Below are 57,671 nucleotides of genomic sequence, written 5' to 3'. Positions count from 1 at the left end.
CGACATCGCCGAACTGGACGATGAAGATCGCGCCGAGTTCATGGCAGACCTAGGCATCGAAGAGCCGGGCCTGAACCGCGTTATCCGCTCCGGCTACCAGCTGCTCAACCTGCAGACCTACTTCACCGCCGGTGTGAAAGAGGTACGCGCCTGGACTATTCCGGTCGGTGCCACTGCCCCGCAAGCGGCTGGCAAGATCCACACTGACTTTGAAAAAGGCTTTATTCGCGCCCAAACCATCGCCTTTGAAGACTTTATCAACTACAAGGGTGAGCAAGGCGCCAAGGAAGCGGGCAAGATGCGCGCTGAAGGGAAAGATTACATCGTCAAAGATGGCGATATCATGAACTTCCTGTTCAACGTCTAATCCCATGACAGGCCAGCATTTGCTGGCCTGTTTTTTATCTGCCATTGCCCGGGCAATCATGGCAATGTCTTAAAAAAAACCAGATTGTTGGGCTTTTGCGCAACAGAGACCAATAACTGGTCAAACGCACTCAAATTGCTTTTTTCTGGCAAAAAAAGGGTTGACGCCCCAGAGCCAGATACGCATAATTCGGCCCGCACGGTGACGAGGTAACGACTCACCGGAAGCAAGGTTGGCTATGTAGCTCAGTTGGTTAGAGCATCGCACTCATAATGCGGGGGTCACAGGTTCGAATCCCGTCATAGCCACCATCTCTAGTTGGGGTATCGCCAAGCGGTAAGGCAGCGGGTTTTGATCTCGCCATCCCTAGGTTCGAATCCTAGTACCCCAGCCATTTTTAAAAGTTCTTTGCCAGTCTCGCGACTGTTGAGGAACGCTGTTGGGGTATCGCCAAGCGGTAAGGCAGCGGGTTTTGATCTCGCCATCCCTAGGTTCGAATCCTAGTACCCCAGCCATTTTTGAAAGGTGTTTGATAGTTTCTGTCAGGCATCACTGTTGGGGTATCGCCAAGCGGTAAGGCAGCGGGTTTTGATCTCGCCATCCCTAGGTTCGAATCCTAGTACCCCAGCCATTTTTCTGTTCTCTTCCACATCAGTGGTTGATAACAAACGGCTATGTAGCTCAGTTGGTTAGAGCATCGCACTCATAATGCGGGGGTCACAGGTTCGAATCCCGTCATAGCCACCATTATTTCTGTTGGGGTATCGCCAAGCGGTAAGGCAGCGGGTTTTGATCTCGCCATCCCTAGGTTCGAATCCTAGTACCCCAGCCATTTTTCTGTTCTCTTCCACATCTGTGGTCGATAACAAACGGCTATGTAGCTCAGTTGGTTAGAGCATCGCACTCATAATGCGGGGGTCACAGGTTCGAATCCCGTCATAGCCACCATTAATATTGCGGAAGTGGCGAAATTGGTAGACGCACCAGATTTAGGTTCTGGCGCCCTAGGCGTGAGAGTTCGAGTCTCTCCTTCCGCACCATTAATAGCAGTACCAAACAGACCAGCTCACGCTGGTTTTTTTGTATCTGAAATTTGCCTCTCCCCAATTTTTCTCTCGCTCCTCTATTAACCCATCTCCACGTTAATTCACGTTCACGTCCCTCTTCACTGATTCCGAGCACGCCTTGCCACTCTTGTCTCCCAGACATAAAAAAGCGGCCCGCAGGCCGCTGGTGCACACATTCATCATCCCGGTTATCAGAACGGGAAGAACCAGGGGATCGCCACCACGCTCACCGCCATCACCAACAGGGTGAATGGCACTCCGATACGGATAAAATCGGCGAACTTGTAGTTGCCCGGCCCCAGCACCAGGGTATTGACCGGTGACGAGACCGGCGTCATAAAAGCGGCCGAGGCGGCGATGGCAATGGTCATGGCAAACGGATAGGGTGATACCCCCATCTGTTGCGCCGTGCCCAGCGCAATCGGCGCCATCAGCACTGCGGTGGCGGTGTTGGAGATAAAGAGCCCGATCACCGCGCAGAGGGCAAACAGGCTGGCCAGCATGACCCGCGGCCCCATCTCCCCCACCACATTGATCAGGCCACCGACGATCAGATCCACCCCGCCGGTTTTTTGCAGCGCCAGCGCGAAGGGGAGCATGCCGACGATGAGTATCAGGGTCGGCCAGTGGATCGACTTGTAGGCGCTCTCCATGTCGATGCAGCGAAACTTGCCCATCAGCAGACAGGCTATCAGCGCCGCAATCACGTTGGGCACCGGATCGGTCACCATCAGCAGGATCATCACCCCGAGGCAGACCAGCGCGTGGATCGCCTGACTGCGGGCGGGAGCCATCTCGTCCACCTCGGCAGGCAAGCCCATCAGCAGAAAGTCGCGGCTGTGGGTCTGCAGCAACCGGATATGGCTCCAGTTGCCCACCACCAGCAGGGTATCCCCCATCTGCAGCGGCTCGTCCACCAGCTTGCCCACCAGAGCCTCGCCGTCGCGACGCAGCCCCACCACGCTCAGGCCATAGCTGGAGCGGAAGGTTACCTCACGCACACTCTTGCCCAGCAGCTTGGACTCGGGGATCAGCGACACCTCAGCCATCCCCACCTCCCGCGCCTGATCGGAGAAGTACTCCCCGCGCAGGATCATGGGTTCGAGCAGCGCCTCGCTGCAAAACGTCCGCACATCCACCTCGGGGTCTGACATGTCGATCAGCAGAACATCCTTGGCCTGAAATTCACTGATCCCCGACACCGGCACCATCACCCGGCGGAACTTGCGCCAGCGCTCCACCCCGATAACGTGGGCACCATAACGGGCGCGTAGTTGCAGCTCGTCCAGGGTATGGCCAATCAGCGGGGAGTCAGGCCGCAGCGCCAGACGACGGGCCCGACCGGCCAATCGGTAGTCTCGGATGAGATCGCGCAGGGTGCGGCGTCCGGTCTGCTTGCCTTTGCCCTCTTCCCCTTCGCCCACCAAGGAGCCGCGCACCAGCAGCATGTAGAGGATGCCCAGCCCCAGGATCAGCACGCCCATCGGGGTGAAATCGAAGAACCCGAAACCATGTATGCCGTGGCGCATCAGTTCACTGTTGACCACCATATTGGGCGGTGTCGCCACCAGCGTCATCATGCCGCTGATCAGCCCGGCAAAGCCGAGGGGCATCATCAGGCGACCGGCGGGGATCCCCATCCGGTTCGCCACGCTCAGCACCACCGGGATAAAGATGGCCACCACCCCGGTGCTGCTCATCACAGCCCCCAGACTCGCCACCGCTACCATCAGCAACACCAGCAGCTTGGTCTCGCTGCTGCCCGCCACCTTCACCAGCGCATCCCCCACCTGATAAGCGATACCGGTGCGAACCAGCCCCTCACCCACCACAAACAGGGCGGCAATCAGAATGACGTTGGGATCGCTAAAGCCCGCCAGCGCCTCCGGCAGGGTGAGGGTGCCGCTCAGCACAAACAGGATGACCACACCCAGGGCCACCACATCCATGCGCACCTTGTTAGTCATGAAGAGATAGATGGCGCCAGCCAGCAGACAGAGCACCCAGACAAGCTCGGAATTCAATACAACCTCCTTTTATCACGTGATTCTCCTCCCGGAGAGTGGACTCTATCAGACCACAGCCACGGCGCTATCATCTTGCTACATATCAATAAAGTCCGGCCAGCGGGGGCACCATAACCCATCACTGCTGGAATAACCGGGCACCAGTGGTGATTTCTTTGATATGGGCCAAGCCCGGGGCGGACAAAAGTCCTGCCCCTCCTCCCCCTCACCCCTTAGAATGGCGCCCTCGCATACTAACCCTCATGCCCAAGGATCAGAAAATGAGCATATTCGAGCTGTTCAGCATCAATAACACGCTAGTGACCATACCGCTGGGTGGCGGCTATGCCATGTCATGGATTGAAGCCATCGGCACCCTGTTCGGGCTGGCCTGCATCTGGTTTGCCAGTCAGGAGAAAACCATCAACTACCTGTTTGGTCTGATCAACGTCAGCCTGTTTGCCATCATCTTCTTCCAGATCCAGCTCTACGGACTGTTGATGTTGCAGCTGTTCTTCTTCTGCGCCAACGTCTACGGCTGGTACGCCTGGACCCGCCCGGCCAACGATCAGGGGGATACCCTGCAGATCCGCTGGCTCAGCAAATCCAAACTGATGGTGACCGCCGCCGTGAGCGTGCTGGCCATCGCCCTGCTGACCCGCTATATCGACCCGGTCTTCGCCACCCTGGCGCGCAGCTCGGTCTCCCTGCTCAACCTGTTTGGTGCCAACCTTGCCACCCCAGAGCCCTCCCCTGATGCCTTCCCGTTCTGGGATGCCAGCATGACGGTGCTCTCGGTGGTCGCGCAGATCCTGATGACCCGCAAATACGTGGAGAACTGGATCCTCTGGGTCGTCATCAACATCATCAGCATCGGTGTCTATGCCGCGCAGGGCGTCTACGCCATGTCGCTCGAATACCTGATCCTGCTGTTTATCGCCGCCAACGGCACCCGCCTCTGGGTGATTGCCGCCAAGCGCCAGCCACAAGGTCTGTAAGCCATGAGTCTGTTACCCCATCTCCAGTGCCGCCCCGACCAGATTGCCGAGCGGGTGGTGCTATGCGGCGACCCGGCCCGGGTCGATCGCATCGCCAGCCAGCTCGAGCAGTGTGAGGTGCTGGGGCAAAACCGGGAGTTTCGCCTCATCAACGGCCGCTATCAGGGGCTGCCCATCACGGTCTGCAGCACCGGCATCGGCGGCGCCTCGGCCGTCATAGCGCTGGAGGAGCTAGTGCAAGCCGGTGCCCACTCGCTTATTCGGGTCGGCTCCGCCGGTGCCCTGCAGCACGACATCGGGCTCGGCGACCTTATCGTGGTGGAAGGGGCGGTACGCAATGAGGGGGCCTCGCAGGCCTATCTGCCCGCCGAGTACCCCGCCTGCGCCGACATCTGGCTGCAGGCCGCCCTGCTCAATCAGGTAGCAACCAGCGGCCAACCTCATTGGCACGGATTGGTACGCTCCCACGACAGCTTCTATCGGGATGATGAGCAGGAGGTGTGCCGCTACTGGCATGCCCGTGGTGTGCTGGGCGCCGATATGGAGACCGCCTCCCTGCTGACCGTGGGGCGCCTGCGCAAGGTGCGGGTTGCCGCCGTGCTCTGCAACGTGGTGCTGTTCGAGCAGGATGTGCAGGATGGGGTCAATGAGTACGTCAACGCCGAGCAGGCCATGATGAACGGCGAGCGAAACGCCATCGCCGCCGCCCTCCACGCCCTGGTGCAATAACCCGCAAACCGTTAATCACGGCACATTCAACAGGAGGCGGGCTGGTATCCGGCCCGCACTCTTGCTAGCCTCATGGCCCTCGTCATCCGGTACGACAGGTACGTCATGCAGCAACAGCCCTACCCCCTCGGCCGTTTTCACGCCGAACTCAAGCAGCTTGAACCCCGCTTTGCCGCGGCGCTCGACACCTGCACCCTGTTTCTGCGCCGTTACCTGCCGGGCGAATTGATCATGCGGCAGGGGGAGCAGAGCGAGCAGCTCTATCTGGTCGAACGTGGCCGGGTCTCCCTCAACAGCACGGTACACTCTGGCCGTCGCTTCCAGCTTGGCGAAATTGAGTGCCACAGCCAAATCTTCGGCGAGATGGAGTTCTTCAGCGCCACCCCGGTACAGTGGAACGTGGTGGCCGAGACCGAGCTGGATGCCCGAGTCATCTGCGCCAACAAGCTGGCCCAGCGGTTGCTGGCCGAGCCCGAGCTGACCCTCTTCTTCGCTGCGGCGCTTGCCAGCGACTATCTCGATACCCTGGAGATCACCACCAGCCGGCTACTCCACCCCATTGCCTACAACATCGCCTATGAGCTATGGCGAGAACGCCAGCGCACTCCAATGCTAGGGTCACGCAAGCGGGCCCACGAGGCTGCACGCTTCGGCACCACCGAGCGGGTCTACCGCCGCGCCCTCAAGGAGCTGGTCGAACAGGGCATAGTTGCCGACGGCAGCGACGGCCCTGTTATCGCCGATCTGGCCAGGCTGCGCGCCTATCTCGATCTTTGATTTCAATTCACCTCATTTCGATTCACCCTGTCAGGAGTCACCATGTCTGCCCATCCCTATCCCGAATTCACCTTCTTCAGCCGCTTCGTTGCCGATATTCAGGCGGGCCGCAAGACCATCACCATCCGCGACGAGAGCGAGGCCAACTGGCAGCCCGGCCAGCGGCTGGCCCTGTTCACCAACCCGGAGCACCAGCCCTTTGGCACCATTAAGGTGCTCTCGGTCAAGGCGGTCGCCTTCGATGAACTGAATGACGAGCATGCCCGTCAGGAGAACATGACCCTCCCCGAGCTCAAACAGGTGATCCGCGATATCTACCCCGCTCTGCCGCCGCTCTATGTGATTGAATTCCTGCTGCTTGAAGTCTGATTTTGTGAGCTGCCTCAGCTAACGCCGGTTGCGCTCTCTGGCTAAAGGCGCAAAATAACTGTTTTTATATACAGTTATTGGTGCGTTATGGATACACAACTTGAACCGGCCATTGCGGCCATGGTGGCGGATTTCGTTGCCGCAGGCCGCCCCAAGGCGAGCAGCCTGAGCTGGCAGGAGCGGCGTGAAGGCTATCTTGCTTCAGCCATATTGGGTGGTGAACAGGAGGAGGTTGGCGCTGCCGAAGAGTGGCAAAACGGCCATTATTCCGTTCGCCTCTATCAGCCAGCGTCCACCTCAAGTGCAAGCCGTCCGGCCCTGATCTACTTTCATGGCGGCTGTTTTGTCAGCGGTGAGTTCGACACTCACGACCGCCAGATGCGGATGCTGTGCAATCGCGCCGAGGCACTGGTGTTCGCGGTACATACCCGCCTTGCCCCTGAACACACCTATCCTGCAGCACATGACGATGCAATGGCTGCTACGCTCGCCATCATGGCTGATGTGGAGAAATGGCATGGGGATCCGGCAAGGATTGTCCTTGCGGGAGACAGTGCCGGCGGCCACCTCGCCCTGATCACCACCTTGCGACTCAAGGAGCGAGGCGCCTCCTTGCCTGCCGCCCAACTGCTCATCTATCCGATGCTCGATGCTGCGGGCGACAGTGACAGCTACCGGCAGCTAGGGGATGACTACCTCATCACCCGCGACATGCTGTTAAGCGGTTTTCACGCCTATCTGGGCGAGCTACCCGCCACTCATCCCGAAGCTAGCCCTCTCCACCATCATGCCCTGTCAGGATTACCGCCGACCCATATCGTAACGGCGGAATATGATCCGCTGCGCGATGAGGGGGAAGCCCTCTATCGCAAACTGCTGCAAGTCGGTGTCACGGCTACCTGTCAGCGGCAACTGGGTGTGATACACGGCTTCTTCCAACTGGCAGGAGTCAGCCCGGCGGCGCGTCAGCTCATTGAACAGCTCTCACTGCTTATCAGGAAACTCTGATTTGGCCTTTGCCGAGCGATGTGTTAATAGTGTCCTCTTTTGAATCAGGGAGGTGACCCGAGTGTTTGAGATAGCGAGCCTGAAAGAGGGGATGATGCACGGGGTCGAGCTGTTCCAGCTGCTGCTGGAGATCATCTCCATAGCCTGTGTGGTGATAGGGCTTGGCAAGACCCTCTGGCTGGCGGCAAGAGTGCGTGATCACCAGCCCGGCTTTCCGCGCATTCGCCTCTGTTTTGGCAGCTGGCTTATTCTGGCGCTGGAGTTCCAGCTGGCCGCCGACATCCTAGCCACCACGATCGCGCCGAGCAAGGAGGAGCTGATCCGCCTCGCCATCATTGCGGTGATCCGCACCTTCCTGAACTACTTCCTCGGCAAGGAGCTGGAAGCACAAGCGGAACGCCAGCAAGACAAGGCAGAGCGCCAGCAGGAACAGCGCAGCGAGCAGGCCAAGACTGCTCAATAGCCTGTATTCCTGCAGAGTATCAGCGCTAAGTGCCGTGCCATCCCGACCATAGCCGTGGCCCGGGATGGCACCTTTGTGACCCTTCCCGCACTTTTGGCAATCAGCCAATAATGGAACCCTTTTCAAGGCTTCCCCTGCCCTGTTGAGTGCCCGCTCATCTGCGTAAGATGGAAAGCCTCCTCCCCAACCGGCCCAGCTGATGAACCCGCACTTCCTCCACTCTCCCGATATCGACCTCGATAGCTGTGTCATCTATCAGATCTACCCCATGAGCTTTCAGGACAGCGATGGCGACGGCATGGGCGATATCAACGGCATCCGTCAGCGCCTCGGTTATCTGGCCACCCTAGGGGTCGATATGCTCTGGCTCACCCCCATCTATCGCTCCCCCAAGCGGGACAACGGCTATGACGTGGCGGACTACCGTGCCATCGACCCCGCCTTCGGCACTCTGGCCGAGATGGAGCTGCTGATAGCCGAAGCAGCCGCTCACGGCATCGGCATCATGATGGATATCGTCGCCAACCACACCTCCACCGAGCACGAGTGGTTTATGAAGGCACTGGCCGGGGATCCCTGCTATCAGGACTACTACGTATTCCGGGATCAAGCCTTTGTCGATGCTCACCCCATTACCTCGATTTTTGGCGGCAGCGGGTGGCAGTATGTGCCAGCGCTTGATCGCTACTACCTGCACAACTTCGATCCCAGTCAGGCCGATCTGGACTGGGACAACCCGGCGGTGCGGGCCGAAATGGCGGCGGTGATCAACTTCTGGCTGGGCAAAGGGATCAAGGGATTTCGCTTCGATGTGATCGACATGGTGAGCAAGGAGTGGGACCGGCTGGCCATGAGCAATGGCCCGCGCCTGCACGACTATATCCGTGAGCTCAATGCTGCGAGCTTCGGTGGCAAGGGGATCATTACGGTGGGGGAGACCTGGGGGGCCGATCTCGCCCATATGCAGAACTATTCGAACCATGATGGCAGCGAGTTCAGCATGGTGTTCAACTTCGAGCATCTGGGGCTGGGCAGTGACAAGTGGTCATCCCGCTTTGATCCCCTCGCCTTCAAGCGAGCCATGACCCGCCACCAGCAAGGGCTACACGGGCGTGGCTGGAACAGCCTGTTTCTCGGCAATCACGACCTGCCCCGCGCCGTCTCCCGCTTTGGCGATGACAGACCCGAGTGGCGTGAAACCAGCGCCAAGCTGTGGGCCATGGTGCTGCATATGATGCAGGGCACCCCCTTCATCTATCAGGGGGAGGAGCTCGCCATGACCAACCGCCACTGGCAGCCGGACGAGCTGCGCGATGTGGAGGCCATCAACTACTGCGCCAGCCACTCAGGGCTGGATCCTGCCGAGCTGAGTCGGCGGCTCGATGCCATCAGCCGCGACAATGCCCGTACCCCGATGCATTGGGATGCAGGTCCCCACGCCGGTTTCACCTCCACCACACCCTGGATTGCCCTCAACGCCAATCACGTCGAGATTAATGCCGCCGAGCAGCTGACTCGCCCCGACTCGCCGTTTCACTGCTATCGCCAGCTTATCGCCCTGCGCAAGGCTCACCCTGTCGTTCGCCACGGCAATTTCGAGCTGCTGGATGGGGATGATCCCGAGCGCATCAGCTATCGCCGCCACTGGCAGGATCCGGCCAGCGGAGAGCAGCACACCCTGCTGCTCGCCAATCTCACGGCGAACCCCTTGCCGATGCCCCACTTCGACAAGGTGACAGACAAGATGCGGTTGCTACTGGCCAATTACCCAAGCGAACCACTGCCACTCTTCGCCCCTTATCAGTGCGCCATCTGGCTGCAAGTGGATCAGGGTTAACCCCGTGCTGACGGGTCATACCAATGGCCCGTCAGCCACCTCCCGTTTGCTGTCAGCAGAAAATCATGCCCCCACGCTGCGGGATTAAATTAACCACTATTACTGACTTATTAATTGATTATTTATCCCGTTTGATACGCTCTCATTGCCCCTCTTACTATGCCAGCGACCTATCCATTGCCGATGCAACTATCGGCCTTCAAACTGGCATAGCAAAGTGGAAAACAGATGATCACCACAGACGGGAATAACGCGGTCGCCTCGGTGGCGTACCGCACCAGCGAAGTCATCGCCATCTACCCCATCACCCCCAGTTCGGCCATGGCTGAGCAGTCGTCGGCCTGGTCGAGCGAGCGGGGCAAGAACCTCTGGGGGGATGTGCCCCGAGTTGTCGAGATGCAGTCGGAAGGGGGCGCTATCGCCGCCGTCCACGGCGCCCTGCAGACCGGCGCGCTGGCGACCTCGTTTACCTCGTCGCAGGGTTTGCTGCTGATGATCCCCAACCTCTACAAGCTGGCGGGTCAGCTCATTCCCTTTGTGCTGCATGTGGCGGCACGCACCGTGGCGACCCATGCGCTATCGATCTTTGGCGATCACTCGGACGTGATGGCGGTGCGCCAGACCGGCTGCGCCATGCTCTGTGCCAGCAATGTGCAGGAGGCGCAGGACTTTGCCCTGATCTCCCAGATAGCGAGCCTCAACAGCCGCCTCCCCTTTATCCACTTCTTCGACGGCTTTCGTACCTCTCACGAGATCGCCAAGATAGCGCCGCTCGCTGACGACACCCTGCGTGCCCTGTTGCCCGCAGATGCCATCCGAGCCCATCGTGACCGGGCGCTCACCCCCGACAAACCGGTCATTCGCGGCACCGCCGCCAACCCGGACACCTACTTCCAGTGCCGGGAGGCGAGCAACCCCTGGTATGACGCCGCCTATGGCCATGTGAGCGAGGCGATGCAGGCTTTTGGCGAGCAGACCGGCCGCCACTACCGACCGTTTGAATATGTCGGCCACCCGCAGGCGGAGCGGATTGTGGTGCTGATGGGCTCGGCGATTGGCACCTGTGAAGAGGTGATCGAGCGCCTGCTGGCCCAAGGGGAGAAGGTGGGGGTGGTGAAGGTGCGCCTCTACCGCCCCTTCTCGGCCAAGCACCTGCTGGCCGCGATTCCGGAGAGTGCCCACACCATCGCCGTTCTGGATCGTACCAAGGAGCCGGGCGCACAGGCCGAGCCCCTCTATCTCGACGTGATGGCGGCGCTGGCCGAAGCGGTCAGCCGGGGCGAGCGGGCAAGCCTGCCGCGGGTTATCGGCGGCCGCTATGGCCTCTCCTCCAAAGAGTTCGGCCCCGCCTGCGCGCTGGCGGTGTTTGCCGAACTGGCGCAGGAGAACCCGCGTCCGCGCTTTACCGTCGGCATCTTCGATGACATCACAGGTCTCTCGCTACCGCTGCCCGCGCTGAATTCGCAAAGCCCCATCCACGGCCAGCAACACAAGCTGGAGGCGCTCTTCTACGGCCTTGGCAGCGATGGCACCGTCTCGGCGGCCAAGAACAGCATCAAGATCCTCGGCAACCACACCGACCTCTATCCGCAGGGCTATTTCGTCTACGACTCCAAGAAGGCGGGCGGCCTCACCGTCTCTCACCTGCGGGTAGGCGAGCGGCCGCTCCAATCGGCCTATCTGGTGGAAGAGGCGGACTTTATCGGCTGCCATCAGTGGCAGTTTGTCGACAAGTACCGGATGGCGGAGCGCTTGAAGGCGGGCGGCATCTTCCTGCTTAACACCCCCTACAGCGAAGCGGATATCTGGCAGCGCCTCCCCAGCGAGGTGCAGCATGCCCTGCGCGAGAAAGAGGCGCGCTTCTACATCATCAACGCCGCCAGGATTGCCCGCGATTGCCAGCTCGGCAACCGCATCAATACCGTGATGCAGATGGCATTCTTCCAGCTCAGCTCCATCATTCCCCCCGCAGAGGCGACCAGCCTGCTGAAGCAGGCCATCGCCAGCAGCTATGGCAGCAAGGGGCAGACACTGGTCGAGCGCAACTGGATGGCACTGGAGGCAACCTGCGCCGCTCTGACCCGAGTGCCACTGGGTGAGCTGGATCCCGCCAGCCGCCCGCGCCCGCCGGTGGTTTCGGCCAAGGCCCCCGATTTTGTCCAGACCGTCACCGCCGCCATGCTGGCGGGGCTGGGTGACAACCTGCCTGTCTCCGCCTTCCCGCCGGATGGTACCTGGCCGGTCGGCACCACTCGCTGGGAGAAGCGCAACATCGCCAAGGAGATCCCCATCTGGGAGGCGGAGCTCTGCACCCAGTGCAACTACTGTGTCGCCGCCTGTCCCCACTCGGCCATTCGCGCCAAGGTGGTAGAACCCGATGCGCTGGCCGCTGCTCCTACCACTCTCGATACGCTGGATGTGAAATCCCGTGACATGCGCGGCCAGCAGTACGTGCTGCAGGTGGCACCGGAGGATTGCACCGGCTGCAATCTCTGCGTCGAGGTGTGCCCGGCCAAGGATCGCAGCAACCCGGATCGCAAGGCGATCAATATGGCTTCACGCCTCGATCACCTCGACAAGCAGAAGGCCAACTACGACTTCTTCCTCGACCTGCCTGAGCGCAGCGCCGAGCAGTTGGAGCGCATCGACATCCGCACCTCCCAGCTCATCTCGCCGCTGTTTGAATACTCGGGCGCCTGCTCCGGCTGTGGCGAGACCCCCTATATCAAGCTGCTGACCCAGCTCTATGGCGATCGGCTGCTGATTGCCAACGCCACCGGCTGCTCGTCCATTTATGGCGGCAACCTGCCTACCACCCCCTACACCACCAACGCCGACGGGCGCGGGCCAGCATGGGCCAACTCGCTGTTTGAAGACAACGCCGAGTTCGGACTGGGCTTCCGTCTTACCGTCGATCAGCACAGGGAGCGGGTGCGCCGTCTGCTGGCGAGCCTGGGCGACACCATACCGGCAGCGCTGCGCGAGGCGCTCGGCGATGCCACCCTGCCGGTTTCCGAGCAGCGGGCCCATATCCAGCAGTTGCGAGCGCTGCTGCAGGAGAGCCAGATCCCGGCAGCCCAAGAACTGGCTCGCGATGCGGACTATCTGGTGGAAAAATCGGTCTGGCTCATCGGTGGCGATGGCTGGGCCTACGACATCGGCTTTGGCGGGCTCGATCATGTGCTGAGTCTGGGGGAGAACATCAATGTGCTGGTGCTCGATACCCAGTGCTACTCCAACACCGGCGGCCAGCAGTCGAAGGCGACGCCACTCGGTGCCATCACCAAGTTTGGCGAGCAGGGCAAACGCAAGGCACGCAAAGATCTCGGGGCCAGCGTGATGATGTATGGCCACGTCTATGTGGCGCAAATCTCCCTCGGCGCCCAGATGAACCAGACGGTGAAGGCGATTCAGGAGGCGGAAGCCTACCCGGGCCCCTCGCTCATCATCGCCTACAGCCCCTGCGAGGAGCATGGCTACGACATGGCCGAGAGCCATGAGCAGATGAAGCAGCTGACCGCCACCGGCTTCTGGCCGCTCTACCGCTTCGATCCGCGCCGCGCTGACGAGGGTAAATTGCCGCTGGCGCTCGACTCGCGGGCACCCAATGCCTCGCTGGCCGAGACCTTGCGCCATGAGCCCCGCTTCCAGCGGCTGGAACGCCAGCTGCCGGAGGTGGCCAGCCAGCTCTATGAAGAGGCGGAGCAGGAGGCCAATCGCCGCTTCGCCTGGCTGAGCCAGCTGGCAGGCAAGGAGAGTCCGGCGCAGGAGTAACTCGCGCATGGCTTGATGGCAGCAGCCACTCTATTCGCCAAATAACAATCAGGGCTCCCCGCGGGGAGCCCTGATGCTATCTATGGTGAGTCAATGTCGGCGCAGGCCTGATCAGGCGCTGATAGAGGCCAGCTCATGGCGCTTCAACGCCAGCAATGTGATGAGCAGCGCCAACGTGGCGATCAGTGCCATACCGATATAGGTCGCGCTGAAGCCCGGGGCCAGCAGATCGGGGGCAAGTCGGCTCAGATCGCCATCGCTGCCGGCTGGCAGGCGGAAGTGAAACAGCATGGAGCAGATGGCCACGCCGACGGCACCGCCAAGCTCCCGCCCGAAGTTGAACAGCGACATGCCGATGCCACGATCCTGCCGTGGCAGGGCATTCTGTACCACCACCGAGAGGGCGGGCAGCACCAGACCCAGACCGATACCGGCAAACCCGAGGGCCAGCTTGACCCAGGCATCGAAGTGGATCTGCCAGAGCGCCACTGCTGCGAGGCCAAAGCCCACCGCGACAAAGCTCTTGTAGTGACCGGTACGGCCAATCAGCTTACCGCCGACAAAAGCGCCGGCAGTGATGCAAATCATGAAGATGACCATGATGGCGCCGCTCTCGCTGGCGCTCATCCCCTTCTGCCACTGCATCTGCAACGGCAGATAGACCAGCACGGCAAACATCAGCAGCTGGGAGAGCATCACCAGCAGCACGCTCACCAGATAGCCGGGCAACCGGGCCAGATGGGCAGGCAATATGGGGTCGTGGGCGCGCCGCTCAATCAGAATGAGCAGCAGCAGTGCAACGCCCAGCGCCGCCGAAAGCCAGACGGCGGGCAGCGCCGCCTCCGGCGAGAGCAGCAACAGGGTGAGCGTGGTGACGGTAATCAGCAGACCCGCCCCCTTCCAGTCGAAGCGACTGTGGCGACGCACGTTGAGCTGCTTGAGGTTGCGGTTGATGAGAAAGACTGCCAGCGCCCCGAGCGGCAGATTGATCCAGAAGATCCAGCGCCAGCTGAGTTGCTCGGTGAAGTAGCCGCCAAGCAAGGGGCCAGCGATGCTGGAGACCGCATAGACCGCCGAGATGTAGCCCTGATACTTGCCCACCTCCCGCGGCGGAATGGTGTCGGCAATCACGGTAAACGCGAGGGCAATCAGACCGCCGCCCCCCAGCCCTTGCAGCACCCGCGCTGCCAGCAGGGTCTGCAGATCCTGGGAGAGGGCGCAGGCCACCGAGCCTGCCAGAAACAGGCCGATGCCGATATTGAGCATCCGCACCCGACCAAAGAGATCGCTCAGCTTGCCGTAGAGGGGCAGCACGGCGGTGGCCGCCAGCAGATAGGCGGTGACCACCCAGGTGAGGGCGGCACCGGCGTGCAGCTCGGCGCCAATCATGGGCAGCGGGGTGGTGACGATGCTCTTTTCCAGTGAACCGAGCGCGATCACCAGCGCCACACTGGAGAAGATGGTTTTAGGGGATATTTTCGAGGTCATAAGCGGACTCGCAGATCTGATATGCCAAAGTATCCGGCAATGAACGGATTATTGTCTCACAAATCAGCAAGAGATAGAAAAAACGGCGGCCACAATCTGCCCAACCATGAAGCCGATCCCACAAAACGCCGACCGTTTCTGCTAGCCTGCTCTATTTGATTCGAGGAGCCCCCATGAGCGAGCGTGAGCAGTACGGGTTTGATCACTACGATGCCCTGATTTTCGATATGGATGGCACTTTGGTAGATTCCATGCCCCTTCATCTGGATGCCTGGGAGCTCACCTGCGCCGAATTCGGCATCCCCTTCGAGCGGGAACAGCTCTATCAGTACGGCGGCATTCCCACCCGCAAGATCATCGCCATGCTGGCCGAGCAGCAGGGGCTGACGGTGGATGTCGAGGCCTTTACCCGTCGCAAGATTGCCCTCTATATGGAACATATCGACAAGGCCAGCGTCTTTCCCAAGATGTGGGAACTGGTCAGGCACTATCACGGCAAGGTCAAGATGGGGATTGGCACCGGCTCACCGCGCAATCAGGCGGACTCCATCCTCAAAAGTACCGGACTCGACGCCTATATTTCGGTGGTGGTGAGCGCCGATGATGTCACCAACCACAAACCGCACCCCGACACCTTTTTGCGGGTGGCCGAGCTGCTCGGCGCCAATCCCGCCAACTGTCTGGTGTTTGAAGATACCCGGATCGGGCTTGAGGCTGGCAAGGCGGCAGGGATGGATACCGTGCTGGTTATCGAAGGTGACCTGCACCCGCGCTAAACGGCTCAGGGGCAAGCAGGCAAACCGATAAAATGGTGCCATCACAGTGGCACCATTTTTTATTCATGTGAACATGGCGGTAGCGTCAGTGCCCGGACAGAGTTGCGATCGCTGCCGGAATAGCGGCAACCGTCAAACAAAGGGCGTTTGGCGTTGGCCTCATCCTGTAGTGCCTGATGAGTGCGAAGCAGCTCAAGGGCTTCGGCCGGGGTATCTGCAAAGGTGGGGGCGGCGATGGCGGCAAATCCCTGTTCGACCAGTTGACGACGCTCATCGCTATAGCTGGGTGCATTGGCATCTAGATAGGTAAGCGCCTGACCCTGCTTGAAAAAGTGATAGTTAGGCATCGATTGGCCCCGCAAAAATAAAGCGCCATTCTACTCCTTTTTGCTCCACCGCCAGCGTCAATCTGTGTCGTCTCAAGTGATCTAGTTCACATTTTTATCAACACACATTTACCGGTTGAGCGCCGCACAAATCCCCTCCCCACGCGGCGTCAGACAACACTCGCCACCGTCACTCTGCGCCAAACAAAACGCCTCCACAAAGGAGGCGTTGCGACTGAAACAGGGTGGCTCCCGTTACATGGCATTCGTCGATTCGAAGATCTTGTCCGCCGAGGCCTCGACAAAGCCCGGATAGAGCACGCCATCGGCCTGCGGATAGCGCAGGGCAAACTCGTAGAAGCAGCTCGGGATAGTACGCACCCCATCGCTGAACGGCACCTCGGCTTTGTCGGCCATGGTGGAGGATTGCTCCAGCATCACCTGCGGGTCCCCTTTCACCTCGCCACCCACGCTGTTGAGCACAAAACCCGCCGCCTTGAGCGCCGCATTGACCTGATGGATGGTGTCGAAATCCTTCAACTTGTTGATATTGACCGTGAAGTGGTTAGCACGATAGCCCCATGCTGCCATCCAGGCCGCGTACTCGCTCTCCGCCAGCAGAGTCTGATAATCGGCATAGGAGACCTGCCAGGGGGCGCCGGTGTAGAGAAATGCCGGGGTATCGGTCAAATGATCGGGCACCTGATCCGCCAGCTTGTGGATGATGGCCTGGGCAGCCGGAGAGAGCTCTTCCACTTTCAGCTCGCTGATAAACACCTTGGGAGCGTCCGGATCCTGATGCTCGAAGTGCTTGGCGTAGAGCTTCTTGGCCTTGAAAACGTACTCGCCCTTCTGCTCGTAACCGAGCGCCAGGAAGTGGGCGGCCAGCTTCTCCAGCCCCAGCTTGGGCAGGTTGTAGGTACGAAACGCCACGTGATCGTTGACGATGGGCTCGCCGCCACCCAGCAGGGTGTGCACCTTGAGGGCGCTCGGGGTCACCTTGATGTAGTTGTCCCACAGATGGCTGAACAGGGTGTCGATATCCTTTTGCATCTCTCTTTCCTTTGATTGCGGGTACAGATGGGGGCACCGCTGGATGCCCCGTGTCGTTATTAGAAGTGCAGGCCGGGCGACAGTTGATCCGGCATAGCGGCTTTGCTGTCTTCGACAGAGGCAACCGGGTACGCACAATAGTCTGCGGCGTAGTAGGCGCTCGCCCTGTGGTTGCCAGAGGCGCCAATGCCACCAAACGGCGCGGCACTGGAGGCACCGGTGATGGGCTTGTTCCAGTTGACGATGCCGGCGCGGATCCGCTTGAAGAAGTGGTGCCAGTCCGCCTCCTTGTCACCCAGCAGACCGGCCGAGAGACCGTAGCGGGTGGCGTTGCCCTGATCGATGGCAGCATCGAAATCGTCATAGCGAATGAGCTGCAGCAGCGGGCCGAAGTACTCTTCGTCAGGCAACGCGCTCACTGAGGTCACGTCGATAATGCCCGGGGAGACAAAGCCTGTGCCCGCTTCCAGGTGCTTGAGGGTAAGCAAGTTCTCGCCACCGAGGCGCTGCAGGTTGGCTTGCGCCTCGACCATGCCAATCGCAGCCTTCTCGCTTATCATCGAGCCCATGAACGGCTGCTCGGCTGCGTCATAGAGGCCGACCTTGATCTGGCTAACCACCTCGACCAGTCGATTGACCAGGGCATCGCCCCGCTCGCCGCGCTCGACAAACAGGCGGCGGGAGCAAGTACAGCGCTGACCGGAAGTGATGAACGCCGACTGGACGATGGCATGGACGGCGCCGTCGATGTCGCTCACGTCTTTCACGATCAGCGGATTGTTGCCGCCCATCTCGAGGGCCAGAATTTTGCCCGGCTGGCCGGCAAACTGTTGATGGAGGAAATGGCCGGTGCGGGAGGAGCCGGTGAAGAAGAGGCCGTCGATATCCGGGTTGCCAGCCAGCGACTTGCCGGTCTCGACCTCCCCTTGCACCAGATTGAGCACGCCCTTGGGCAGCCCCGCCTCCTGCCACACCTTGACCATGGCTTCGGCCACCATGGGTGTCAGCTCGGAGGGTTTGAACACCACGGCGTTACCCGCAATCAGCGCCGGGACTATATGGCCGTTGGGCAGATGCCCCGGGAAGTTGTAAGGGCCGAACACCGCAACCACACCGTGGGGCTTGTGACGGACAAACGCCTTGGCGCCCGGCATGGCATTTTCAACAGTGCCGGTGCGCTCGTCGTGCGCCCGGATGGAGATGGCAATCTTGCCCTGCATGGCGGCCACTTCGGTGCGGGTCTCCCACAGCGGTTTGCCGGTTTCGCGGGCGATAGTCAGGGCCAGTGCCTCTTTCTGCTCGCCGAGCAGGTCGGCATAACGACGCACTATGGCCAGACGATCCTCAAGGCTCATGTCCGCCCAGTGATAGAAGGCGGCACGGGCGGCCTTGACGGCCGCATCCACCTGCGCCGCACTGGCGGCAGCCCCCTGCCAGATCACCTCGTTCTTGGCCGGATCGGTTGACTCGAACGGCTTGCCTTCACCGGCAAGCCACTGACCGTCGATAAATTGCACTAACTGGCTCATCCATTCACTCCCTGTCGCTGGCAGGCAGCCTCGGCTGCCTGTCTGATAATCGGTTTGCTTGTCCTGTTTGTCTCAGTCGAGGTCAACCACCCGCACCATGTCGCCATCCTGCACCTTGAGTGCCGCCGCCATCTTGGGCGGGATAATGGCTTCGTGCTTGTCGAGATCGACCCGGATATTGCCGTAGCAGGCGCGGTAATGCTCGAAACGGCTGTTGCAGATAAGGTGGGTCTTGCCACCGATGGGCTCGCCCACCAGCACCCGCAGCTTCTTGCTGCGGCGCACGCTGCGGATATTCTTCACGTCACACTCGACGGTGGGGCCCGCATCGAAGATATCGACGTAGCCACGGTTCACGAAGCCCTCGTCCTGCAGCATCTTGATGGCTGGACGGGTCTTCTCGTGGGTCTGACCGATAACGGCCCGTGCCTCTTTGCTCAGCAAATTGACGTAGATGGGGTACTTGGGCATCAACTCGGCGATAAAGCGCTTCTTGCCGATGCCGGTCAGATAGTCGACGGTGGGAAAATCCATCGAGAAGAAATGGGTTTGCAGCCACTCGTAGAAGGGGCTGTGACCGTTGGCATCGGAAACGCCGCGCATCTCGGCGAAGACGGTCTCGTCAAACAGCTCGGGGTGCTCGGCCATAAACAGAAAGCGGTGCTTGGAGAGCAGACGGCCGTTGAGCCCCTCGCGGGCACATTCGCGCAAGAACAGGGTGCAGAGCTCGGAGTTGCCGGTGTAGTCGTTGGAGAGGGTCAGGGTTTCAACGACGTTGTAGATGCCGAGCTTGGGGGAAGAGTGCACCACCTTGCCGATATGGTAGTTGTAAAACGGCTGGGAGAGACCAACCGCGGCATCGATGGCACAGGTGCCGACCATCTCGCCGGTCTCCAGATCCTCGGCCACGAAGAAGTAGAGGCAGTCCCCCTTGCCGGCGGGCTTGTCGGAAAAAGTCTGGGTAGAGGCGTCAATCTTGCGCTGCAGCAGCTCATCGTTGACGGGCAACGAGGTCATGCCGGTGCCGGACTCGATGGCGCAGGTCTTGAGCCCGGCAAAATCTTTTTGCTCGATGGGACGGATAACCAACATAAATGACAACTCCCTTTCATTGACGACAGGTGGGGTCCCGGCTCCTGCCGGGAGAGCTCCCCACCTCAATTTGGAATCAGGCGTTAACCACCTGGGCAACCGCCTTCTCGAAGCGGGCCAACCCTTCCTTGATGTCCGCTTCCGGGATCACCAGTGAAGGGGCAAAACGAACCACGTTGGTACCGGCCACCAGTGCCATCAGCCCCTGATCGATGGAGGCCAGCAGGAAGTCGCGGGAACGCCCCTTGTAGGCATCGCTCAGGGCCGCGCCCAGCAGCAGACCCTTGCCGCGGATCTCGCTAAAGCAGTGGTATTTGGCGTTGATCGCCTCGAGCCCCTCGCGGAACAGCTGTTCGCGCTGCTTGATGCCCGCCAGCACCTCCGGGGTATTGATCACGTCGATCACCGCCTCGGCGACCGCACAGGCCAGCGGGTTGCCGCCGTAGGTAGAGCCGTGAGTGCCCACTTTCAGGTAAGAAGCGATTTCGTCGGTGGTCAGCATGGCGCCGATGGGGAAACCGCCCCCCAGCGCCTTGGCGCTGGTGAGGATGTCCGGCGTGACGCCCAGACCCATATAGGCATAGAGATCACCGGTCCGCCCTACCCCTGACTGCACTTCGTCATACACCAGCAGGGCATTGTGTTTGTCGCACAGCTCGCGCACCCCTTTGGCAAACTCGTCGGTAGGACGAATGATGCCCCCCTCCCCTTGCAGCGGCTCCATCACCACGGCGCAGGTGTTGTCGGAGATCACCTCGGCCAGCGCCGCCAGATCGTTGTAGGGTACGTGGGTAATGTCACCGGGCTTGGGACCGAAGCCATCTGAGTAGGCAGCCTGGCCACCGACGCTGACGGTAAAGAAGGTACGACCGTGGAAGCCCTGATTGAAGGCGATGATCTGGGTCTTCTGCTCGCCAAACTTCTCGATGGCGTAGCGGCGAGCCAGCTTGAGGGCAGCCTCGTTTGCTTCGGCGCCGGAGTTGCAGAAGTAGACCTTGTCGGCGAAGGTGGCGGCGACCAGCTTCCTGGCCAGACGCAGGGCAGGCTCGTTGGTCATGACGTTGGAGAGGTGCCACAGCTTCTCGCCCTGGGTTTTCAGGGCCTCAACCAGCTTGGGATGACAGTGACCCAAACCGTTGACGGCGATGCCACCGGCGAAGTCGACATACTCGCGCCCTTCCTGATCCCAGACACGTGACCCTTCACCACGCACCGGGATGATCTTAGCGGGCGCATAGTTGGGAACCATCACTTCATCAAACACTTCACGTGTCACTGCCAACAACTCTGACATATAGCTCTCCTTCGATTCGGCGACAGAATAATCCACCGCCCAAAAGTTAAATCCGTGTAAACGTGACGGGATTATCACAGAAATAAAGTAAAAAGTCTGTAACAAGACGGCCTATAAGGAACAATGTTCGATTGCTCTTGAGATTTTAGGCAACCGCATTGCATAACGACTCAGGGGGGCTTGGCAAGAGATAATTTGGGCAGGAGAGGGGGTGAATAAAGTGTCAGGGAAATTTTTTTTGCCTTCTCTCGAACTTGAGAAGGCGATCACAACTTTTTATGAACGCGCCAGAAAGTTGGCCAGCAACTGATGGCCCTGTTCACTCAAAATACTCTCCGGATGGAACTGAACACCCTCGACAGGGAGCGTCTTGTGGCGCAGCCCCATGATCTCGTCAAACGAGCCATCGGCATGCTCGCTCCAGGCGGTGATGTCGAAGCAGTCAGGCAGCGTGTCGCGCTCCACCACCAAGGAGTGGTAACGGGTCACCCTCAGCGGGTTGTTGAGCCCCTTGAACACCCCCTCATTGCAATGGCGGATGAGCGAGGTTTTGCCGTGCATTACCTGACGGGCACGTATTACGCGGGCGCCGAAGGCCTGCGCCAGCGACTGATGACCGAGACAGACGCCGAGAATGGGCAGCTTGCCAGCAAAGTGGCTGATGGCATCGAGAGAGATCCCCGCCTCATTGGGCGTACAGGGACCGGGAGAGATCACCAGAAAACGGGGGGAGAGTTGCGTGATGGCATCAAGCGTCAGTTCATCATTGCGCTTGACCACAACCTCTTGTCCCAGGGCACCGAAATATTGCACCAGGTTCCAGGTAAAAGAGTCGTAGTTATCGATCAACAACAGCATGAGATAACCAACAGCGGAGAATTAACGATCGAGATAACGACCCTGTTCCATTTCCCGTTCACGCTGACACTCGGCCAGATAGATGGCGGCAGCAACGGCAGGGGTTTTATGGTGCTTGTCGATGGCATTGGAGACCATCAACTGCAGGGTATTGAGGTTTTTCGCCTTGCGAAATTTACGTAGCCAGTGACCTTTGTCACTCAGCTCTTCAGCAGAAATAGTTGGTTGAACAGGCATGCTTTCTCTTGGGGATATTACCCAGGTTGAAATAAAGAAATTAAACAAAATAGCTAGGCAGAAAATAAAGAAAGCCAGGCAAATACCCAGCTCTCTTCTACTACACCTTCCCAGTATGTCAGGCTCGAGGAACGAAGCCGACTACATCATATACGCTGGTCAGGGTTTTTTCAGCTCTTTCGCGCGCCTTTTGTGCGCCTTCAGCCAGAATCGCGATCAGATGGGCCTCATCCTGACGCAACTCGTGGAAACGAGCCTGGATCGGTTCCAGCAGCGCCACCACGGCTTCGGCGGTTTCGGTCTTGAGGTGACCGTACATCTTGCCTTCGAAGTGCTGCTCCAGCTCGGGGATGGAGCGGCCGGTCACACCGGACATCAGGGTCAGCAGGTTGGAGACACCCGGTTTGTTTTCCGGGTCGAAACGCACCACAGCCGGCTCGTCGGAGTCGGTCACCGCACGCTTGATCTTCTTGACGATCTGCTTGGGATCTTCCAGCAGGCCGATGAAGTTGGCCTCGTTGTCATCCGACTTGGACATCTTCTTGGTCGGATCCTGCAGACTCATCACCCGCGCCCCTTCGGTCGGAATGAAAGGCTCCGGCATGGTGAACACTTCACCATAGAGGTTGTTGAAACGGGTACAGATGTCACGGGTCAGCTCCAGATGCTGCTTCTGGTCGTTGCCGACCGGCACCTGATTGGCCTGATAGAGCAGGATGTCGGCCGCCATCAGCACCGGATAGCCGAACAGGCCGACGTTGACGTTGTTCTCGAAACGGGCGGACTTGTCCTTGAACTGGGTCATGCGCGACAGCTCACCCATCTGGGTATAGCAGTTGAGGATCCAGCCCAGCTCGGCGTGCTGCGGCACGTGAGACTGGATAAAGACGGTGCTCTTCTTGGGATCGATACCGACCGCCAGATAGAGGGCAGCCGCATCCAGACAAGCCTTGCGCAGGGCAGCCGGGTCCTGGCGAGTGGTGATGGCGTGCAGATCGACGATGCAGTAGAGGCAGTCGAACTCATCCTGCATGTTGACCCACTGACGCAGGGCCCCCATGTAGTTGCCGATGGTCAGTTGACCGGAGGGTTGCGCTCCGCTCAATACGATTGGTTTAGTCATGAGAGTGTTAATCCTTGTTATTCAGCCAGCCCAGCTGCGCTATTAGACCAAAAGTGCATCGAGCTGGGCAAACTGCTCGAATACCCAGTCTGGATGGGAGTCGGCGATGGGACGGCCATAGTTGTAGCCGTATGTAAGACCCACCACCTTCATGCCAGCCGCCTTGGCCGCCAGCACGTCATTTTCTGAGTCGCCCACCATTAGAGTGCGAGCCGGGCTCACCCCCAACTCTTGGCAAGCGTGCAGCAAGGGCTCCGGGCTCGGCTTCTTGACCGGCACGCAGTTGCCGCCAAGCCAGAGTTCGAAACAATCGCTGATGCCAAGGGCATCGAGGATGGGTGCCACGAAATCGCTCGGCTTGTTGGTGACGATCGCCTGCTTGTAGCCCAGGCTTTGCAAGCGACGCAGACTCTGGGCCACCCCGTCATACATCGCCAGCCCTTGCAGCAGGCATGCGTTGTAGTGCTGGAAAAAAATCGGTCTGGCCTTGGCAAACAGCTCGGGATCGGCCTCGCGATAGGCGAGCGCCCGCTGGATCAGCTTGTCGGCACCATTGCCGACCCAGGTACGGATAACCGCTTCATCAGCTTGTTCCAGACCCAGATCAGCCAGAGTCAGATTGACCGCCAGCGCCAGCTGGGCGGCACTGTCAATCAGGGTGCCGTCCAGATCGAACAGCACCAAATCAAATGCGCGCTCAGCGTGTGACATGAGCCAGCTCCGCACGCATCTTGTCGATCACCGCCTTGTAGTCAGGCTGGCTGAAAATGGCAGAGCCGGCGACAAACATGTCGGCACCCGCTTCGGCGATCTCGCGAATGTTATCGACCTTCACCCCACCATCGATCTCGAGGCGAATGTCACGGCCGCTCTCGTCGATCAGGCGACGTACCTGACGCAGCTTGTCGAGGGTGCCGGGGATAAAGCTCTGGCCACCGAAGCCCGGGTTGACCGACATCAGCAGGATCACGTCCAGCTTGTCCATCACATACTCGAGGCAGGAGAGCGAGGTAGCCGGATTAAGCACCAGACCGGCCTGGCAGCCCATCTCCTTGATCAGGCCCAGAGAACGGTCGACATGGTCGGAGGCTTCCGGATGGAAGGTGATGAGGGAAGCACCCGCCTTGGCAAAATCAGGAATGATGCGATCTACCGGCTTGACCATCAGATGCACGTCGATGGGGGCCTCGATACCAAAGTCACGCAGCGCCTGACAGACCATGGGGCCAATGGTCAGGTTGGGGACATAGTGGTTGTCCATCACGTCGAAGTGAACCACGTCAGCACCGGCAGCCAGTACCTTGGCTACGTCGTCACCCAGACGGGCAAAATCGGCAGAGAGGATCGAGGGGGCAATCAGAAAGTCTTTCATCAGCATCATCCATTGGCAGCCAGGGAGAAAAAGCGGCGCAATTTTAACGTAAATGGCGGGCGAAAACGACTCGAAAGCGGGAGAAATGGGGCAATCGCCTCCCCTCCCCCAGCCACCCGGGTTTTGGGGCATCGGCACGGGCCCAGGCGCGCCCATAAAAAAACGGCGCCCCTGGGCGCCGCATGGTCTGTTACGTCAGTGGCAGCAGTTCACTGTCGCTGGGATAGTAGCCCTGCTCCGGCTCGATACCGGGGGGATAGAGCGCCAACAACTCGGCCACCTTGTTGCGGGTGCCGCCGTTGCGGCTGATAGTGCGCTTGACCAGGATCTCGTCGAGGCGGGCACCGCGATAAAGCTCACGAGTCAGCTCGATATCGTGGTTGCTGATCAGCACCGGCACCCCTTTGTGAGCGGCTGTGTGGCGGGCCAGTCGAGCCAGGATCGCCTGATCATCCAGGGTAAACCCACCGGAGGCATAGGTGGTGAAGCTCGCCGTAGTGGAGAGCGGCGCATAGGGTGGATCACAGTAAATAACCCAATCCTCTTCGGCACGCTTGATGGCATCGGCGTAGCTCTCGCAGATAAAGGTCGCCTTCTGCGCCTTTTCGGCAAAGGCCCACAGCTCTTTTTCCGGGAAATAGGGTTTCTTGTAGGAACCGAACGGCACGTTGAAGCCGCCCTTCTTGTTGTAGCGGCACAGTCCGTTGAAACCGTGACGGTTGAGAAACAGGAACAAGAGTGCCCGCTCGAAGGTGGTCTCGGTCTGATTGAACTGGGTACGCAGCCGGTAATAGGCCGCCTTGTGGTTGTGCTCTGCCACAAACAGCTTGCGCGCCTCGGCAATGAAACTGTCCGGCGTCAGCTTGAGGTGGTTGTACAGGCAGATCAGATCCGGATTGATGTCGTTGAGCACATACGCGTCGTAGTCGGTGTTGAGAAACACTGACCCGGCCCCGACGAAGGGCTCCAGCAACACACGCCCGGCCGGCAGGCGCTCGGCAATCTCTTCAACCAGGGAGTATTTTCCCCCGGCCCATTTTAAAAAAGCGCGTGTTTTTTTCATGGAAATCCGGTGTGTAAGAAGGCAAGACCCAAAAAGGGGGACGATTCTACCCCCTTATCCGGTATCAAGGCTATTGCTTCAGCTCTTTTTGTACCTGTGCAAACGACTTGGGCCAGGGCTGGCCTTTCAGCAAGGCTGGCGGAAGCTTGCGAATGGCACTTTTGGCCTGGGTCAGACCGGCATAATCCCCTTGCAGCACCACGTACCAAGGGCTGCCACGGAATTTGGTCTGATAGACCCATACCTTGCCCGCCAGACCATGCTCGGCGACAAACTGATCCACCGCCTTGGTGTTGCTCGCCCCCATCAGCTGAACGCTGTAGTGATTGCGCGGCTTCTTGTTCAAGGTGGCGACCGGTGTCAGGGCCACCTTGGGTGCTGGCGCGGCAACCGGCTCGTTGCTGGCGGTTTTGGTGGTGGCAGCAGGCGTTGCGGTTGTCACCGGGTTCTGTACCTTGCTAGTGCTGGCTGGTGCTGTGGTTGCGACTGCACCACTGGGGGCTGTGCCACTCGGGTTCTTGCCGGTCAGCTCGTCCACCACGTCAGTAGGCAGTGCGCCGCTCACCTTGGGTTCGGTCATCAGCTTTTGCACGACCTCGTCAGAGATCACCACCCGACGCCCTTCGTAATTGGTTGATTCGGTGGTCACAGTTTCGCTCTCCACCGATTTGGGCAGCACTTTCGCCTCCGGCTGCCAATCTTTCACCACCCCGTTGGGATTACTGGCTGCAGCGCTGTTTTGCGCGCCTTGTGCAGCGGAATCGGTATTCGAACCGCCAGCGGTGAGGGGATCGCCTCCCGCTACCGGGATCGGCAATGCCGTATTTTGCGCCGGATCCTGCAGTGCCGGTTTGCTTTCATTGTCAAACAGCGCAGGCAGCAGGTAGCTCAGCGCCAGCAGGCCGCCAGCGACCAGCGCGATAGCGGTGGCAATCTTCTTGACAGGCAACTCCGCCTGACGCTTCTTGGGCCTTCTGTCGGTCATGATATCCTCCAGTAACTGCATGATGGTGGACGGATGTCCGTTCGCCGTTTTCAGGATCTCCTCCACTTGCGGCTTGGGCAAGAGGGTCGCCGGGATCTTGAGCTCTTTGGCTTTCTCATACAAGAAGATGCGCTGCTCGGGCGGGCTCAGTGGCGGCACTTCCAGCTCAAGGGCTGGCATGGCACGCCCTTTGAGCTGCGGTCGTTGCGTACGACACCAGACGTCACTGCCCGAGACAATAATGGCCAGCTGATGGGGCGTCGCCAGGGTATCGTTATGACGGATGATCGCCCACAACTCTCCCAGCAGTTCGGCTGGCAACTGGTCGGCCCGCTCTATCAACAGCAGCAGGGTGGCAGGCTTGCTCCCCTCCAGCATGCGAAAGAAGCTCTCCGCCAGCGCATCCTGTGGATTGAACAGCGGGCGCGCCACTACCTGTGGCAATAACAGCTGACGCACATCCACCATCTTCATGGCAGGCGTGCCGATCAGGCTCACCACCCGCACTTTTTCCGGCAACACGCCGAGCAGGGATTCGCACAGCGTACCGCGACCACAACCGGGTTTACCGGAGAGAAAAATGAAAGGGTGATTGAATTCAATCAGATGCAGCAGCCGGTCAACCAGCTGCCGCTGGGAAGGAAGTTTTAGCAGTTTATTCGTCACGACCAGACTCGATCACCGCCAGCAACTCGGCATCGGACACATCCCCCACCACCTGCGCATGGCCGATACCAACCGGCAACACCAGACGCAGCTTGCCTTCCAGCACCTTCTTGTCACGGCGCATATGGCGAATAAAGGCGGCGAAATCCATCTCGGCAGGCGCATGAATGGGCAGATTGGCGGCCAGCAGCAGGGCGCGCACTCGCGCAACGTCCGCTTCGCTCATATCGCCACGGGCCTGCGCAGTCCAGGCTGCCAGCATGGTGCCGGCGGATACTGCTTCACCGTGCAGCCAGTTGCCATACCCCTGCTCGGCCTCGATGGCATGACCAAAGGTGTGACCCAGATTGAGCAGCGCACGGACGCCGTGCTCGGTCTCATCCTGACCGACCACATCGGCTTTGATCTCGCAGCAGCGTTTGATGGCGTAGGCCAGCGCGGCAGGTTCCAGCTGTTGCAGACGCACCATGTTCTGCTCCAGCCAGCTGAAGAAATCAGCATCCCAAATGATGCCGTACTTGATCACCTCGGCCATCCCTGCGGCAAATTCGCGGGCGGGCAAGGTACTCAGACATTCGGTATCGATAACAACTTGTTTGGGCTGATAAAAAGCCCCAATCATGTTCTTGCCGAGGGGGTGGTTGACAGCGGTTTTACCGCCAACAGAGGAGTCAACCTGGGAGAGCAGAGTGGTCGGGATCTGGATAAAAGGAATGCCACGTTGATAGCTTGCTGCCGCAAAGCCCACCACATCCCCGATCACGCCGCCCCCCAGAGCGATCAGTGTCGTATCGCGCCCATGGTTGGTTTCAAGCAGAGCAGACATGATCTGCTCAAAGGTCGCCAGGCTCTTGTACGCCTCGCCGTCAGGCAGGATCAGGTGTTCAACCTGAAAACCCGACAACAGAGCGGTTACCTGTTCAAGATAAAGCGGAGCAACGACCGTGTTGGTCACTATCATCACCCGCTTGCCCTTGATGGTCGATACCAGCGCCTCGGGGCGCTGCAACAACCCGGCAGCTATCTCGATGGGATAGCTGCGTTCACCCAGTTCGACCTTCAACCGTTCCATGGACGTCCTCTAGATTACATACCGATCAGCTTTACAATTTGATTGGCAACGATTTTTGCGCTCTGGTCATCGGTGTGCACAACAAAGTCGGCAACCTCTTCATACAGGGCATTGCGCTCTTGTGCCAGACGTTCCAGCACTTCGCGTGCCGGTTCTTCGGTCTGTAGCAGAGGGCGGCGTTTGTCTCGCTGTGTGCGCGCCAGCTGCTTTTCGATAGTGGTTTCGAGGTAGACCACGATGCCGCGAGCAGACAACTTGTTGCGGGTTTCGCGACTCTTGATGGCACCGCCACCCGTCGCCAGCACGATACCCTGCTGCTCTGACAATTCGCCGATCACCTTCTCTTCGCGAATCCGGAAACCTTCTTCGCCTTCAACATCGAACACCCAGCCGATATCAGCACCACTGCGGCGCTCAATCTCATGATCTGAGTCGAAAAACTCCATATGCAGTTGTTCTGCCAGATGTCTACCTATGGTGCTCTTGCCCGCACCCATGGGACCTATCAGGAAAATATTGCGTTTCTCAGCCATGTCTTTTCGTTAGTAATTACAAACTGTACGACCCCGATGAATACTGGATCGGGGTACCTATGAACCTTATCTTGCGATGGATCAGGAGGGGGATTATCTCAATAGATATCGGGACTGGCAACCGCAGCCCTTACGCCCCAGCCTCATTGGGGCGTAAGGTTATATGTGTTTTACCCTCACATGTAAAGCATTCAGAAGGCGTCGGTGACTATCTTGGGCGTCACGAAAATCAGCAACTCCCGCTTTTTGTTCTCGCTGGTGGTCTTGCGGAACAAGGCCCCCAATCCGGGAATGTCACCCAGCAGCGGCACCTTGGTCACATCGCTCTTTATGGTCTGCTGATAGATGCCGCCCAGCACCAGGGTCTCGCCATTGTTCACCAACACCTGAGTGGTGATGGACTGGGCGTTGATGGAAACCGCATCACCGGTACCGGTCGGTACCGTTTCACCCTTGGTATCCTGGGTCACGGTCAGGTCGAGAATCACCCGATTGTCAGGGGTGATCTGCGGAGTAACCTTCAGGCTCAATACCGCCTTCTTGAAGGTAACCGAGGTAGCGCCACTGGAAGAGGACTCCACATAGGGGATCTCGGTACCCTGCTCGATCAATGCCGGTTTCTGGTTCGCCGTGGTCACACGCGGACTGGCGATAATCTCGGCCTTGCTCTCTTTTTCCAACGCCGACAACTCGAGATCCAGCAAGGTGCCATCAGCCAGACGGGCAACCTGGAAGGCCAAAGTACCGGCCGCATTGGTCACCGGCAAGTTGACGTTGAGCCGATCGTCTGCTGATGGCCGAGGGTTGATCGCCGAGCCACCATTGTTGTTACCAGAGCTATCATTCCCCTCGATGGAACCGGACGTACTGTTGCCATGACCATCGTTTTTGGTCACTCCCCACCGCACCCCGAGCGCTTCATCAAAGCCGTCGTCAATGGTCACCATCCGCGCCTCGATCACCACCTGCTTGACCGGAATATCGAGGATATCGAGCATCCGTTTGATGCTGCTGATGACATCGGCGGTATCCTTGACCACCAGCACGTTGGTTCGCTCGTCCACGCTCACCGCACCACGGGGTGACAGCAACTTGGTACTTTCGGAAGAGAGCAGGGCAGCCACTTCCGAGGCCTTGGCATAGTTTATCTGCAGATACTCGGTATAGAGCGGAGCCAAATCGGCAACCTGATTTCGGCTCTCCAGCTGTTGCTTCTCGCGTGTTGCGATCTCTTCTGCAGGCGCTACCAGCAAGATGTTGTTATCCAGCCGCTTATCCAGACCCCGCACCTTCAAAATAATGTCGAGCGCCTGCTCCCACGGCACCCCATCCAGACGCAGGGTAATATTGCCTGATACCGAATCTGTGGTTACCAAGTTAAGGTTGTTGAAATCGGCAATAAGCTGCAATACGGTACGGACTGGAATATCCTGAAAGTTCAATGAGATGGGCTTTCCCTGATACTGCTTGGATGCCGTGGCCGTCGTCCGCTTTTTCACCTCGATAATGAAGAGCTTGTCTGCCTGATCGTAACGGTAATCAAACTGACCATTGATCGACAGTTCAAACAGGGTATCGCTGCCCTGCCGGGAGACTTCAACCTGAGAGACCGGCGTTGCAAAATCCTGCACGTTGATCAGATTAAGCAAGCCATCCGGTACCCGAGTGCCATGAAACTTGGCCAGTACGGTCTGGCCGCGGCTGCTCACATCAACAGCGGCCGAGCTGTTATCCAGCGTGACCAGAAACTCCCCCTGGCCATCTTTGCCACGACGAAAATCCACACCGGTAACCGAGTTGAAATAGGCGCCGCCCCCACTGCTCTGATAGTTGTTAAGCACCGGCTTGCTGGCAGGCTGTGTGGCTACCGACGTTGTCACGGGTGCAACAGGCATAGACCGGGCAACGACTTGAGGATTGAGCAGCGCCGAGGGAGAGGGTGTGGCCGCCATCGCAGAGGGCGCTGGCACAGGAGTAGCCGAGGTTGCGGGTGCAATCAGCGCGCTCTCACCATTGATGAGCCCGGAAGAGGCCCCCTCGCCCAATGACACCAGTAATTTGTTCCCCTGTTGCTGAACCTGATAGGGGGCCAGCTGATCGAGTGCGATTTTGATATCCAGACCTGCGCCCTTACCCTCAACCTTGATATTATCTACCCCAAGGCGCTGGATCGGCAGCGGGTTCACTTTCAGTGCCCCTACCGCACCGGGAACATGCAACAACAGCTGATTGGGTTGGTAAGAGAGACGATCGGTAAAGCCCGTGACCGGCTCACTAAAACTGAGCTCCACCAGCAATTGATCGGCAAGCAGCGGATTGACCTTGATCTCCTGCAGGGTTGCCACTGCCCACGCCTGACTGAGGGCGCTGGCGCAAAACAGCAAAGCCACTTTGGATACACTCTCGATTGTTGTTCTCATTGCTGTTCGTCCCTGATTATTGTTTTTCTTGCACATTGGCCATCGCCAACTGGGTTTCTCTTGTTACCCAGCACCCCTTCCCGTCCGGAATGGTTTCCAGCAAATCCACGGCAGTGTCAGTGATCTTGATGACCCGGCCCTGATCAAGCCCCATATACTGGTTGAGTCCGACGCGCATCGATTTGCCATCCGGGGTGCTGATCAAGGCCCACAACTGGCCTGCCTTACCCAAAGAACCATGCATCGACAGACTGGCCAGCGAATAATTTTCCAGCACCTCTTTCTCACGATCCATCAGGGTCTGAGCACAATCCGGCTGGGCCTTGGCAGTGCTTGTACTTCCGACCGTCGCCTCAGGCTGGGGAACCATGAAGGGGCTGCGCAACTCGCGTTGCTGGTAGTGCATAGGGGCAAAAGGCTTCAGCTCGGGCAAGGGCTCGATAGGTATGGGTGGCCTTGCTTTGGTCTGGGCGACATAGCTATCCATGTCCTCCTGACCGCCACAGGCCGCCAGCAAGAGGGCAGGTAACAACCAGCAGATGCGTCTCATTGTTTCGGCTCCACTGTTTTACCGTTGTACTTGTAGGTCTTGGCCAACATCGACATCGAAATCAGCTCCCCTTCATCCTTGCTCTGACCCAGAGTGAAGGAGTCAAGGATGACGATACGGGGCAAGGCGGCCATGTCAGCGGTGAACTTTCCAATTTCATGGTAAGTGCCCACTACCTCGATACGCATTGGTAGCTCGGTTGAAAACTCGTGCTTTACCTCTGGCTCCCAGTTGATCCGGTTCAATTTCAAGCCGTTGTCGGTAGCAATAAAGCTGATATCGTCTAGCAGACCGGCGACCTCATGGGTATTGGGCAACTGCTTGAGCTGGGTATCGACCAGTTGCTCAAGCTGGACCATTTGCGCCTTGTATGCCCCCAGGTTGGCAGCCAGCATCGCCTTGCTTTCAAACTGGGCTTTCAGTTCGGTCTCCTTCCCCGCTTCCTGAGTCAAACTGGTCAGTGAGTTGGCAATCACGTAGTAGTAGATGGCGCCGCCGGTCAACACGCAGCAGAAAAAGATGAAGACCCCTTTTGCCCATTTTGGCCAGCTTGCTATGTCATTGATATCCAACTCGTTGAGTTGCTGAAGGTTCATTGTTGCTCCTTGGCCACATTCCCTGCAGCCGCAGCATTGTTGGCGATCAGGAACATCATGGAAAACTGGCTCAATGACACTGGCGCAACATCAGCCGCAAAAATAGTGCTTATCTTTGCCTGACCCAGCCAGCCGGAACCATCAATCCGCCGCATCATGCTGGCCACCCGACCATAGGCTTCGGTCTTGCCATTTACATCAATAATATTGTTCTGCATCGAGAGGGTGTTGAGGTAAACCCCGTTGGGCACCAATGAAGGCAGCTGATTGAAGAGGCGGACGGGCACATTGCGGCGCATCTGCAACTGCTCGATGAGCTGCATCCGATCGATCAGTTCTTTGCGACGCTCTTTGAGCAGACGGATCTCCCCCAGCTGGGCATCCAGAATAGTCATCTCCTGAACCAGCCTCTGGTTGCGCTGCTGCTGGGCGACGATCTGGCGATCAACCAGCCAGTTGGCAAAAAATCCCAGCGCGACCGTGGCCAGCACAAAAATCCCCAGCAAGGCTCCGAACTGTTTCTTTTGGCGCTGGGCCCGGGCTTCACGCCAGGGTAGAAGGTTTATATTTGACATGGTGTGAAACTCCTCAGAGCCAACCCGAATGCCGTCATATATTTAGCACCATGTACCAGCTCGGCCTCCCCTTTCGGCTTGCCAAACAGGGCGAACAGATCCGGGTGCAACACCTCGCAATTGACCTCTTCTTTTACCTGTACCAACAAACCGGGTAGCAGACTGCCTCCCCCCGTCAGCACCAGTTTTGCGATGTCGCGATAACCGGATGAACTGCAAAACAGCTGGATATTGCGCCGCACTTGCTGCAGCAGCGAGTTGATGTGGGGCATCAACACATCCAGCTCATGGTCAACAGGCAAGGTACCTTTGGTTTTAGCCTGCTCAGCCTCATCCAGCGTCATGCCATAAAAGGAGGAGAGCGCCTGGCTGTACTGATCGCCGCCGAAGTTTTGCAAGCGGGAGTAGATCACCTCGCCCTTGACCAGCGCCGCAAAGGTCATGGCACTGGCACCGATATCTATCACCCCGATCGGCCGTTCACTCTCCTGCAATTCGGGCAGACAGGCCACCACGGCACGGCCCAGCGCATGGGCGCCCACATCCACCACCTTGACGGCAATACCGGCTTCGGCAAGGGCGCTGACCCGGCCGTTGACACTCTCGGTGCGGGCTGCGCTCAGCAGCACATCTTGACGATCTTCGCTATTGTTGGTGCTCAGCACCTCAAAATCGAGACTCACTTCATCGAGGGGGAAGGGAATGATCTGCTCGGCCTCCAGCTGCACCTGACTCTCCAGCTCCTTGTCGCTGAGGCGGGCATCAATCTGGATCACCTTGGTTATCACGTTGGAGCCGGTCACCGCAGTGGCGGCATAGTCGCTGTGAGCTGGGATCAGGCGCTTGAGAGTCTTGAGAGATTGGCTGACGCGCTCGATATCCTGCAATTGATAGTCAACCAGCGTCCCTTTCGGGGTGGCAATATCGGCGACAGATTCGAGATGAAGCTTGCCAGGTCGGCCACTGAGGGTAACGGCCTTGATGGTCTGGCTGCCAAAATCAATGCCCACCAGAGGGAGGAGGGATCCCTTGTTAAAAAGCCCAAACATATACACATCCATGCGTTATTTGGTTTTATTCCTGAACAGAGTGTAGGACACCCGATCAGAGGAGTGCTTCACTCATCCTAAATGCTCTAACTATCAATGTCATAAAGTTTATGCCGAAAAGTGACCCATCTCGCTTTCTTCATGGCAAGTGGCCCTCCTTGGTTATTGCTCCCTGTAGTGCTAACCTCTCGCATCCTTTTGAGGTGGGTGGCTCGCCACAGGAAAACCTCGAATTCCCGATGGCAAAAGGGCTATACTCTGCGCCCGTTGGCTAATTTTAAGACGATTGGTAGTTCTTCCATGCTGAAATGGCTCGTTCGCCTGTTTATTGTCATGATGCTGGGTGCTGTGCTGGGTGTTGCCAGCCTCATCGGTATCTACTTCTATATCAAACCCCAACTGCCCGATGTCACCGCACTGCGTGACGTCAAGCTGGCAACCCCGATGCGGGTTTACAGCCGGGATGGGGAGTTGATCGCCCAATATGGCGAAATTCGTCGCATTCCGCTGCGTCTGGACGAAATTCCGCAACCCATGATCGATGCCGTACTGGCGACCGAAGATGCACGTTTCTATGAGCACCCGGGCATTGACCCGATTGGTATCATTCGAGCAGCATCCGTCTGGGCTGTTTCCGGCCATGCCCGTCAGGGGGCCAGTACCATCACCCAGCAGGTTGCCCGCAACTTCTTCCTGAGCAATGAGAAGACCATCATCCGCAAGATCAAGGAGGTCTTCCTGGCTTGGCGGATCGAACAGAATCTCTCAAAAGACGAGATCCTCGAACTGTACCTCAACAAGATCCCTCTCGGTTATCGCTCCTTCGGGATCGGTGCGGCGGCACAGGTTTACTTTGGTAAAGAGGTCAAGGATCTGGGACTGGACGAGATCGCCATCATTGCCGGTCTGCCGAAAGCTCCCTCCATGCTCAACCCCATCCGCTCCCCCGAGCGCGCCTTTGCTCGCCGCAACGTTGTGCTGGGCCGGATGCTGGAAACCGGCAAGATCACCCAGGCCCAGTTTGACGAAGCATCCAAGATGCCGATCAAGGCACGTTTTCACGGCGCCGAAGTGACCCTGCACGCCCCCTATCTGGGGGAAATGGTGCGCCAGAAGATGGTCGAGCAGTTCGGTGAAGATGCCTACACCATGGGCCTGCACGTCTACACTACCGTCTCTGCCGAGCGTCAGCGGGCGGCAAGACAGGCACTGCTGGATGGCGTTTTTGCCTATGATATGCGCCACGGCTATCGCGGCCCGACGGCTCAGTTATGGAAGGCTGGCGAGACAGCCTGGGATTACGAGCAGATCGTCGCTCACCTTGGCAAGCAGCCCACTTATGATCCGCTGATGGCGGCGGTCGTGACCAAGCTCGGTGATCGCAGCGCCACGCTGGTACTGAAGAATGGCAAGGAGGCAGAGCTCGGCTGGAATGGCATCAAATGGGCTCGCTCCTTTATTACCGACGACCGTCAGAGCTATGCCCCAAAATCGGCGCGCGATGTGCTGAAAGTCGGCGCCCAAATCTGGGTACGGGAAGAGGGCGAAGAGTTGCTGCTGGCTCAAATTCCGGATGTGAACGCCGCGCTGGTCGCCATGAACCCGAAAAATGGCGCGCTGGAAGCAGTGGTTGGCGGCTTCAGCTTCGAACTCTCCAAATTCAACCGGGTCGATCAGGCGCGTCGCCAGATCGGTTCCAATATCAAGCCTTTCCTCTATGCGACCGCGCTGGAGCACGGCTATACCCTGGCGTCGCTCATCAACGATGCGCCGATCAACCAATGGGATCCGTCAAAAGGGCCCATGTGGCAGCCCAAGAACTCCCCGGCCGTTTATGATGGCCCCACCCCGCTACGCCTGGGACTGGCCAAGTCCAAGAACGTGATGTCGGTTCGACTGATGCGCGCCATCGGTCTGGATACCTATATCGACGGTCTGACACGCTTTGGCTTCCCCCGCGACTTCATCTCTCCCCATGAGTCGCTGGCGCTGGGTGCTGCCGAATTCACCCCCCTCGAGGTAGTGCGTGGTTACTCGGTTCTGGCCAACGGTGGCTTCCTGGTGACCCCATACTTCATCGACAAAGTGACCGACAGTCTTGAGAACACCCTCTATCAGGCCAACCCTGCTATTGCGTGCACCACCTGCGAACAGCAGGCTGCACCCGAGCAGAGCACACTGCCGGAGCCAACTGTTGATGGAGCCGCACAAGATGGCACTCAGACCCCTCTCGCGCCAACCATCGCCCCGCATACCATCAGTGCCCAGAGTGCGTTCCTGATCACCGACACCCTGAGCACAGCCATCTGGGGTGGCAACGGCTGGCGTGGTACCGGCTGGCGTGCAGCCCGCGACCTGAAACGTCACGACATCTCCGGTAAAACCGGTACCACCAACGAATCGCGGGATGCCTGGTTCTCCGGCTACACCCCGGAGATCGTTGCTACCTCATGGATCGGTTTTGACAACCACCAGCGTGGCCTTGGCCGTGCCGAGTTTGGTGGCGGCGCCGCGCAGCCTATCTGGATCGACTTCATGAACGTCGCCCTCAAAAAGCTGCCTGAGCACAAGATGCCGGTTCCCGAAGGGATCATGACGGTGAAGATTGATAGCGAAACCGGACTGCTGGCGACCAGTGGCGGCACCGACGAATACTTCAAGGAAGGGACCGAACCGACCCGCTACGCAGCACCGAGCTCGGATGGCAATCAGGTCTACGGTGGTGACAACCCCGATGTGGAAGGGCCTGTCTCAACCGACGATATCTTCTAAGCTGCTCTTGCGGCAGAAGCAAAACCGGCAGCCTTGGCTGCCGGTTTTTTTATTGGGCCAACTGCTTGCTCATCAGTGTGGCGATCGAGGCGGCTAACTCATTGAAGCAGGGGCGACGCACCGAGTAGTGACGATAGAGCAGCGAGATGGTTCGCCCCGGCACAGGGTCAACCACGGGCCGATAGCTCACCCCACCCTCATCATGATCGGCAGGTACGGCCAACTTTGGCACCAGGGTCATGCCGCTACCGGCGGCCACCATGTTGCGCAGGGTCTCGAGACTGGTCCCCTTGAAGCGTTGATCCTCACCTATCCCGCCGGCGAAACAGAATCCCATCGCCTGATCCCGCAAACAGTGGCCATCAGCCAGCATCAGCAATTTCTTGCCCTTGAGATTGCCAAGCGGTACCTGTCTGGCCTGTGCTTCGGGGTGATGGCAAGGCACCGCCAACCACATCGGCTCGTGGTAGAGCTGGATTGAACCAAACCCCTCCATCCCCGGCATCTCGGCCAGAATGACACAATCCAGCTCCCCCTCTTCCAGCCGTTTGAGCAGGGTTTGGGTCTGCTCCTCGTAAAGGTAGAACTCCAGCTGGGGAAAACGCTCACGCAGGGTCTGGATAATGCGGGGCAACAGGTAGGGGCCCACGGTCGGAATAAAACCGATATGGATCTCCCCGGACATCGGCTCGGAGAAGTGCTGACCGATGCTCTTGAGCTCGCGCACCTCCTTGAGCACGCGACGCGCCTGATGGGCCATGGCATCACCAGCCGGAGTAAACAGCACCTTGCGCGAGGTACGTTCGATCAGAATGACCCCGAGTTCATCCTCCAGCTTGCGCAGCTGGCCGCTCAGGGTGGGTTGACTGACAAAGCAGCGTTCAGCGGCTTTGCGAAAATGTTTTTCCTCATCCAGCGCCACCAGATATTCGAGATCGCGAAGATTCATACAGCAAGAGTCCTGCCTGGAAAATGGGCCATCAGCATGCACAATATCGTCCGGCGGGACAAGTCATCCACTTGCAGTGAGCCTCTCTGGCTACCCCTCCAAAACAGAAAAGCCCGATCACCTTGCGGTAATCGGGCTGTTTGGCTCGCCGAGGGATTACACCCTGAAACGGCGCACCATATCCTGCAACTGGGTAGCCAAATGGTTCAGCTCGTTGCACGCCTGAGCCATCTGGGTGGCACCAGCGGCCACCTCTTCGGAAGCATGGCTGATATTGACCACGTTGCGGTTGAGCTCCTCGCTCACCGCTCCCTGCTCTTCGGTGGCCGTTGCAATCTGGATGTTCATGTGGGAGATGCTGCTGACCGAACCACTGATCTGGGAGATGGACTCGCCCGCTTCCCGCGCGGTAGCAACCGTGGTGTTCATCAGCTCCTGACTCTGTTGCATGGTACTGCCGGCCTGTTCGGCACGCTGCTGCAACTCGGCAATGATGGTGTTGATCTGGGAGGTGGAGTCCTGAGTGCGCTTGGCCAGAGTACGCACCTCATCGGCCACCACCGCAAACCCCCGTCCCTGCTCACCGGCACGGGCCGCTTCAATCGCCGCGTTCAATGCCAGCAGGTTGGTCTGTTCGGCAATACCGCGGATCACCTCCAGCACCATGCCGATATTACGGCTGTCATCGCCCAGTTGGCGGATCACTACCGCAGTGCTCTCGATAGCACCGGCGACCCGTTCAATACGTTGAATGGAGTCATTCACCGTTTGCGCACCAAGTTCGGCCGTCTCACTGGCAGAGGTGGCGGCACTGGCCGCATCGCTGGTGTTGCGCGAGACCTCCTGCACCGTAGCCTGCATCTCGTTCATCGCCGTCGCCAGCTGGTTCAGTTCATGTTGTTGGGCATTCATATTGTTGGCTGACTGGCTGGCAACAGAGCTGATCTCTTCCGCGGCGGAACTCAGTTGAACCACAGAGCCCGACACTTCACTCACTAGGGTGCGCAGATTGGTCTGCATCTCACCAAACCCTTTGGCAAGGGTTCCCAGTTCATCATTGTTGAACTGCTGCATATCGATGCGGGAGGTGAGATCACCAGAGGAGACCCGCCGGGTCTGTTCCAGCAACGCCATCACCGGATTGCGGATCTGACCGGTCAGCAGCCAGGCAATTGCCACCACAAAACCCAGCGTCACCAGACTGACAATGACGCTCATGGTTCTGGCACTGCTGTAGAGCGCCTCCACATCTTTTGTCATCTGGGCCGCAATCTCGTTATTGATTTCCCGCAGGCGGAAGGATTTTGCTCCCACCTCCTCCAGCGCGACCCGGGTTTCGTTTTTGCGCAGACTTCTGACTCGCTCCAGATCGCCAGCAGCGAAGGCGCTCAACAGTTGGTCATGCACCGCAAAATACTTGGCCCCCGCCGCAACCACCTGCTCATAAACCTGTTTCTCTTCACCTGTAGTGAAAGCTAAAGCGCCGTATTTTTGGGCTGCTTGCTCAAATTCCTGCCTGGCCTTATTGAAGGTCAGGGTGCGATCGCTTACCTCTTGATCATCCTTATTCAGGCCACCGATAACCTGGGCCAACTCAGAGCGGCGCGCATCCAGAATGGCAACATGCATTTGGCTGGCATAGCGGGTTGACGGGAGCAGGTTGTCAGTTATGGTTTCGGTATCACCATAGAGCTTTGCCAACTGGCTGATGGAGAACCAGGCCAAGCCCAGTACCAGCAGTGCCAGGATGGCGAATCCGGCACTCAGTTTCTGGCCGATAGACATGTTTTTGAACATATGGGGGCTTCCTTGAAATGAGTCTGCACTCCCGCAACATCCGCCGGGAATGGTCACATAGAGCATAGTCTGCAAGCAGAAAGTCGAAGGCTTTCATATCGCTTCTGCATACAGGAATATCGGCCCGTTCACTCCACTTCTAAAGAGACCTTGTCCGTTCACATTCTAATAACTATTCCATCAACTCTAGAAGATGCTGACGCAACCCGGCAGGATCGCCCAAAAAGTCAGCCACTCGCACAGCACTCACCTTACCGTTGTGCATCAACCCAAGGGTGGGATAACCCTGACCGCCCAGCCGTTTCATCCAGCCCTGGCTATCTGCCAGATGTTGCAGCAAGGGGGCCTGCAGATAAGCTTGCTGGAATGCCTCGGCTGCAATCCCCTGCTCTGCCGCCAGCGTGGCAAGAAACGCAGGCTCACCAATCCAGATCCCGTCCCGATAGTGGGATTGCTGGATCCGGTGCAACATGACCAGCCCATCGCCCCCCAACGCCGTGACGGCCAAAACCGCACGGATCGGCGACTCGGAGTCCAGCAGACAGCCCTCCCGCAGCAGCAGTTCGTTAAAGTAGCGCTCGCCAAAATGCTGGCCGGTCAGCGCCTCGATCCGCTGATCATGGGGGCGCACATAATCACGCAATGCCTCGCCCATAGGCTGACGGCGACTACCCAGCCAGAGACCGCCCGCATGCAGCTCGATCTTGAGCCCAGCAATGGTGGCTGCCGCCTGCAACAGGGGGGCGGCACCGTAGCACCAGCCACAGAGCGGGTCATAGACATAATGGAGGGTGGTTTGTTGTTCGCTCATCTTCATTCTCACTTCAATCTCGGATAAAAAACCGGGCCCTTAGGCCCGGTAAAAAACACAGGGAAAGCAGGCTCAGTGGCTTACCACTTCATCTCGCCGGTATTGACCTTGGCACCGATGGCCAGACCATCGTCAACCGGCAGTGCCGGATAGGCTTTCTTCAGAGCCTCAATCAGCTCACCGGAGTTTTTCGCCTTGGCCAGCTCCTGTTCGAAACGCTCTACATAGTCACGGGTAAAGGTCACAGCAGCAGTGCCTTTGGGAGCAGTCCCCAGGAAGTGGCCCGGTACCACGCGCTCGGGTTTCAGGGCCAGCAGGTTATCCAGCGCCTTGACCCAGTTACTGCGGGCCGCCTTGGTCTGGCTGTCCGCCATCCAGACATGTACCCCGTGGTAGACCGGTACACCACCAAAAGCAGTCTTGATGGAAGGGGCCCAGAGGTAGGCATTCGGGGTATTCATCTCCTTGATTTCAATCTTCTCGCCATCCAGCGTCAGGTGGCTGGCGGTCATCACTTGCGGCACGGTCAGGCTCTTCGGTGCGCCCTTCCCGAGGATTGGGCTCCAGTAGCTCAGCTTGGCATCCTTGGTCTGGTTGATATGGTCAACCACATGCTGATCGGCCAGCACTTTGACATCCGGGAACGCCGCCATAACTGGCTCCAGACCGAAGTAGAAGTCGGGGTCACCGGCACTGATATAGACAGTGGTCAGCTTCTTGCCACTCTTCTTGATCATGTCGACCAGCGCCTGACCATTTTGCACATCGAATTGGGCATCGATCAGGATCGCCTCTTTGTCACCGGTCACCAGTGAGGAGGAGACCGGGAAGATCGCCTTCTCGCCAGGGTTGTAGACGGTCACGCTCAGGGGGGCGGCCAGTGCGGCGCCACTCAGCAGGGTGGTCGCCAGAGTCAGGTTGCGGATCAGGGTGTTGTTCATCATCTATTCCTCATTAAGTATTCGGGGGTTCATTTGATGGACACAGTGTATTGGATCACTTAAGGTGCAAATACAGCATAAAAAGCGCATCACTGTTGCACATATCGAACATATAGAGAGCCGTACATGGATCGACTGACCGCCTTGCGGGTCTTTGTCAGCGTAGTCGAACAAGGAAGCCTGAGCGGCGCCGGAGAGAAACTGGATATGTCGCGCGCCATGGTGTCGCGCTATCTGGCCGAGCTGGAGAGCTGGATGGGTGCCCGCCTGCTGCACCGCACCACCCGTCGTTTGAGCCTGACAGGGCCAGGAGAGGAGGCGCTGAACCGGGCCCGCGCCATGCTGGCACTCGGCGAAGAGATGGAGCAGATCGCCGTGAAGGGAGATGACGCCCCCAAGGGACAACTGCGGATCACCAGCAGCTACTCCCTGTCAGAAGCGCTGCTGGTCGGGGCGGCCAACGACTATCTGGCGCAATACCCGGGGACGGCCATCGACATTCTGCTGCTCGACAGAACCGTCAATCTGGTAGAGGAGCGGATCGATCTGGCGGTGCGCATCACCAACGACCTCGACCCCAATCTGGTGGCACGCCGTCTCGGCACCTGCCACTCGGTAGTCTGTGCCAGCCCGACCTATCTGGCCCGTCATCCAATGCCACACAAGGTGCAGGATTTGGCGCTGCACAACTGCCTCACCTACACCTACTTTGGCAAGAGCCTGTGGGAGTTCAATGGACCGGACGGTCCCGAGTCAGTGCCGGTCAGCGGTAACCTGAGCGCCAATATCTCCAACCTGCTTCTGGAAGCAACGTTGGAAGGCGCAGGGATCAGCCTGCAACCCCGCTACTCGGCACAACCCTATCTGGAGCGTGGGGAACTGGTGCCCCTGCTGACCGACTGGCAACCCAAGCGCCTCGGGGTCTACGGGGTGTATGCCACCCGCAAGCAGATGTCGCCACTGCTGCGCAGCTTCCTCGATTTTCTGCTGGCCCGCATGGCGGCGGATCCCATCTGGCAGGAGTGAGCACACCTCAAACCCGATCATGAAGAAGGGGCCGCTGCGGGCCCCTTCTTCACTCTGATCCCTTGATCAGGCTTCAAATCCGAATGGTTCTGAGTGCGGCGCTTCCGGCTGCGCACTCTCGTCCAGGAAAATATCCCGATAAGCCACATAGATGGAGTAGTTGAGCGCCGGGATCACCACCAGCAGACCTACCAGCAACAGCACAGCGCCAAACAGCAACAACATGGCTGAGAGCAGCCCCCACCAGAAGAAGGGCCACATATTGCGCCAGCAGCCGAAGAAGCTCAGGCGTACCGCCTGGATGATGCCTATATCGTGGTGGTAGATCAGCGCCGGAGCAAAGGTGACCCCCATCAGCACGGGAATGATAAGCAGCATCCCCACCAGCAACACCAGCAGCAGTTGTTGCAACTGGCTGGCAGAGACCACCATGCTCTCGGGATCCTGCGTCAGCAGCGGGAGCAGCCCCCACATGGAGAGCAGACCGAGACAGACGAGGCCCACCAAGCTGAACAGCAGCAACACCAGCAGACCACCTAGCATCAGCGGAGTCAGCTTGTGGCGAAAACCGGCGAAGAGATCGGCAAACTGCAGCGGCTCCCCCCGATAACCCCGAGCGGCAACCGCCACCCAACCCGCGCCCCACACCATGTAGAGCAGCTGGGAGATAAGGCCACCCGCCGGCAGTTGCTCCAGCAGCATGCCCACCATAAACCAGACCAGCACCATGGCCACGCTGATCCCCATCCCCTTGTTGAAGATATCGAACCCGCTGCGAACCCAGAGCCAGCCACGACCTGTCGTGTACCGGGCCGGAGTGGTGCGCAAAGGGGGTAATCCGTTCATATCGTCTCCTCGGAGTGTCGGTGGCATCAGTGCCGGAAGCCGATTCTAGAGCCAGGGAGGGGGCGACTCAATGGCGAAGCGGCCCGACCACGACATAAAACCTGACGCAGCGATACACAAAAGGGGCGTCAGCCACGCCCCGCCTCTGGCTGCCCCGACCATAACGAGGCACAATCTGCCCCCTTCCCCAGCCGCGCCTGTCGTGGCCAGCGTGCCGTGGTCACCCTTTAGTGATCGACGAATGCCGGACAGGGGGTTGTCATCCCGCCATCCCGGGCGTTTTAACATCGAGTGGTATCGTCATGAGAGTTGTGTGTTGTCTGTTGTTGTTACTGGCCAGCCAGTCGGCCCTGGCCGAGGGTTTTATCAGCCGTCTGCTCAACCATCCGGTGCCAGGTGGCGTTGCGGTGATCCCTCTTGGCGCGTCACCCACTGCCCCCACGGCCCGCTATCACGACAAACCCGTGCTGGTGGTGCGCGAAGACAACCAGTGGATCGCCATCGTCGGCATCTCTCTGAAAAGCACGCCCGGTGCCCAACAACTGACCACAGGTGATGGCCGTACTCTCGGCTTCACCGTGACCCCCAAGCACTACCGCGAGCAGCACATCAAGCTCAAGAACAGCCGTCAGGTCAATCCGCTCGCCGAGGATATGACCCGCATCAACCGCGAGCTGGCGGAGCAGACCCGGGCTTACCAGACCTTCAGCCCCAACCAGCCTAGCAACCTGCTGTTCGACAAGCCGGTCAACGGCCCCCTCTCCAGCCCGTTTGGCCTGCGTCGCTTCTTCAATGGCGAGGAGCGCAACCCCCATTCCGGCCTCGACTTCGCAGTCGGCGCCGGCACCCCGATCAAGTCCCCCGCCGCAGGCAAGGTGATCCTGATAGGCAACTACTTCTTCAATGGCAATACCGTCTTTGTCGACCACGGTCAGGGGCTCATCAGCATGTTCTGCCACATGTCAAAGATCGATGTGAAGCTCGGCCAGAGCCTGCCGCGTGGCGGCATCGTCGGGCGAGTCGGTTCGACCGGTCGCGCCACCGGCCCCCATATGCACTGGAACGTCAGCCTCAACGACACCCGGGTCGATCCCGCCATCTTTATCGGCGCCTTCAAGCCCTGAATCGGCAGAGCCCGTTAACAAAATATCCTCTAACAAAACAGGCAGCCCATGGCTGCCTGTCTGCTATCTGCACGTCGAACCTGATTACCTATCCGGCCAGCGCGTGGGCGCCGGACTCCCGACGCATCGCCCGCCACATCACCAACACCAGCAATGAGCTGCACGTTGGCAATGCCAGCCAGACCCCGGGCACGCCCCACAGGGTCGAGAACCCCCACAAGAAACCGCCGATCAGCACCAGCTTGCCACCGGTGAGCAGGGAGGCGATGCGGGCCCGATTGATGGCCTGGAAGTAGGTGGCCCCCACCAGCAGCAAGCCCTCCATCGGCAGCCCCCAGAAGTAGAGCCAGATCCCGAGGCTCGCCACCGGCAGCAGGGTGGCGTTGTCGCCGGCAAACAGATAGACCGCAGCCTCCGGCCACAGATAAAGCGGGAACATGGCGCACAGGGCGATCCCCAACGTCACTCCGAGTGCCAGATTGCGGATCCGCAGCACCCGCCGCCAGTGACCGGCGCCCGCGTTGAAGCTGGCGATGGGCTGGATACCCATGGCGATCCCCTCAAACACCAGATAGAAGAAGGCCTCGGTGTAACTGATCACCCCGTAGGCCGCCACATGCAGCGAAGTGCCGACCGCCAGCAACGCCTTGTTGTGCAGCGCCAGCACCACAGAGAGATAGAGGTACATCAGAAAACTGGAGACCCCGAGGCGCACCGTTTCGCCCATCAGCCGCAGATCGGGGCGCAAGGTGTCCCAGCTTATCCGCAGCTGGCTACGCGGTGTGAAGAAGTGCCACAGGCAGGCAAGGCCCGTCACTGCCTGGGAGAGCATAGTGGCCGTCGCCACCCCGGCCAGTCCGAACGGAAACACCACCATCAGCAGATAGTCGAGCAGCACGTTGAGCAGCCCCCCGACTACCATGATGAGGGTGACAAAGCCAGGGCGGCCATCGTTGCGCAGCAGCGAGCTGAACGCCATCGACAGCACCGCAAAGACGCCCAGCCAGGCGTAGGCCTGCAGGTAGGAGAGCCCGGCGGTGAAGATCTCCCCCTCAGCCCCCATCCAGGCCAGCATGGGCTCGCCATAGCGGATCCCGATAAAACTGAGCAGTGCCGAGGCCAGCAACACCATCACCAGCGCATTGCCGACGATGTGGCGGGCTTTGGCCGGGTTGCCCTGCCCCAGATAGAAGGAGACCAGCGACGAGGCCCCCATGCCGATCAGCGCCCCCACCGCATAGAGCACGGCGCAGATGGGATAAGCCAGCATCAAACCGGCCATGCCATCCTGACCCAGCACATGGCCAACGAAGATGCCATCGATGGTGACATAGATGCCGGTGATCAGCATGGCCGCCACGGTCGGGGTTACGTAACGCCAGAAAAGGCGAGATAGCGGGGCTGTGCCCAGATCAACAGCTGACATATTCGACTCGGTGGAGAGAAAGCGGCCGGGATCATAGCGAAACGGCAGCACGACTTCCTGTTATTTGTGTTATGAATCATTAATATAGACTGCTTTACCCGCCTCCCTGCCCTGTTTTAGGCTAGGGCCACCTCTTCTGAACGGAAACGAGCCTCATGTTGCAACGCCTGCTCACCCTCTTGCTGCTCTCCCTTATCTTGTTGTCGCCAGCCGTGCGCGCCGACGATGCCATTGCCCAGGCCGAATCCCTGTTGCAGAGCGTGCCCAAGAGCGATACCCCGGAAAACCAGAAGCTGCGGGAGAGCTACCAGCAGGCGCTGCAATTTGCCAGAGAGGCCGAGCGTTACCGGGAGCAGAGCAAAGCCTATCAACAGATCCTTATCGATTACCCCAAGGAGTCGGCACGCCTCAAGGAGAGCCTGCACAACTATCAGCCCGCCGCTCGCCCGCCGCTGGCGAGCCTCAAGGAGGAGGCGCTGCGCCAGGCCATTGGCTTGAGCAGCAACCGCCAGCTCAACCTGCGCAAGGAGCGGCAGGGGGTGATGGACAGCCTCAACCAGCTGGAGAGCACCGGTCAGGAGTATCACCTGCGGGTGGACGATCTGCGCAAACAGCTACAACTGACCCGCAGCCAGCTGGAGCGACTGAGCTTCAGCAGCGAATCGGATCGCCAGCAGGAGGCCCAACTGCTGCTGACCAGAATGAAGGAGCAGAGTCTCTCCGACCGGATCCAGATGCTGGAGCTGGAGCAGCTCTCGGCCCAGCAGCGCAACGATCTCGGCAAACTGAAACTGCAGGAGCTCAATCTGGCCATCGCCGACGAGGATGAGTGGCAAGCCAGCCTGCTGACCCAGCAGAACCAGCTGCGGCGGGAGAAGACTGAGCAGGCGCTGGAGGAGAGCGAACGGCTGCGCAAACAGCTCACCACCGACATGCCGCTGCTGCTGGAGCAGCAACAGCAGAATCAGGCGCTCTCTATCCAGCTCGGCACACTGGAAGATCAAATTGAGCGGGTGCAGGATGAACAGCGCAGCGTCGACAAGAATCTGTTTGAGCTGAATGAGCTGGTCAACTCGGTGCGCGAACAGCTGGAGTGGCTGCAGATCAGTAATGCCTACGGCGAGAACCTGCGCAGTAAACTCTCCGATCTGCCCCCCCAGTTCCCCCTCGACAAGCTGGAGTCCGCCATCGTCAGCGCCCGCATGGCCAAGTACCAGTACGAGAGCGAGCAGGATGGGCTCAAGGATACCCGCCAGCTGCGCGACAAGCTGATGGCCGAAGAGGAGGTGACGCTGGATCGGCCGCAGCAAGCGGTGCTCGACAACCTGCTCAAGGCCCGGCGCCAACTGCTGACCCGGCTCAACGACGCCTCAGACACCCTCATTCAGGAGCAGACCCGTCTCAAGCTGCTCTACAGTCGCCAGAACAGCAAGATCGACGAGATCCGCGAAATAAGCGCCAGCCACCTGTTCTGGATGCCCGATGTGCGCCCCTTTACCCCACAGGTGATGCTCGGCATTCCCGCCGCGCTGACCCTGGCCTTCAACCCGGATAACTGGCTGCAACTGCCCTACGCCATCGCCGAAAACAGCCCGCTGAGCCTCACGCTAGCCGGTATTGGTCTGCTGGTGCTGGCCTGGAGCTGGTTCAAGCTGGCCCGTCATCTGAGCCTCTATTGCGACGATATTGCGCCGCGGATCGGCAAGGTAACTCAGGACAAATTCAGCCTCACCAGCCGCTTGCTGCTGCGCTCCCTACTTGCTGCCCTCCCCTTGCCCGCCATGGTACTGATGGTGCGCGGCCTGCTCGAAGGGGCCTGGCAATACCCGTTTGCGGTGGCGGTGGCGCGCGGTCTTGGCGAGATCTGGTTTCTGCTGCTGGCGCTGGTGATGGCCCGCCACCTGACGCTGGAGCGGGGGATTTTGATCCACCACTTCCGCTGGCCCCGGGAACAGGTGCAAAAGGTATGGGGGCAGTTTCGCACCCTGCTGCTGGTGCTGATCCCGAGTTTCTTTGTGCAAGGGATGGCCAACAGCTATCAGGAGCACGCCTTCTACGACTCCCTCGGCCGGATGGCCTTCATGATCGGTGCACTCTGGCTGCTGCTCTTCTTTGCCCGCCTCAACCGGGAGCGGCTGCCGCTCACCTGGGGCCAGACCGACATGACCAAGCCCCATCTGCTGCACCACTTCATCTGGAACAGCCTGATGCTGGCGCCACTGCTGGCGGTGATTGGCGCTCTGTTTGGCTACTTCTATACCTCGCGCACCCTGCTGCGCCAGCTGGAGCTTAGCCTGCTGATGGGGCTGGGTTGCCTGCTGGTCTACTATCTGGCCAGACGCTGGATGCTGATCCAGCGCCGCCGCCTCGCCTTCGAGCGTGCCAAGAGCAAGCGGGCCGAGATCCTGGCCCAGCGCGGCCGGGAAGAGGGGCATGACGAGCTCAGCTCCGAGACCCCGGACGTGGTGGAAGAGACTGAGCTGGATCTGGATACCATCAGCGCCCAGTCGCTGGGACTGGTGCGCACCCTGCTGATGCTGGGCTTCACCATGCTGGTGGTGGTGCAATGGTCGGATCTCAACTCCGCCTTCAGTTTCCTCAGCAATATCGAGGTGTGGCAGGTGAGCAGCAAAATTGGCGGCATCGAGCAGCTCTCGGCCATCACCTTGCAGGATCTGATGCTGACCGCCTTCGTTTTCATTCTGACCGTGGTGACTGCCCGCAACCTGCCGGGGCTGATGGAGCTGACCCTGCTGCAACACCTCAGCCTCTCCCCGGGTACCGGCTTTGCCCTCACGACCACCAGCAAGTATCTGGTGATCCTGATCGGCGCCCTCACCGGCTTCTCCATGCTCGGCATCGACTGGTCGAAGACCCAGTGGCTGGTCGCCGCCCTCTCGGTGGGGTTGGGTTTCGGTCTGCAGGAGATCTTCGCCAACTTTGTCTCCGGCCTCATCATCCTGTTTGAGAAGCCGATCCGGCTCGGTGACACGGTCACCATCCGCGATCTCACCGGCACCGTCACCAAGATCAAGACCCGGGCCACCACCATAGTGGATTGGGATCGCAAGGAGATCATCGTGCCCAACAAGGCCTTCATCACCGAACAGTTCATCAACTGGTCGCTCTCCGATGCCATCACCCGGGTCAAACTGAAGATCCGGATCGGCCTGACCCGGGATCCGAAACTGGTGCAGCGCATTCTGGAGGAGTCCATCCAGGCATCAGCTCTGGTATTGGAGACACCGACGCCAGAGGTGTTCCTGATCGAATTCACCGACTCGGCGCTGATCTACGAGATCCGCCTCTACGTCAACAACATGGATCATCGAATGCCCATCACTCACGAGGTTCACTCGCTGGTGCTGGAGAAGATGCAGCAGCAGGGACTTACCCTGCCCCATCAACAGATCGACATTCACCTGAGCCGCGGCTGACCCGCGAGGTAGAAGGAGCAGAACATGCAGATTATTGCCCATCGTGGCGCCAGCGGTCTGGCACCGGAAAACACTCTCAAGGCGATGGCCAAAGCGCTGGAGCTGGGAGCATCAGCCATCGAGATCGACGTGCAGGGGGCCGATGGCGAATTGTGGGTATTCCATGACAGGCGGCTGGAGCGCTGCACCAACGGCAAGGGGGTGCTGACCGAGCAATCCCGCTCCTATCTGGAGCAGCTCGATGCCGGTGAGGGAGAGGTGATCCCGACCCTGTGGCAGGTGATGGAGATCATCGCCGGACGCTGCGAGTTGCACATCGAGCTCAAGGGGGCTCATACCGCCGATACGGTGGCAGCCCTGACCCGACGGGCAGAAGCCGAGCTGGGCTTTACTCCCGGGCAGTGGGTGGTCTCCTCCTTCCATCACCGGGAGCTGGCCCGATTTGCCGCCTTGCGGCCCGATATCCGGCTCGGTGCCCTGACCGCCAACCTGCCGCTCAACCTGGCGCAGTTTGCCGACAAGCTGGGAGCCTGGTCCATCAATTGCGATGTTGATTTTATCGACGCCGCGCTGGTCGATGATGCACATCGCCGGGGGCTCAAAGTTCTGGTTTATACCGTTGATTATCCAGAAGATTATGAAACGCTCTCTAGCATGGGGGTCGATGGAATCTTCACCAATCGACCAGATCGTTTTCTGACACAGTGAGGGGGCGATACGCGCATGGATAACCACTGATTTAGGCACTAACTTTAAATAGCTGACCGGGATACAAAGAGTTCAACTTCAGCCGATAAACAGAGGCTCATAACAATAACTAGATTCCACACACACTTCAGACTGACGCTCACAAGGATGTAACTATGAACTTATCCATTAAAAACAAGCTTGTCCTGGCTATCGGGGTCATCATCCTGGTGATCACCTGCCTGCAGGTCTGGTACAACACCTCGCAACTGCGCAGCGAGACCCAGCGACTGGTCTGGAACATCATCGACGAAAGCTCCATGGCCAACGTCAAGGGGATCTCCCGCTGGGTCGACTCCCGGATCAGCATGGTCAGCACCACCAAGGAAGCATTCGCCAAAGAAGACGAGCCCATCAGTCATCTGGCCCAGTCCATGAATGCCGGTGGCTTCGACCTGGTCTATGCCGGTACCGCAGACGGCAAGATGATCCAGAGCAAACCAACCGATTTGCCCGCCGGTTATGACCCACGTCAACGCCCCTGGTACAAGGACGCGGCCGCCGCAGGCAAGCTGGTCATCACAGCCCCCTATGCCGACATCTCCACCGGCCAGCTGATTGTCACCATTGCCGAGCCGTTCCAACGCGGCAATACCCAGGGGGTCATCGCCGGTGACGTCTCCATCAGCTCACTGATCTCGGACATTCTTGCGGTCACCACCGAGGGCACCTACGCCATGCTGGTGGACAGCAATGGCACCATCATCGCGCACCCCGATGCCTCCCTGAGCCTGAAATCCGCTACCGCTCTGGCACCGGAACTAACTGCGGCCTACATCAATCAGGTCGCCCATGACGGCATGATCAACGAGCTGGTGATCAGCGGCAAGAAAGAGGTCTACGACTTTAATGCCATTCCCAATACCAACTGGTATTACGGCATGATGGTGGATGAAGAGATCGCCTACCAGTCGGTACGCCGCATGGTTACCTCCTCCCTCATTCAGGGGCTTATCACCATACTGATCGTGGCAGGCTTCTCCTATGTCGCCATCAACGGCTCACTGGCCCCTCTGAAAACCCTGGGCGAAGCGATTGCCGATCTCTCCCGTGGCAACGGCGATCTGACCCGCCGGATCAAGATTGAACGTGAGGATGAAGTAGGCGCGGTTGCCAAACACGTCAACACCTTCATCGAGCGGATCCATGTGATGGTGCAGGATATCTCCAACTCCTCCGGCCAGCTCAACCAGCAGGCCAAGTCCTCCCACAGCATGGCGGAGAAGGCCAATCAGGGGCTGGCACGCCAGCAAAACGAGATCTCCCAGATCGCCACTGCGGTACACGAGATGTCAGCCACCGCAGTCGAGGTCGCCAGCAACGCCGAGCAGACCGCCGAAGCGGCACGCAGCTCCTCCAGCAGCTGCGAGCATGGCAAGCAGGTGATCGCCCGCAACCAGCGCTCCATCACCGATCTGGCCACCCAGGTGGAACAGGCCTCCAACATCATTCAGGAACTGGAGAAAAATGCTCAGGAGATCAACACCATCCTCTCCACCATTCAGGGCATCGCCGAGCAGACCAACCTGCTGGCACTCAACGCCGCCATCGAAGCGGCCCGTGCCGGTGAACAGGGCCGCGGCTTTGCGGTGGTAGCCGACGAAGTGCGCGTCCTGTCACAGCGTACCCACAGCTCCACCGTCGAGATCCGCAATATGATCGAAACCCTGCAACGCAATACCCAGGGAGCGGTCAGCACCATGCACGAAGGCCAGCTGCTGGCCCAGAACAGCGTGGATGACGCCAACAACGCCACCCATGCACTGGAGCAGATCACCACCTCGATCAACCAGATCTCCGACATGGCGACCCAGATCTCCAGCGCGGCTGAAGAGCAGCGGGCCGTCACCGACGAGGTAAGTCGCAACATTCAGGCAGTGAAAGATGTCTCGGACGAACTGGCAGTAGATGCAGACAGCTCACGCCATCTCTCTGAACAACTTAAAAATATTTCGGGTGAACTGAGCAATCAGGTCGGCATGTTCCGCATTTGAGCATGAGCAAAAGGGGCCGTACAGGCCCCTTTTATTTTTCTAAATAGCGCTTAATTTTCAGTGAGTAATCTCACATTACCCGCCAAATCCCCCGCCTTGAAACCCTTGTAATTCGTCTGGAATTATCAGAACACCGCCGTGGTCACCGCCGCACTTCGGATTACCTATTTCTATCCGAATAGATGAATGCCAATAATTCTCATTAAAAAATTACAATAAAAAACTTAAAATTTTTTTCGCGAGTACCTAAAAAGAGAGGTGATTCGCATTTTATTGAAAGAAAACTACGTACAATCCAGAAGTTAAAGTACTCGTAGCTAGGTGTTCAACTGCTCAGTAACACCAAAAAATGACGATAATAACGACATTTTCATCCAGGGATTTGGGTGTTTTATAGAAAAATAACCAATAAAAAGGGAATAAAACCTAGCAGTTTGACTTGCATCAAGCCTGAATTTTTTTCATAGAGCAAAATCGTGCCCAGCAAATCTATCCCTAAGGAGGCAGATGTGGATATTATCAAGACCGATGTGGCCATCATCGGTGCTGGCGGTACCGGCTTACGCGCCGCTATCGCTATAGCCGAATCACAGCCAGACCTGGACATCGCCCTGATTTCCAAGGTTTACCCGATGCGCAGCCACACGGTTGCTGCCGAAGGCGGCGCCGCCGGTGTCGTCCGTGATGACGACTCCCTCGAAAACCACTTCAACGACACCGTCTCCGGTGGTGACTGGCTGTGCGAGCAGGACGTAGTGGAATACTTCGTCAACAACGCGACCAAAGAGATGATCCAGCTGGAGCACTGGGGTTGCCCCTGGAGCCGCAAGCCGGATGGCAAAGCCAACGTGCGTCCGTTTGGTGGCATGAAGGTTCCCCGTACCTGGTTCGCCGCAGACAAGTCCGGTTTCCATATTCTGCACACCCTGTTCCAGACCTCCGTCAAATACCCGAGCATCAAGCGCTTCGACGAGCATTTCTGTCTTGATCTGATCGTGGACGACGGCCGCGTTCAGGGCGTACTGACCTTCGACATCCAGAACGGTATCACCCGCTTCATCCAGGCCAAATCCGTGATCGTGGCAACCGGCGGTGCTGGCCGTGTCTATCGCTACAACACCAACGGTGGCATCGTCACCGGCGACGGCATGGCACTGGCCTACCGTCACGGCGTACCGCTGCGTGATATGGAGTTCGTCCAGTATCACCCGACCGGTCTGCCGGGCACCGGCATCCTGATGACCGAAGGTTGTCGTGGTGAGGGTGGCGTCCTGCTGAACAAGGATGGCTACCGCTACCTGCAAGACTACGGCTTGGGCCCGGAAACCCCGATCGGCCAGCCGAAGAGCAAATACATGGAACTGGGTCCGCGCGACCGCGTTTCCCAGGCATTCTGGCAAGAGCAGCAGAAAGGCCGCGTCATTCAGGGCCCGATGGGCGATGTGGTTCACCTCGACCTGCGTCACCTTGGCGAGAAGTACCTGAAAGAGCGTCTGCCGTTCATCTGCGAACTGGCCAAAGCCTACGTCAACGTGGATCCGGCCAAAGAGCCTATCCCGGTACGTCCGACTGCCCACTACACCATGGGTGGTATCGAGACTGACAACAAGTGTGCCACCCGTCTGCCCGGCCTCTACGCCGCGGGCGAATGTGCCTCCGTCGGTCTGCACGGTGCCAACCGTCTGGGTTCCAACTCCCTGTCCGAGATCGTGGTATTCGGCAAGCTGGCCGGTGAGCAGGCAGGTGAATTTGCCAAGACTCAGAAGCATGGCAACACCGAAGCGCTGGCCGCCAAGGCCGAGGCGCTCATCAAGCAGCACCTCTCCCTGATGGATGTAGACGGTACCGAAAACCCGGCCGATATCCGCAACGAGCTGGGCATGTCCATGGAAGCCGGTGTCGGTATCTACCGTACCGAAGAGCTGATGCAGGGCACCATCGACAAGATCAACGAGCTGAAAGCCCGTTACAAGAAGGTCAAGATCAACGACAAGTCCTCTGTCTTCAACACCGATCTGCTGTACGCCATCGAACTGGGTTACATGCTGGACGTGGCTGAAGCCATGGCGCACTCCGCTATCAATCGTAAAGAGTCCCGCGGTTCCCACCAGCGTCTGGATGGTTACGAAGAGCGCGATGACGTGAACTTCCTCAAGCACACGCTCTCGTTCTACAAAAATGGCGAAACGCCCTCCATCGATTACTCCGATGTGAAGATCACTAAGTCCCAGCCGGCAAAACGCGTGTACGGCTCCGAGGGTGAGAAACAAGACGAGGCTAAGAAGAATGGCTGAGATGATTGAAATTGAGATCCTGCGCTACCGTCCGGAACAGGATAACGAGCCCTGGATGCAAACCTTCCAGGTGCCATACCAGAGAGAGATGTCTCTGCTGGACGCCCTGCAGTACATCAAGGATCACCTGGACTCTACCCTGAGCTTCCGCTGGTCCTGCCGGATGGCGATCTGCGGCTCCTGCGGCATGATGGTCAACGGTGTGCCCAAGCTGGGTTGCAAGGCGTTCCTGCGCGACTATCTGCCGGGCAAGATGACCGTCGAGCCGCTCAACAACTTCCCGATCGAGCGCGATCTGGTGGTCGACATGTCCGACTTCATCGAGAAGCTGGAGAGCATCAAGCCGTACATCATCCCGAGCGAGCCGCGCAGCCTGTGTGATGGCGAGTACATCCAGACTCCGGCCCAGATGGCGCAGTACAAGCAGTTCTCCCAGTGCATCAACTGTGGTCTCTGCTACGCGGCCTGCCCGCAGTACGGCATCAACAAGAAGTTCACCGGTCCGGCGGCACTGGCTCTGGCCTATCGCTACAACGTCGACAACCGTGATGCCGGCGCCAAAGAGCGTATGCGCATCATCAGCCAGGACGAAGGCGTCTGGGGCTGTACCTTCGTGGGCTACTGCTCCGAAGTGTGCCCGAAAGGCGTCGATCCGGCAGCGGCCATCCAGCTTGGCAAGGTCGAAAGCGCCAAGGACTACATGATCGCCATGTTCAAGCCAGATTGAGAGCAGGATTGAGACCATGAACAACACTGATAGCAAACGTAAACCTTACGTCCGCGAAATGAAGAAAGACTGGTGGCTGAAGAACGCCTTCTACACCGGTTACATGATCCGTGAAGGCACCAGTATCTTCGTCTCCATCTACGCCGTTGTGCTGATGTGGGGCCTGATGCGCCTGGTTCAGGGTCAGGAAGCGTTCAACGGCTGGCTGGAATCCCTGCAAAGCCCGATCGCCATCCTGTTCCATGTCGTCGCTCTGGCGGCGTGCCTGTTCCATGCCAAAACCTGGTTCGCCCTGGCGCCGAAAGCCATGCGTATCTTCCGTGGTGAAGACCTGGTACCGGAGAAGCCGATCGTTCTCGCCCAGTATGTGGCGCTGGCGGTGGTGTCCCTGCTTGTCCTGATCATCGTGGCCTGAGGAGAAAACAATGAGACGTTCTGACGAACCAATTTACTGGGGTCTGTTTGGTGCGGGTGGCATGGTCGTTGCCATGCTGCTGCCGGTCATTGTCCTCATCACCGGTCTGCTGGTGCCCATGGGCATCATGGACGTGGAAACCATGAGCTATGACCGCGTGCACGCGTTCGCCAGCTCCTGGTGGGGTGCCTGCATCCTGCTGGTGATCATCGCCCTGCCAGTCTGGCACGGTATGCACCGTATCTACCACGGTCTGCACGATCTGGGGATCCACACCACCAAGCTGCACCACTATGTGTTCTATGGCTTTGCCTTCCTGGTATCTGCTATTAGCGTCGGCCTGCTGATGGTGCTGGTACTCCAGTAATCACATCTGACTGATTGACCAAACCGGGCCAAGTGCCCGGTTTTTTATTGCCCCGCTATCCCGCCCCTGCTTTTTGTTCACTCAAACAATTCGATAAAAACCAGATTATCGTCCAATCATATGGCGATCACAGTCACATAACCCCGATACATTCGTCATTTGTAGCAAACCATTTTGACCACCATCAATTTAGTGACTTCCATATCAATTATAATTATTCAGATTAAATAATTATTCATATGGAGCTAGCTAATGACAGACAAAACACGCTCGGTGAGCATAGGCAGTTACCTGGCACTGGCCTTCGCCGTGGTCTTCTTCTCCGGACTGTTGCAATCCGGCGAGTGGTACGGGGTATTCGATTTCACCACGCTGAACGGCTCGTTCGGCACCATGGTCCAGAGCGTCAGCGAGAATGGTGACGGCATCAAGACCGCCATGACCGACATGCGCGGCAAGGGGGGCAACGGCGCTCGCGATGGCTTTTTGTTTGCCCTGACCCTGATCCCCACCGTGATGTTCGCCCTCGGCATGATCAACGTACTGGAGCACTACGGCGCGCTGGAAGCGGCCCGCAAGTTGCTGACCCCGCTGCTGCGTCCGCTGATGGGGATCCCCGGTAATACCGGTCTGGCGCTGATCGCCTCCCTGCAGAGCACAGATGCCGGTGCCGCCATGACTCGTCAGCTCAAGGATGAAGGGCTCATCACCAAGCGTGAAACCGATGTGTTCACCATGTTCCAGTTCTCCGCTGGTGCCACCATCGTCAACTTCTTCTCCTCCGGCGCCGTGCTGTTCACCCTGACGCTGGCGGATGGCAGCCCGGCGGTCAGCTCCTCCATCGGTCTGGCTGTCATCGTGATGTTCGCCTTCAAATTTGTCGGGGCCAACCTGTTCCGGGTCTACCTCAATATGAGCGAAGGCAAGCAGACCGATAACAACACCCAGCAGACCCTCAACACTCAGGAGCAAGCCAAATGAGCCAGGCCAACATCAAGAAACCCATCGTCACCGATATCTTCGTCGAAGGGGCCAAGAAGGGCTGGGTCATCGCCACCACCTCCACCGTACCCAACGTACTGATGGCCTTCGTCATCATCAAGGCGCTGCAGATCACCGGCGCGCTGGATGCCATGGGCGCCATTTTCTCCCCCGTCATGGCCATCTTCGGGTTGCCCGGTGAGGCGGCAGCCGTGCTGATCGGCGCCTGGATGTCGATGGGCGGTGCAGTCGGTGTGGTCATCACCCTGTTCGATCAGGGGATCCTCAACGGCACTCACATCGCCATTCTGGCGCCAGCCATCTACCTGATGGGCTCCCAGGTGCAGTACATGGGCCGCATCCTCGGCTGCATCGGCACCGAAGGGCGTTACATCCCCATCATGGTCGCCATCTCGGTACTCAACGCCTTCGGCGCCATGCTGGTGATGAACATCCTTCTCTGACCCGAACCTGATAGTGGAGTAAGCAATGACTTTTTCTCTGGATCAATACCTGACCGAACTGGCCCCGCTGATCAATCTGGATTGCGGATCCCTGTACCAGCCGGGCATTGCGGCAGTGGCCGACCTGATGGCCGCCAAATATGAGGTGATGGGCGGCTGGCAGATCAAACGGGTCGACTGCGGCATCGCCGGGGTCGGACTGGAGATCCGCAACCAGCCTGATGCGGCACAGATCGATGTAATGCTGATCGGCCATATGGATACCGTCTTCCCCCTCGGCACCGCCGCCGCCCGCCCGATGAGCATCGATGGTGAGCGCGCTTACGGTCCCGGTGTCTCCGACATGAAATCGGGGCTGCTCAACATCGTCTATGCCCTGCGTGAACTGCCCCGCGAGGTGCGCGATCGCCTGAGCATCTGCGTCTGCATGAACCCGGACGAGGAGATCGGCTCCCTCCACTCCAGTGACTGGCTGGCAGCGGTGGCCAAACAGGCAAAACA

Annotated in this window: 50 protein-coding genes and 8 tRNA genes (2 of these 58 running past the window's edge); 31 read left to right on the top strand and 27 right to left on the bottom strand. The window is 58.8% G+C overall.

What is annotated here, in order from left to right; all coding sequences use genetic code 11:
* From ychF to ACTG2W_RS18580, 9 genes are all read left to right on the top strand, one after another.
* On the top strand, positions 1-367 hold the 3' portion of the coding sequence (gene ychF / locus ACTG2W_RS18620) for a redox-regulated ATPase YchF (RefSeq protein WP_005353921.1). Its footprint begins 725 nt before the window's first position; 367 of the gene's 1,092 nt are visible here — the last part of the coding sequence; its start codon lies off the left edge, out of view; it ends in the stop codon at positions 365-367.
* Between the two features lie 234 nt (positions 368-601).
* Positions 602-678, top strand: a tRNA-Met gene (locus ACTG2W_RS18615).
* An 8-nt stretch (positions 679-686) separates the two neighbouring features.
* Positions 687-761, top strand: a tRNA-Gln gene (locus ACTG2W_RS18610).
* Between the two features lie 46 nt (positions 762-807).
* A tRNA-Gln gene (locus tag ACTG2W_RS18605) sits at positions 808-882 on the top strand.
* Positions 883-923: 41 nt separating this feature from the next.
* A tRNA-Gln gene (locus tag ACTG2W_RS18600) sits at positions 924-998 on the top strand.
* 39 nt (positions 999-1,037) lie between these two features.
* Positions 1,038-1,114: transfer RNA gene (locus tag ACTG2W_RS18595), tRNA-Met, on the top strand.
* Positions 1,115-1,124: 10 nt separating this feature from the next.
* Positions 1,125-1,199: transfer RNA gene (locus ACTG2W_RS18590), tRNA-Gln, on the top strand.
* Between the two features lie 39 nt (positions 1,200-1,238).
* A tRNA-Met gene (locus ACTG2W_RS18585) sits at positions 1,239-1,315 on the top strand.
* 8 nt (positions 1,316-1,323) lie between these two features.
* Positions 1,324-1,407 (top strand) — tRNA-Leu (locus ACTG2W_RS18580).
* Positions 1,408-1,625: 218 nt separating this feature from the next.
* On the opposite strand, the gene ACTG2W_RS18575 is transcribed toward ACTG2W_RS18580, so the two are convergent.
* Positions 1,626-3,458: an SLC13 family permease gene (locus ACTG2W_RS18575; RefSeq protein ID WP_128835165.1), complete on the bottom strand. Its 1,833-nt coding sequence runs from the start codon at positions 3,456-3,458 to the stop codon at positions 1,626-1,628.
* A gap of 263 nt (positions 3,459-3,721) precedes the next feature.
* Here ACTG2W_RS18575 and pnuC point away from each other — a divergent pair, with 263 nt between their 5' ends.
* The 8 genes from pnuC (at position 3,722) to nifJ (ending at position 13,395) form a co-directional block, all read left to right on the top strand.
* Positions 3,722-4,438: a nicotinamide riboside transporter PnuC gene (pnuC, locus tag ACTG2W_RS18570; protein ID WP_128835163.1), complete on the top strand. Its 717-nt coding sequence runs from the start codon at positions 3,722-3,724 to the stop codon at positions 4,436-4,438.
* Positions 4,439-4,441: 3 nt separating this feature from the next.
* Positions 4,442-5,167 carry a nucleoside phosphorylase gene (locus tag ACTG2W_RS18565; RefSeq protein ID WP_128835161.1) on the top strand — a complete coding sequence of 242 codons (726 nt, stop codon included), beginning with the start codon at positions 4,442-4,444 and terminating at the stop codon, positions 5,165-5,167.
* A 105-nt stretch (positions 5,168-5,272) separates the two neighbouring features.
* On the top strand, positions 5,273-5,944 hold the full coding sequence (locus tag ACTG2W_RS18560) for a Crp/Fnr family transcriptional regulator (protein ID WP_128835159.1): 672 nt from the start codon (positions 5,273-5,275) through the stop codon (positions 5,942-5,944).
* A 42-nt stretch (positions 5,945-5,986) separates the two neighbouring features.
* Positions 5,987-6,313: a N(4)-acetylcytidine aminohydrolase gene (gene yqfB / locus ACTG2W_RS18555; protein ID WP_128835157.1), complete on the top strand. Its 327-nt coding sequence runs from the start codon at positions 5,987-5,989 to the stop codon at positions 6,311-6,313.
* An 87-nt stretch (positions 6,314-6,400) separates the two neighbouring features.
* Positions 6,401-7,321: an alpha/beta hydrolase gene (locus ACTG2W_RS18550; RefSeq protein ID WP_128835154.1), complete on the top strand. Its 921-nt coding sequence runs from the start codon at positions 6,401-6,403 to the stop codon at positions 7,319-7,321.
* Between the two features lie 61 nt (positions 7,322-7,382).
* The gene (locus ACTG2W_RS18545; RefSeq protein WP_245147620.1) at positions 7,383-7,784 is read left to right on the top strand and encodes a DUF1622 domain-containing protein; all 402 of its coding nucleotides are present in this window, start codon (positions 7,383-7,385) and stop codon (positions 7,782-7,784) included.
* A gap of 199 nt (positions 7,785-7,983) precedes the next feature.
* Positions 7,984-9,621: a glycoside hydrolase family 13 protein gene (locus ACTG2W_RS18540; RefSeq protein WP_421309083.1), complete on the top strand. Its 1,638-nt coding sequence runs from the start codon at positions 7,984-7,986 to the stop codon at positions 9,619-9,621.
* Between the two features lie 228 nt (positions 9,622-9,849).
* Positions 9,850-13,395, top strand: coding sequence for a pyruvate:ferredoxin (flavodoxin) oxidoreductase (gene nifJ, locus ACTG2W_RS18535; protein WP_421309085.1), 3,546 nt, complete (start codon positions 9,850-9,852; stop codon positions 13,393-13,395).
* 111 nt (positions 13,396-13,506) lie between these two features.
* On the opposite strand, the gene ACTG2W_RS18530 is transcribed toward nifJ, so the two are convergent.
* Positions 13,507-14,883, bottom strand: a complete 1,377-nt coding sequence (locus ACTG2W_RS18530) for an MDR family MFS transporter (protein ID WP_421309087.1) — start codon at positions 14,881-14,883, stop codon at positions 13,507-13,509.
* A 173-nt stretch (positions 14,884-15,056) separates the two neighbouring features.
* Here ACTG2W_RS18530 and ACTG2W_RS18525 point away from each other — a divergent pair, with 173 nt between their 5' ends.
* Positions 15,057-15,659 (top strand): HAD family hydrolase, encoded by a 603-nt coding sequence (locus ACTG2W_RS18525; protein ID WP_151286603.1) that lies wholly within the window; start codon positions 15,057-15,059, stop codon positions 15,657-15,659.
* A gap of 59 nt (positions 15,660-15,718) precedes the next feature.
* Here the strand turns inward: ACTG2W_RS18525 and ACTG2W_RS18520 are convergent, their stop codons facing one another.
* The 19 genes from ACTG2W_RS18520 to tapM form a co-directional block, all read right to left on the bottom strand.
* Positions 15,719-16,006, bottom strand: a complete 288-nt coding sequence (locus tag ACTG2W_RS18520; RefSeq protein ID WP_421309089.1) for a hypothetical protein — start codon at positions 16,004-16,006, stop codon at positions 15,719-15,721.
* A gap of 234 nt (positions 16,007-16,240) precedes the next feature.
* Positions 16,241-17,038 (bottom strand): DUF1338 domain-containing protein, encoded by a 798-nt coding sequence (locus ACTG2W_RS18515; protein WP_021229798.1) that lies wholly within the window; start codon positions 17,036-17,038, stop codon positions 16,241-16,243.
* Between the two features lie 59 nt (positions 17,039-17,097).
* On the bottom strand, positions 17,098-18,567 hold the full coding sequence (astD, locus tag ACTG2W_RS18510) for a succinylglutamate-semialdehyde dehydrogenase (RefSeq protein ID WP_421309091.1): 1,470 nt from the start codon (positions 18,565-18,567) through the stop codon (positions 17,098-17,100).
* 72 nt (positions 18,568-18,639) lie between these two features.
* Positions 18,640-19,659, bottom strand: coding sequence for an arginine N-succinyltransferase (gene astA / locus ACTG2W_RS18505; RefSeq protein ID WP_005334994.1), 1,020 nt, complete (start codon positions 19,657-19,659; stop codon positions 18,640-18,642).
* Positions 19,660-19,735: 76 nt separating this feature from the next.
* Positions 19,736-20,953, bottom strand: a complete 1,218-nt coding sequence (locus ACTG2W_RS18500; protein ID WP_106842797.1) for an aspartate aminotransferase family protein — start codon at positions 20,951-20,953, stop codon at positions 19,736-19,738.
* A 276-nt stretch (positions 20,954-21,229) separates the two neighbouring features.
* Positions 21,230-21,811: an aminodeoxychorismate synthase component II gene (locus ACTG2W_RS18495; RefSeq protein ID WP_106842798.1), complete on the bottom strand. Its 582-nt coding sequence runs from the start codon at positions 21,809-21,811 to the stop codon at positions 21,230-21,232.
* Between the two features lie 21 nt (positions 21,812-21,832).
* A complete protein-coding gene (locus ACTG2W_RS18490; protein WP_005334997.1) occupies positions 21,833-22,048 on the bottom strand; it encodes a hypothetical protein in 216 nt (71 codons plus the stop codon).
* A gap of 118 nt (positions 22,049-22,166) precedes the next feature.
* Entirely contained in the window at positions 22,167-23,171 is a 1,005-nt protein-coding gene (trpS, locus tag ACTG2W_RS18485; RefSeq protein ID WP_005362251.1) for a tryptophan--tRNA ligase, read from the bottom strand.
* A gap of 42 nt (positions 23,172-23,213) precedes the next feature.
* A complete protein-coding gene (locus ACTG2W_RS18480) occupies positions 23,214-23,882 on the bottom strand; it encodes a phosphoglycolate phosphatase (protein ID WP_005335004.1) in 669 nt (222 codons plus the stop codon).
* The gene (rpe, locus tag ACTG2W_RS18475) at positions 23,869-24,543 is read right to left on the bottom strand and encodes a ribulose-phosphate 3-epimerase (RefSeq protein ID WP_058055646.1); all 675 of its coding nucleotides are present in this window, start codon (positions 24,541-24,543) and stop codon (positions 23,869-23,871) included. Before rpe ends, ACTG2W_RS18480 begins: the two co-directional genes overlap by 14 nt.
* A 190-nt stretch (positions 24,544-24,733) precedes the next feature.
* Positions 24,734-25,606 carry a Dam family site-specific DNA-(adenine-N6)-methyltransferase gene (locus ACTG2W_RS18470; protein WP_005335008.1) on the bottom strand — a complete coding sequence of 291 codons (873 nt, stop codon included), beginning with the start codon at positions 25,604-25,606 and terminating at the stop codon, positions 24,734-24,736.
* 70 nt (positions 25,607-25,676) lie between these two features.
* The gene (locus tag ACTG2W_RS18465) at positions 25,677-27,257 is read right to left on the bottom strand and encodes an SPOR domain-containing protein (RefSeq protein WP_106842799.1); all 1,581 of its coding nucleotides are present in this window, start codon (positions 27,255-27,257) and stop codon (positions 25,677-25,679) included.
* On the bottom strand, positions 27,247-28,329 hold the full coding sequence (aroB, locus tag ACTG2W_RS18460; protein ID WP_005335012.1) for a 3-dehydroquinate synthase: 1,083 nt from the start codon (positions 28,327-28,329) through the stop codon (positions 27,247-27,249). The genes ACTG2W_RS18465 and aroB overlap by 11 nt, the downstream gene beginning before the upstream one ends.
* A gap of 14 nt (positions 28,330-28,343) precedes the next feature.
* Positions 28,344-28,862, bottom strand: coding sequence for a shikimate kinase AroK (aroK, locus tag ACTG2W_RS18455; protein ID WP_005335014.1), 519 nt, complete (start codon positions 28,860-28,862; stop codon positions 28,344-28,346).
* A gap of 191 nt (positions 28,863-29,053) precedes the next feature.
* Positions 29,054-31,282 carry a type IV pilus secretin PilQ gene (locus tag ACTG2W_RS18450; RefSeq protein ID WP_106842800.1) on the bottom strand — a complete coding sequence of 743 codons (2,229 nt, stop codon included), beginning with the start codon at positions 31,280-31,282 and terminating at the stop codon, positions 29,054-29,056.
* A gap of 16 nt (positions 31,283-31,298) precedes the next feature.
* Positions 31,299-31,832: a pilus assembly protein PilP gene (locus tag ACTG2W_RS18445; RefSeq protein WP_005335020.1), complete on the bottom strand. Its 534-nt coding sequence runs from the start codon at positions 31,830-31,832 to the stop codon at positions 31,299-31,301.
* Positions 31,829-32,428 carry a PilO family type IV pilus biogenesis protein TapO gene (gene tapO / locus ACTG2W_RS18440; protein WP_019446350.1) on the bottom strand — a complete coding sequence of 200 codons (600 nt, stop codon included), beginning with the start codon at positions 32,426-32,428 and terminating at the stop codon, positions 31,829-31,831. Before tapO ends, ACTG2W_RS18445 begins: the two co-directional genes overlap by 4 nt.
* Positions 32,425-33,003, bottom strand: a complete 579-nt coding sequence (tapN, locus tag ACTG2W_RS18435) for a PilN family type IV pilus biogenesis protein TapN (RefSeq protein ID WP_005353997.1) — start codon at positions 33,001-33,003, stop codon at positions 32,425-32,427. Before tapN ends, tapO begins: the two co-directional genes overlap by 4 nt.
* Positions 32,991-34,052 carry a PilM family type IVa pilus assembly protein TapM gene (gene tapM, locus ACTG2W_RS18430; protein ID WP_042082638.1) on the bottom strand — a complete coding sequence of 354 codons (1,062 nt, stop codon included), beginning with the start codon at positions 34,050-34,052 and terminating at the stop codon, positions 32,991-32,993. Before tapM ends, tapN begins: the two co-directional genes overlap by 13 nt.
* 300 nt (positions 34,053-34,352) lie before the next feature.
* On the opposite strand from tapM, the gene ACTG2W_RS18425 reads away from it, so the two are divergent.
* The gene (locus ACTG2W_RS18425) at positions 34,353-36,824 is read left to right on the top strand and encodes a penicillin-binding protein 1A (protein ID WP_106842801.1); all 2,472 of its coding nucleotides are present in this window, start codon (positions 34,353-34,355) and stop codon (positions 36,822-36,824) included.
* Positions 36,825-36,873: 49 nt separating this feature from the next.
* On the opposite strand, the gene oxyR is transcribed toward ACTG2W_RS18425, so the two are convergent.
* The 4 genes from oxyR to ACTG2W_RS18405 all read right to left on the bottom strand — a co-directional run bounded on the left by oxyR (position 36,874) and on the right by ACTG2W_RS18405 (position 41,322).
* A complete protein-coding gene (gene oxyR / locus ACTG2W_RS18420; RefSeq protein ID WP_005354003.1) occupies positions 36,874-37,773 on the bottom strand; it encodes a DNA-binding transcriptional regulator OxyR in 900 nt (299 codons plus the stop codon).
* 156 nt (positions 37,774-37,929) lie between these two features.
* Positions 37,930-39,570 (bottom strand): methyl-accepting chemotaxis protein, encoded by a 1,641-nt coding sequence (locus ACTG2W_RS18415; protein ID WP_019446348.1) that lies wholly within the window; start codon positions 39,568-39,570, stop codon positions 37,930-37,932.
* Between the two features lie 172 nt (positions 39,571-39,742).
* On the bottom strand, positions 39,743-40,387 hold the full coding sequence (locus ACTG2W_RS18410) for a DsbA family protein (RefSeq protein ID WP_019446347.1): 645 nt from the start codon (positions 40,385-40,387) through the stop codon (positions 39,743-39,745).
* Positions 40,388-40,461: 74 nt separating this feature from the next.
* Positions 40,462-41,322: a Vmh family MBL fold metallo-hydrolase gene (locus ACTG2W_RS18405; protein WP_005335035.1), complete on the bottom strand. Its 861-nt coding sequence runs from the start codon at positions 41,320-41,322 to the stop codon at positions 40,462-40,464.
* Positions 41,323-41,448: 126 nt separating this feature from the next.
* On the opposite strand from ACTG2W_RS18405, the gene ACTG2W_RS18400 reads away from it, so the two are divergent.
* Entirely contained in the window at positions 41,449-42,348 is a 900-nt protein-coding gene (locus ACTG2W_RS18400; RefSeq protein ID WP_106842802.1) for a LysR family transcriptional regulator, read from the top strand.
* A gap of 66 nt (positions 42,349-42,414) precedes the next feature.
* Here the strand turns inward: ACTG2W_RS18400 and ACTG2W_RS18395 are convergent, their stop codons facing one another.
* Positions 42,415-43,194: a BPSS1780 family membrane protein gene (locus tag ACTG2W_RS18395; RefSeq protein WP_005362278.1), complete on the bottom strand. Its 780-nt coding sequence runs from the start codon at positions 43,192-43,194 to the stop codon at positions 42,415-42,417.
* A 302-nt stretch (positions 43,195-43,496) separates the two neighbouring features.
* Here ACTG2W_RS18395 and ACTG2W_RS18390 point away from each other — a divergent pair, with 302 nt between their 5' ends.
* A complete protein-coding gene (locus tag ACTG2W_RS18390; RefSeq protein WP_101529520.1) occupies positions 43,497-44,318 on the top strand; it encodes a peptidoglycan DD-metalloendopeptidase family protein in 822 nt (273 codons plus the stop codon).
* 88 nt (positions 44,319-44,406) lie between these two features.
* On the opposite strand, the gene ACTG2W_RS18385 is transcribed toward ACTG2W_RS18390, so the two are convergent.
* Complete coding sequence (locus ACTG2W_RS18385; protein ID WP_106842912.1) at positions 44,407-45,744, bottom strand: MATE family efflux transporter; 1,338 nt, start codon at positions 45,742-45,744, stop codon at positions 44,407-44,409.
* Between the two features lie 155 nt (positions 45,745-45,899).
* Between ACTG2W_RS18385 and mscM the strand changes: the two genes are divergently transcribed.
* The 10 genes from mscM to ACTG2W_RS18335 all read left to right on the top strand — a co-directional run.
* Positions 45,900-49,181 (top strand): miniconductance mechanosensitive channel MscM, encoded by a 3,282-nt coding sequence (gene mscM, locus ACTG2W_RS18380; RefSeq protein WP_106842803.1) that lies wholly within the window; start codon positions 45,900-45,902, stop codon positions 49,179-49,181.
* 24 nt (positions 49,182-49,205) lie between these two features.
* Complete coding sequence (locus ACTG2W_RS18375) at positions 49,206-49,889, top strand: glycerophosphodiester phosphodiesterase (protein WP_421309098.1); 684 nt, start codon at positions 49,206-49,208, stop codon at positions 49,887-49,889.
* Between the two features lie 155 nt (positions 49,890-50,044).
* Entirely contained in the window at positions 50,045-51,922 is a 1,878-nt protein-coding gene (locus tag ACTG2W_RS18370; protein ID WP_021229777.1) for a methyl-accepting chemotaxis protein, read from the top strand.
* Positions 51,923-52,431: 509 nt separating this feature from the next.
* The gene (gene frdA, locus ACTG2W_RS18365) at positions 52,432-54,216 is read left to right on the top strand and encodes a fumarate reductase (quinol) flavoprotein subunit (RefSeq protein WP_005335056.1); all 1,785 of its coding nucleotides are present in this window, start codon (positions 52,432-52,434) and stop codon (positions 54,214-54,216) included.
* Positions 54,209-54,943, top strand: coding sequence for a succinate dehydrogenase/fumarate reductase iron-sulfur subunit (locus ACTG2W_RS18360; RefSeq protein ID WP_005335057.1), 735 nt, complete (start codon positions 54,209-54,211; stop codon positions 54,941-54,943). The genes frdA and ACTG2W_RS18360 overlap by 8 nt, the downstream gene beginning before the upstream one ends.
* 16 nt (positions 54,944-54,959) lie before the next feature.
* Entirely contained in the window at positions 54,960-55,358 is a 399-nt protein-coding gene (locus tag ACTG2W_RS18355; protein WP_005335058.1) for a hypothetical protein, read from the top strand.
* Between the two features lie 10 nt (positions 55,359-55,368).
* On the top strand, positions 55,369-55,725 hold the full coding sequence (gene frdD, locus ACTG2W_RS18350) for a fumarate reductase subunit FrdD (RefSeq protein ID WP_005335059.1): 357 nt from the start codon (positions 55,369-55,371) through the stop codon (positions 55,723-55,725).
* A gap of 252 nt (positions 55,726-55,977) precedes the next feature.
* Positions 55,978-56,706: a nucleoside recognition domain-containing protein gene (locus tag ACTG2W_RS18345; protein ID WP_005335061.1), complete on the top strand. Its 729-nt coding sequence runs from the start codon at positions 55,978-55,980 to the stop codon at positions 56,704-56,706.
* On the top strand, positions 56,703-57,170 hold the full coding sequence (locus ACTG2W_RS18340) for a YjiG family protein (protein WP_005335063.1): 468 nt from the start codon (positions 56,703-56,705) through the stop codon (positions 57,168-57,170). Before ACTG2W_RS18345 ends, ACTG2W_RS18340 begins: the two co-directional genes overlap by 4 nt.
* A 25-nt stretch (positions 57,171-57,195) precedes the next feature.
* On the top strand, positions 57,196-57,671 hold the beginning of the coding sequence (locus tag ACTG2W_RS18335) for a M20 family metallopeptidase (RefSeq protein WP_368194693.1). The gene runs 649 nt beyond the window's last position; 476 of the gene's 1,125 nt are visible here — the first part of the coding sequence; it begins with the start codon at positions 57,196-57,198; its stop codon lies beyond the right edge, outside the window.

It is taken from the genome of Aeromonas sp. 96A (assembly GCF_051919165.1).
Taxonomy (GTDB): domain Bacteria; phylum Pseudomonadota; class Gammaproteobacteria; order Enterobacterales; family Aeromonadaceae; genus Aeromonas; species Aeromonas veronii.
Note: the sequence above shows the minus strand (reverse complement) of the source record. Positions and strands in the feature narration are given on the sequence as shown.

Bases quoted from the DNA above. Each gene is read 5' to 3' on its own strand.
- ACTG2W_RS18345 (WP_005335061.1), top strand. From the start codon at position 55,978: ATGACAGACAAAACACGCTCGGTGAGCATAGGCAGTTACCTGGCACTG.
- trpS (WP_005362251.1), bottom strand. From the start codon at position 23,171: ATGACTAAACCAATCGTATTGAGCGGAGCGCAACCCTCCGGTCAACTG.
- astD (WP_421309091.1), bottom strand. From the start codon at position 18,567: ATGAGCCAGTTAGTGCAATTTATCGACGGTCAGTGGCTTGCCGGTGAA.
- ACTG2W_RS18395 (WP_005362278.1), bottom strand. From the start codon at position 43,194: ATGAACGGATTACCCCCTTTGCGCACCACTCCGGCCCGGTACACGACA.
- ACTG2W_RS18560 (WP_128835159.1), top strand. From the start codon at position 5,273: ATGCAGCAACAGCCCTACCCCCTCGGCCGTTTTCACGCCGAACTCAAG.
- mscM (WP_106842803.1), top strand. From the start codon at position 45,900: ATGTTGCAACGCCTGCTCACCCTCTTGCTGCTCTCCCTTATCTTGTTG.
- oxyR (WP_005354003.1), bottom strand. From the start codon at position 37,773: ATGAATCTTCGCGATCTCGAATATCTGGTGGCGCTGGATGAGGAAAAA.
- ACTG2W_RS18390 (WP_101529520.1), top strand. From the start codon at position 43,497: ATGAGAGTTGTGTGTTGTCTGTTGTTGTTACTGGCCAGCCAGTCGGCC.
- rpe (WP_058055646.1), bottom strand. From the start codon at position 24,543: ATGAAAGACTTTCTGATTGCCCCCTCGATCCTCTCTGCCGATTTTGCC.
- ACTG2W_RS18445 (WP_005335020.1), bottom strand. From the start codon at position 31,832: ATGAGACGCATCTGCTGGTTGTTACCTGCCCTCTTGCTGGCGGCCTGT.
- ACTG2W_RS18520 (WP_421309089.1), bottom strand. From the start codon at position 16,006: ATGCCTAACTATCACTTTTTCAAGCAGGGTCAGGCGCTTACCTATCTA.
- pnuC (WP_128835163.1), top strand. From the start codon at position 3,722: ATGAGCATATTCGAGCTGTTCAGCATCAATAACACGCTAGTGACCATA.
- ACTG2W_RS18355 (WP_005335058.1), top strand. From the start codon at position 54,960: ATGAACAACACTGATAGCAAACGTAAACCTTACGTCCGCGAAATGAAG.
- ACTG2W_RS18530 (WP_421309087.1), bottom strand. From the start codon at position 14,883: ATGACCTCGAAAATATCCCCTAAAACCATCTTCTCCAGTGTGGCGCTG.
- ACTG2W_RS18450 (WP_106842800.1), bottom strand. From the start codon at position 31,282: ATGAGAACAACAATCGAGAGTGTATCCAAAGTGGCTTTGCTGTTTTGC.
- yqfB (WP_128835157.1), top strand. From the start codon at position 5,987: ATGTCTGCCCATCCCTATCCCGAATTCACCTTCTTCAGCCGCTTCGTT.
- ACTG2W_RS18525 (WP_151286603.1), top strand. From the start codon at position 15,057: ATGAGCGAGCGTGAGCAGTACGGGTTTGATCACTACGATGCCCTGATT.
- ACTG2W_RS18360 (WP_005335057.1), top strand. From the start codon at position 54,209: ATGGCTGAGATGATTGAAATTGAGATCCTGCGCTACCGTCCGGAACAG.
- ACTG2W_RS18515 (WP_021229798.1), bottom strand. From the start codon at position 17,038: ATGCAAAAGGATATCGACACCCTGTTCAGCCATCTGTGGGACAACTAC.
- tapO (WP_019446350.1), bottom strand. From the start codon at position 32,428: ATGAACCTTCAGCAACTCAACGAGTTGGATATCAATGACATAGCAAGC.
- frdD (WP_005335059.1), top strand. From the start codon at position 55,369: ATGAGACGTTCTGACGAACCAATTTACTGGGGTCTGTTTGGTGCGGGT.
- ACTG2W_RS18500 (WP_106842797.1), bottom strand. From the start codon at position 20,953: ATGTCAGAGTTGTTGGCAGTGACACGTGAAGTGTTTGATGAAGTGATG.
- ACTG2W_RS18490 (WP_005334997.1), bottom strand. From the start codon at position 22,048: ATGCCTGTTCAACCAACTATTTCTGCTGAAGAGCTGAGTGACAAAGGT.
- ACTG2W_RS18410 (WP_019446347.1), bottom strand. From the start codon at position 40,387: ATGAAGATGAGCGAACAACAAACCACCCTCCATTATGTCTATGACCCG.
- ACTG2W_RS18540 (WP_421309083.1), top strand. From the start codon at position 7,984: ATGAACCCGCACTTCCTCCACTCTCCCGATATCGACCTCGATAGCTGT.
- ACTG2W_RS18495 (WP_106842798.1), bottom strand. From the start codon at position 21,811: ATGCTGTTGTTGATCGATAACTACGACTCTTTTACCTGGAACCTGGTG.
- ACTG2W_RS18415 (WP_019446348.1), bottom strand. From the start codon at position 39,570: ATGTTCAAAAACATGTCTATCGGCCAGAAACTGAGTGCCGGATTCGCC.
- ACTG2W_RS18470 (WP_005335008.1), bottom strand. From the start codon at position 25,606: ATGAAAAAAACACGCGCTTTTTTAAAATGGGCCGGGGGAAAATACTCC.
- ACTG2W_RS18550 (WP_128835154.1), top strand. From the start codon at position 6,401: ATGGATACACAACTTGAACCGGCCATTGCGGCCATGGTGGCGGATTTC.
- aroK (WP_005335014.1), bottom strand. From the start codon at position 28,862: ATGGCTGAGAAACGCAATATTTTCCTGATAGGTCCCATGGGTGCGGGC.
- ACTG2W_RS18480 (WP_005335004.1), bottom strand. From the start codon at position 23,882: ATGTCACACGCTGAGCGCGCATTTGATTTGGTGCTGTTCGATCTGGAC.
- aroB (WP_005335012.1), bottom strand. From the start codon at position 28,329: ATGGAACGGTTGAAGGTCGAACTGGGTGAACGCAGCTATCCCATCGAG.
- ACTG2W_RS18565 (WP_128835161.1), top strand. From the start codon at position 4,442: ATGAGTCTGTTACCCCATCTCCAGTGCCGCCCCGACCAGATTGCCGAG.
- tapM (WP_042082638.1), bottom strand. From the start codon at position 34,052: ATGTTTGGGCTTTTTAACAAGGGATCCCTCCTCCCTCTGGTGGGCATT.
- astA (WP_005334994.1), bottom strand. From the start codon at position 19,659: ATGTTGGTTATCCGTCCCATCGAGCAAAAAGATTTTGCCGGGCTCAAG.
- ACTG2W_RS18340 (WP_005335063.1), top strand. From the start codon at position 56,703: ATGAGCCAGGCCAACATCAAGAAACCCATCGTCACCGATATCTTCGTC.
- ACTG2W_RS18385 (WP_106842912.1), bottom strand. From the start codon at position 45,744: ATGTCAGCTGTTGATCTGGGCACAGCCCCGCTATCTCGCCTTTTCTGG.
- tapN (WP_005353997.1), bottom strand. From the start codon at position 33,003: ATGTCAAATATAAACCTTCTACCCTGGCGTGAAGCCCGGGCCCAGCGC.
- ACTG2W_RS18370 (WP_021229777.1), top strand. From the start codon at position 50,045: ATGAACTTATCCATTAAAAACAAGCTTGTCCTGGCTATCGGGGTCATC.
- ACTG2W_RS18425 (WP_106842801.1), top strand. From the start codon at position 34,353: ATGCTGAAATGGCTCGTTCGCCTGTTTATTGTCATGATGCTGGGTGCT.
- ACTG2W_RS18400 (WP_106842802.1), top strand. From the start codon at position 41,449: ATGGATCGACTGACCGCCTTGCGGGTCTTTGTCAGCGTAGTCGAACAA.
- ACTG2W_RS18375 (WP_421309098.1), top strand. From the start codon at position 49,206: ATGCAGATTATTGCCCATCGTGGCGCCAGCGGTCTGGCACCGGAAAAC.
- nifJ (WP_421309085.1), top strand. From the start codon at position 9,850: ATGATCACCACAGACGGGAATAACGCGGTCGCCTCGGTGGCGTACCGC.
- ACTG2W_RS18405 (WP_005335035.1), bottom strand. From the start codon at position 41,322: ATGAACAACACCCTGATCCGCAACCTGACTCTGGCGACCACCCTGCTG.